54 protein-coding genes are annotated in these 57,671 nt (G+C 36.5%); 32 read left to right on the forward strand and 22 right to left on the reverse strand.

The annotated features are described in order from the left end of the window. Positions 1 to 190 (reverse strand): helix-turn-helix domain-containing protein (locus CRS_RS24870; protein ID WP_142722049.1); only part of this gene is annotated, 190 nt, incomplete at its 3' end. A gap of 60 nt (positions 191 to 250) precedes the next feature. Then, a complete protein-coding gene (locus tag CRS_RS22445; protein ID WP_142726182.1) occupies positions 251 to 1,117 on the reverse strand; it encodes an FN3 associated domain-containing protein in 867 nt (288 codons plus the stop codon). A 196-nt stretch (positions 1,118 to 1,313) separates the two neighbouring features. Here CRS_RS22445 and CRS_RS22450 point away from each other — a divergent pair, with 196 nt between their 5' ends. Next, positions 1,314 to 3,308 (forward strand): S9 family peptidase, encoded by a 1,995-nt coding sequence (locus CRS_RS22450; RefSeq protein ID WP_142726183.1) that lies wholly within the window; start codon positions 1,314 to 1,316, stop codon positions 3,306 to 3,308. Between the two features lie 309 nt (positions 3,309 to 3,617). Continuing rightward, positions 3,618 to 4,109 carry a DNA-deoxyinosine glycosylase gene (locus tag CRS_RS22455; protein ID WP_142726184.1) on the forward strand — a complete coding sequence of 164 codons (492 nt, stop codon included), beginning with the start codon at positions 3,618 to 3,620 and terminating at the stop codon, positions 4,107 to 4,109. Between the two features lie 168 nt (positions 4,110 to 4,277). Here CRS_RS22455 and CRS_RS22460 read toward each other — a convergent pair whose 3' ends face one another. The 6 genes from CRS_RS22460 to CRS_RS22485 all read right to left on the reverse strand — a co-directional run bounded on the left by CRS_RS22460 (position 4,278) and on the right by CRS_RS22485 (position 10,530). Further along, the gene (locus tag CRS_RS22460) at positions 4,278 to 5,312 is read right to left on the reverse strand and encodes a phosphotransferase enzyme family protein (protein ID WP_142726185.1); all 1,035 of its coding nucleotides are present in this window, start codon (positions 5,310 to 5,312) and stop codon (positions 4,278 to 4,280) included. After that, positions 5,303 to 6,217, reverse strand: a complete 915-nt coding sequence (locus tag CRS_RS22465; RefSeq protein ID WP_142726186.1) for a sugar phosphate nucleotidyltransferase — start codon at positions 6,215 to 6,217, stop codon at positions 5,303 to 5,305. Before CRS_RS22465 ends, CRS_RS22460 begins: the two co-directional genes overlap by 10 nt. After that, entirely contained in the window at positions 6,207 to 7,604 is a 1,398-nt protein-coding gene (locus CRS_RS22470) for a Gfo/Idh/MocA family protein (RefSeq protein ID WP_142726187.1), read from the reverse strand. The genes CRS_RS22465 and CRS_RS22470 overlap by 11 nt, the downstream gene beginning before the upstream one ends. Before the next feature lie 134 nt (positions 7,605 to 7,738). Then, positions 7,739 to 9,274, reverse strand: coding sequence for a peptidase M61 (locus CRS_RS22475; RefSeq protein WP_142726188.1), 1,536 nt, complete (start codon positions 9,272 to 9,274; stop codon positions 7,739 to 7,741). A gap of 57 nt (positions 9,275 to 9,331) precedes the next feature. Beyond that, the gene (locus CRS_RS22480; protein ID WP_142726189.1) at positions 9,332 to 10,024 is read right to left on the reverse strand and encodes an AIM24 family protein; all 693 of its coding nucleotides are present in this window, start codon (positions 10,022 to 10,024) and stop codon (positions 9,332 to 9,334) included. Positions 10,025 to 10,326: 302 nt separating this feature from the next. Next, a complete protein-coding gene (locus CRS_RS22485) occupies positions 10,327 to 10,530 on the reverse strand; it encodes a hypothetical protein (RefSeq protein ID WP_142726190.1) in 204 nt (67 codons plus the stop codon). A 176-nt stretch (positions 10,531 to 10,706) separates the two neighbouring features. Between CRS_RS22485 and queA the strand changes: the two genes are divergently transcribed. The 7 genes from queA to CRS_RS22520 all read left to right on the forward strand — a co-directional run bounded on the left by queA (position 10,707) and on the right by CRS_RS22520 (position 17,536). Further along, entirely contained in the window at positions 10,707 to 11,756 is a 1,050-nt protein-coding gene (queA, locus tag CRS_RS22490; protein ID WP_123872082.1) for a tRNA preQ1(34) S-adenosylmethionine ribosyltransferase-isomerase QueA, read from the forward strand. Positions 11,757 to 11,797: 41 nt separating this feature from the next. Continuing rightward, positions 11,798 to 12,145, forward strand: coding sequence for a four helix bundle protein (locus tag CRS_RS22495; protein WP_062672053.1), 348 nt, complete (start codon positions 11,798 to 11,800; stop codon positions 12,143 to 12,145). Between the two features lie 32 nt (positions 12,146 to 12,177). Then, on the forward strand, positions 12,178 to 13,212 hold the full coding sequence (gene rlmN, locus CRS_RS22500; RefSeq protein ID WP_142726191.1) for a 23S rRNA (adenine(2503)-C(2))-methyltransferase RlmN: 1,035 nt from the start codon (positions 12,178 to 12,180) through the stop codon (positions 13,210 to 13,212). 74 nt (positions 13,213 to 13,286) lie between these two features. After that, the gene (locus CRS_RS22505) at positions 13,287 to 14,237 is read left to right on the forward strand and encodes a sterol desaturase family protein (RefSeq protein ID WP_142726192.1); all 951 of its coding nucleotides are present in this window, start codon (positions 13,287 to 13,289) and stop codon (positions 14,235 to 14,237) included. Positions 14,238 to 14,526: 289 nt separating this feature from the next. After that, a complete protein-coding gene (locus tag CRS_RS22510) occupies positions 14,527 to 15,435 on the forward strand; it encodes a hypothetical protein (protein WP_142726193.1) in 909 nt (302 codons plus the stop codon). 72 nt (positions 15,436 to 15,507) lie between these two features. Then, positions 15,508 to 16,485 (forward strand): polyprenyl synthetase family protein, encoded by a 978-nt coding sequence (locus CRS_RS22515; RefSeq protein ID WP_142726194.1) that lies wholly within the window; start codon positions 15,508 to 15,510, stop codon positions 16,483 to 16,485. A gap of 256 nt (positions 16,486 to 16,741) precedes the next feature. Further along, on the forward strand, positions 16,742 to 17,536 hold the full coding sequence (locus CRS_RS22520; protein ID WP_142726195.1) for a hypothetical protein: 795 nt from the start codon (positions 16,742 to 16,744) through the stop codon (positions 17,534 to 17,536). Between the two features lie 269 nt (positions 17,537 to 17,805). Here the strand turns inward: CRS_RS22520 and CRS_RS22525 are convergent, their stop codons facing one another. Further along, on the reverse strand, positions 17,806 to 18,099 hold the full coding sequence (locus tag CRS_RS22525; RefSeq protein ID WP_142726196.1) for a hypothetical protein: 294 nt from the start codon (positions 18,097 to 18,099) through the stop codon (positions 17,806 to 17,808). 137 nt (positions 18,100 to 18,236) lie between these two features. Between CRS_RS22525 and CRS_RS22530 the strand changes: the two genes are divergently transcribed. Both CRS_RS22530 and CRS_RS22535 read left to right on the forward strand, forming a co-directional pair. Continuing rightward, the gene (locus CRS_RS22530) at positions 18,237 to 20,669 is read left to right on the forward strand and encodes a thiamine pyrophosphate-dependent enzyme (RefSeq protein ID WP_142726197.1); all 2,433 of its coding nucleotides are present in this window, start codon (positions 18,237 to 18,239) and stop codon (positions 20,667 to 20,669) included. A 114-nt stretch (positions 20,670 to 20,783) separates the two neighbouring features. After that, a complete protein-coding gene (locus tag CRS_RS22535; RefSeq protein ID WP_142726198.1) occupies positions 20,784 to 21,521 on the forward strand; it encodes a methyltransferase domain-containing protein in 738 nt (245 codons plus the stop codon). Positions 21,522 to 21,565: 44 nt separating this feature from the next. On the opposite strand, the gene CRS_RS22540 is transcribed toward CRS_RS22535, so the two are convergent. Continuing rightward, positions 21,566 to 21,982 carry a carboxymuconolactone decarboxylase family protein gene (locus tag CRS_RS22540; protein WP_142726199.1) on the reverse strand — a complete coding sequence of 139 codons (417 nt, stop codon included), beginning with the start codon at positions 21,980 to 21,982 and terminating at the stop codon, positions 21,566 to 21,568. A gap of 111 nt (positions 21,983 to 22,093) precedes the next feature. Between CRS_RS22540 and CRS_RS22545 the strand changes: the two genes are divergently transcribed. After that, positions 22,094 to 22,381: a hypothetical protein gene (locus CRS_RS22545; protein WP_142726200.1), complete on the forward strand. Its 288-nt coding sequence runs from the start codon at positions 22,094 to 22,096 to the stop codon at positions 22,379 to 22,381. Positions 22,382 to 22,415: 34 nt separating this feature from the next. Here CRS_RS22545 and CRS_RS22550 read toward each other — a convergent pair whose 3' ends face one another. Further along, entirely contained in the window at positions 22,416 to 22,805 is a 390-nt protein-coding gene (locus tag CRS_RS22550; RefSeq protein ID WP_142726201.1) for a helix-turn-helix domain-containing protein, read from the reverse strand. A 164-nt stretch (positions 22,806 to 22,969) separates the two neighbouring features. On the opposite strand from CRS_RS22550, the gene CRS_RS22555 reads away from it, so the two are divergent. Continuing rightward, positions 22,970 to 24,031: an NADH:flavin oxidoreductase gene (locus CRS_RS22555; protein WP_142726202.1), complete on the forward strand. Its 1,062-nt coding sequence runs from the start codon at positions 22,970 to 22,972 to the stop codon at positions 24,029 to 24,031. Positions 24,032 to 24,225: 194 nt separating this feature from the next. Here CRS_RS22555 and CRS_RS24550 read toward each other — a convergent pair whose 3' ends face one another. The 3 genes from CRS_RS24550 to CRS_RS22560 form a co-directional block, all read right to left on the reverse strand. Beyond that, positions 24,226 to 24,387 (reverse strand): hypothetical protein, encoded by a 162-nt coding sequence (locus tag CRS_RS24550; protein ID WP_172617138.1) that lies wholly within the window; start codon positions 24,385 to 24,387, stop codon positions 24,226 to 24,228. 68 nt (positions 24,388 to 24,455) lie between these two features. After that, complete coding sequence (locus CRS_RS24555; protein WP_172617139.1) at positions 24,456 to 24,614, reverse strand: hypothetical protein; 159 nt, start codon at positions 24,612 to 24,614, stop codon at positions 24,456 to 24,458. A 187-nt stretch (positions 24,615 to 24,801) separates the two neighbouring features. After that, on the reverse strand, positions 24,802 to 26,004 hold the full coding sequence (locus tag CRS_RS22560; protein ID WP_142726203.1) for an aminopeptidase C: 1,203 nt from the start codon (positions 26,002 to 26,004) through the stop codon (positions 24,802 to 24,804). 201 nt (positions 26,005 to 26,205) lie between these two features. Here CRS_RS22560 and CRS_RS22565 point away from each other — a divergent pair, with 201 nt between their 5' ends. The 15 genes from CRS_RS22565 to CRS_RS22635 all read left to right on the forward strand — a co-directional run bounded on the left by CRS_RS22565 (position 26,206) and on the right by CRS_RS22635 (position 46,479). After that, positions 26,206 to 26,724: an RNA polymerase sigma factor gene (locus CRS_RS22565; protein WP_142726204.1), complete on the forward strand. Its 519-nt coding sequence runs from the start codon at positions 26,206 to 26,208 to the stop codon at positions 26,722 to 26,724. A gap of 12 nt (positions 26,725 to 26,736) precedes the next feature. Then, positions 26,737 to 29,049: a T9SS type A sorting domain-containing protein gene (locus CRS_RS22570; RefSeq protein ID WP_142726205.1), complete on the forward strand. Its 2,313-nt coding sequence runs from the start codon at positions 26,737 to 26,739 to the stop codon at positions 29,047 to 29,049. 66 nt (positions 29,050 to 29,115) lie between these two features. Beyond that, on the forward strand, positions 29,116 to 31,884 hold the full coding sequence (locus CRS_RS22575; RefSeq protein ID WP_142726206.1) for a hypothetical protein: 2,769 nt from the start codon (positions 29,116 to 29,118) through the stop codon (positions 31,882 to 31,884). A 3-nt stretch (positions 31,885 to 31,887) separates the two neighbouring features. Then, a complete protein-coding gene (locus CRS_RS22580) occupies positions 31,888 to 36,408 on the forward strand; it encodes a TonB-dependent receptor plug domain-containing protein (RefSeq protein ID WP_142726207.1) in 4,521 nt (1,506 codons plus the stop codon). Between the two features lie 154 nt (positions 36,409 to 36,562). Then, positions 36,563 to 37,066 (forward strand): GbsR/MarR family transcriptional regulator, encoded by a 504-nt coding sequence (locus CRS_RS22585; protein WP_142726208.1) that lies wholly within the window; start codon positions 36,563 to 36,565, stop codon positions 37,064 to 37,066. 16 nt (positions 37,067 to 37,082) lie between these two features. After that, complete coding sequence (locus CRS_RS22590) at positions 37,083 to 37,781, forward strand: hypothetical protein (protein WP_142726209.1); 699 nt, start codon at positions 37,083 to 37,085, stop codon at positions 37,779 to 37,781. 70 nt (positions 37,782 to 37,851) lie between these two features. Then, the gene (locus CRS_RS22595) at positions 37,852 to 38,196 is read left to right on the forward strand and encodes a hypothetical protein (protein ID WP_142726210.1); all 345 of its coding nucleotides are present in this window, start codon (positions 37,852 to 37,854) and stop codon (positions 38,194 to 38,196) included. 7 nt (positions 38,197 to 38,203) lie between these two features. Continuing rightward, positions 38,204 to 38,614, forward strand: a complete 411-nt coding sequence (locus CRS_RS22600; protein ID WP_142726211.1) for a hypothetical protein — start codon at positions 38,204 to 38,206, stop codon at positions 38,612 to 38,614. A 132-nt stretch (positions 38,615 to 38,746) separates the two neighbouring features. Beyond that, entirely contained in the window at positions 38,747 to 39,112 is a 366-nt protein-coding gene (locus CRS_RS22605) for a hypothetical protein (RefSeq protein ID WP_142726212.1), read from the forward strand. A 5-nt stretch (positions 39,113 to 39,117) separates the two neighbouring features. Continuing rightward, entirely contained in the window at positions 39,118 to 39,936 is an 819-nt protein-coding gene (locus CRS_RS22610; protein ID WP_142726213.1) for a DCC1-like thiol-disulfide oxidoreductase family protein, read from the forward strand. A 13-nt stretch (positions 39,937 to 39,949) separates the two neighbouring features. After that, positions 39,950 to 40,426 carry an SRPBCC family protein gene (locus tag CRS_RS22615; protein WP_142726214.1) on the forward strand — a complete coding sequence of 159 codons (477 nt, stop codon included), beginning with the start codon at positions 39,950 to 39,952 and terminating at the stop codon, positions 40,424 to 40,426. Between the two features lie 17 nt (positions 40,427 to 40,443). Beyond that, positions 40,444 to 41,148, forward strand: coding sequence for a YqjF family protein (locus tag CRS_RS22620; protein WP_142726215.1), 705 nt, complete (start codon positions 40,444 to 40,446; stop codon positions 41,146 to 41,148). A 272-nt stretch (positions 41,149 to 41,420) separates the two neighbouring features. Continuing rightward, entirely contained in the window at positions 41,421 to 42,320 is a 900-nt protein-coding gene (locus CRS_RS22625; RefSeq protein ID WP_142726216.1) for a TIGR01777 family oxidoreductase, read from the forward strand. A gap of 50 nt (positions 42,321 to 42,370) precedes the next feature. Continuing rightward, on the forward strand, positions 42,371 to 43,816 hold the full coding sequence (locus CRS_RS22630) for an alpha-L-fucosidase (protein WP_142726217.1): 1,446 nt from the start codon (positions 42,371 to 42,373) through the stop codon (positions 43,814 to 43,816). After that, on the forward strand, positions 43,816 to 46,479 hold the full coding sequence (locus tag CRS_RS22635; RefSeq protein ID WP_142726218.1) for a beta-glucosidase: 2,664 nt from the start codon (positions 43,816 to 43,818) through the stop codon (positions 46,477 to 46,479). Before CRS_RS22630 ends, CRS_RS22635 begins: the two co-directional genes overlap by 1 nt. 52 nt (positions 46,480 to 46,531) lie before the next feature. Here the strand turns inward: CRS_RS22635 and CRS_RS22640 are convergent, their stop codons facing one another. Further along, positions 46,532 to 47,419, reverse strand: a complete 888-nt coding sequence (locus CRS_RS22640; RefSeq protein WP_142726219.1) for a hypothetical protein — start codon at positions 47,417 to 47,419, stop codon at positions 46,532 to 46,534. Between the two features lie 126 nt (positions 47,420 to 47,545). Next, the gene (locus CRS_RS22645) at positions 47,546 to 47,929 is read right to left on the reverse strand and encodes a hypothetical protein (protein WP_142726220.1); all 384 of its coding nucleotides are present in this window, start codon (positions 47,927 to 47,929) and stop codon (positions 47,546 to 47,548) included. A 192-nt stretch (positions 47,930 to 48,121) separates the two neighbouring features. On the opposite strand from CRS_RS22645, the gene CRS_RS22650 reads away from it, so the two are divergent. Together CRS_RS22650 and lpdA are read left to right on the forward strand one after the other, a co-directional pair. Next, positions 48,122 to 48,385, forward strand: coding sequence for a hypothetical protein (locus tag CRS_RS22650; protein WP_228451328.1), 264 nt, complete (start codon positions 48,122 to 48,124; stop codon positions 48,383 to 48,385). A gap of 228 nt (positions 48,386 to 48,613) precedes the next feature. Then, on the forward strand, positions 48,614 to 50,002 hold the full coding sequence (gene lpdA, locus CRS_RS22655; RefSeq protein ID WP_142726222.1) for a dihydrolipoyl dehydrogenase: 1,389 nt from the start codon (positions 48,614 to 48,616) through the stop codon (positions 50,000 to 50,002). A 113-nt stretch (positions 50,003 to 50,115) separates the two neighbouring features. On the opposite strand, the gene CRS_RS22660 is transcribed toward lpdA, so the two are convergent. Further along, positions 50,116 to 51,078 (reverse strand): nuclear transport factor 2 family protein, encoded by a 963-nt coding sequence (locus CRS_RS22660; RefSeq protein WP_142726223.1) that lies wholly within the window; start codon positions 51,076 to 51,078, stop codon positions 50,116 to 50,118. Between the two features lie 39 nt (positions 51,079 to 51,117). Beyond that, entirely contained in the window at positions 51,118 to 51,696 is a 579-nt protein-coding gene (locus CRS_RS22665) for a TetR/AcrR family transcriptional regulator (protein WP_142726224.1), read from the reverse strand. Positions 51,697 to 51,876: 180 nt separating this feature from the next. Here CRS_RS22665 and CRS_RS22670 point away from each other — a divergent pair, with 180 nt between their 5' ends. Next, on the forward strand, positions 51,877 to 52,677 hold the full coding sequence (locus CRS_RS22670) for a patatin-like phospholipase family protein (protein ID WP_142726225.1): 801 nt from the start codon (positions 51,877 to 51,879) through the stop codon (positions 52,675 to 52,677). Positions 52,678 to 52,783: 106 nt separating this feature from the next. Here the strand turns inward: CRS_RS22670 and CRS_RS22675 are convergent, their stop codons facing one another. Further along, entirely contained in the window at positions 52,784 to 53,221 is a 438-nt protein-coding gene (locus CRS_RS22675; RefSeq protein WP_142726226.1) for a hypothetical protein, read from the reverse strand. Between the two features lie 444 nt (positions 53,222 to 53,665). On the opposite strand from CRS_RS22675, the gene CRS_RS22680 reads away from it, so the two are divergent. Beyond that, positions 53,666 to 55,609 (forward strand): SPFH domain-containing protein, encoded by a 1,944-nt coding sequence (locus CRS_RS22680; protein ID WP_142726227.1) that lies wholly within the window; start codon positions 53,666 to 53,668, stop codon positions 55,607 to 55,609. A gap of 199 nt (positions 55,610 to 55,808) precedes the next feature. Here the strand turns inward: CRS_RS22680 and CRS_RS22685 are convergent, their stop codons facing one another. From CRS_RS22685 to CRS_RS22695, 3 genes are all read right to left on the reverse strand, one after another. After that, a complete protein-coding gene (locus CRS_RS22685) occupies positions 55,809 to 56,300 on the reverse strand; it encodes a hypothetical protein (RefSeq protein ID WP_142726228.1) in 492 nt (163 codons plus the stop codon). Further along, on the reverse strand, positions 56,300 to 57,019 hold the full coding sequence (locus CRS_RS22690) for an ABC transporter ATP-binding protein (protein WP_142726229.1): 720 nt from the start codon (positions 57,017 to 57,019) through the stop codon (positions 56,300 to 56,302). Before CRS_RS22690 ends, CRS_RS22685 begins: the two co-directional genes overlap by 1 nt. Positions 57,020 to 57,098: 79 nt before the next feature. Next, positions 57,099 to 57,656 carry a hypothetical protein gene (locus tag CRS_RS22695; RefSeq protein WP_142726230.1) on the reverse strand — a complete coding sequence of 186 codons (558 nt, stop codon included), beginning with the start codon at positions 57,654 to 57,656 and terminating at the stop codon, positions 57,099 to 57,101. Positions 57,657 to 57,671 lie beyond the last annotated feature (15 nt).

Here is a 57,671-nt window from a genome sequence, read left to right on the forward strand (position 1 = left end):
AATAACTCATGTTTTTTCGAGGGTATAGTCCCGAGATTCCGTACTTGTTATAAAAACCAATCCACTTGCGCAGATTGCTTTCATTAAATCCTTTCTCTGTTGCTATAGATTTAATTGAACAATGAGAATTTTTGTGAAGATTAATACATTCTAGCTTGAAAGCAACGCTAAATTTTTCTTTTCTATACATAAAAAAATGCCCCTAAAAAGTGTCTAACTTTTTGGGGGCAGTCCAGTCGAGCGGATTTTTTTATTTTTTGATAAATTTCAGTAAAACAATATCTTCCTTTGAATCTTTAAGCTTTAGAAAATAATTTCCGGAAATAAGCTGATTGATTGCAATGTCTTTCACAAATTTATCTTTTAAAACAATCCTTCCATTCACATCTATGATCTCATATTCATGAAAATTCAGGTCAGTATTTATTTTTAAAATATCCGAAACAGGATTCGGATATACCTTGATCAGGACAGTGTTTTTTTTAGGGTTTGTTTCATTCGTTGTTAAAAACAGGCATGAAGGTGGAGTTGTTATTACGCCGTCAGTAAAATCATAATACAAAGTGCTTCCCATCGGAATCAGATTGGTACTGATGGTTGCCGGAATATTCTCAAAAGGAGTGCAGTTATTAAAGCGTACATTGGCACTTTCAAAATCTCTTGTAGTCTTATACCAGGATTCACATCCTGCAGACTGCATCACAACGCCCGGCCAGAAGGTATCGATGGCAAATCCATCAATTGAATTGGGGTTTACCATATCAACCATTACACAGCTGCCAGCAGTCCATGTAGAAGGCATTTTAAAGTAAATGGTAGCCGTAGGAACACTTCCTGTGTAATACTTTTTACTGATTACTGCCGAAGAACCTCCTTGTCCGTTAACAAGAAATGCCTTGATTTCTTTATTCTGATCAATAAGAATCTGCACATTGTTAACTGCTGAGGGAGAGCTTAGGGTAGGTGTGCTTCCGTCAGTCGTATAATAAATGGTTCCGTTTCCGGAAATGGTGGCCTGATAAGTATTATAATAATGATTCGGAAAAGGACTTATCGTCAGCTGTGAAAAAAAGAATGAGGATATAAGAAATGACGAAATAAGCAGAAACTTTTTCATAAAAGATGGGTATTAGTTTATTTTTTTTAAAATTAATGAAATTTACCTATTTATAAATCACTTACTTTAAATTTTAATGTTAATTCTTTCGTCCGTTTTTATTTTAAATATTAACTTTGGCAATCTTTGAATGTAATAAAAGGACAGTAGGAAATCAGCTGATTTTTATACATCCGCTAAAAATGAATATCAACATATGAAACTTAAGTACAGTCTGCTGGCCTTGGCAGCTCCGCTTTTAATGAATGCACAACAAGTAATGACGCCTGAAATTCTTTGGACTTTGAAAAAAGTTGGGGTACAGGCAGTTTCACCGGATCAGGGTTCCCTTATCTATAAAGTAGGACAGGTTGATCTGAAAACAGAGAAAACAAAAAATGAGAACTATTTTCTGAATGTTCTTAATCATCAGTCTTCCAAAATTGATTTCGGTAAAAAAGCGCTTATTCAGTGGGATAAAAACGGAATTTATGCTCAGGAAGGTGATAAAATCTATCTTTCTAAGGATGCTGGAAAAACCTGGGCAGAATTTTATACCATCGGGGAAGTTGATAATATTGTCATTTCTCCTGACGGAAAGAAAATCGCTTTCAGCAAACAGGTATTGGTAGAAAAAGTAATGGGGAAAGACAAATTCAGCGATACTCCCAAAACTACTGCTCAGGTATACACAGATCTGAACCACAGACACTGGGATTATTTTAATGAAGGAAAATACAACCATGTTTTTGTTGTAAATGTCTCTGAAAAAGCAGAGGGAGCAAAAGACCTTTTGGAAGGAAAGACCTGGGATTCTCCTCAGAGACCTTTCGGTGGGGCTGAAGACTTTATCTGGAGTCCGGATTCTGCACAGCTTTTATACGTGACAAAACCTAAAAGCGGTAAAGAATATGCTACAAGTACCAATACCGATATTTTTGCTTACGATCTGGCATCAGGTACCACCAAAAATCTTACGGAATCAAACAAAGGATATGATGTAAATCCAAAATTCAGTCCGGACGGAAAATCTCTGATCTGGCAGAGTATGGCCAGAGATGGGTATGAAGCAGATAAAAATGATGTGAAAATCCTGGACTGGAAGACAGGCAAGACGACAAATCTTACTTCTGGTTGGGACGAGAGTGTTTCAGGGGATGTATTATGGGGAGCAGATTCAAAAACGATCTACTTTACTGCAGCGTTCAGAGGAACAAAACAGCTTTTTGCCCTAGATTCAAAATCAGCAAAAGTACAGCAGATTACCAAAGGAGATTTTGATGTCAACGAAATCTTTACAGACAATAAAACTTCACTTTTAGTAGGAAGAACAGATATAAACCATGCCACAGAACTGTTCTCTGTAAACGTTAAAAACGGAGAAATGAAGCAGGTGACTGAAGCGAATAAAGATACTTATGCTAAGTTGGCGCAAGGGAAATCTGAACTTAAAATGGTGAAAACTTCAGACGGTAAGGAAATGGGGGTTTGGTTTCATTATCCACCCAACTTTGATCCGAACAAAAAATACCCGACTTTAGTATACTGCCAGGGTGGCCCACAGTCTGCTCTTACTCAGTTTTTCAGTGTAAGATGGAATTTTGCCCTGATGGCAGCCAATGATTATATTGTGGTAGCACCAAACAGAAGAGGGATGCCAGGCTGGGGAACAAAATGGAATGAAGAAATTTCAAGAGACTGGGGAGGGCAGCCAATGAGAGATTATCTGGCGGCAACAGACTTTGCGAAAACTTTACCTTATGTAGACAGCGACAGAGTAGCAGCAGTAGGAGCAAGCTACGGAGGATACAGCGTATTTATGCTGGCAGGAATTCATGAAAACAGATTCAAAACATTCATTGCCCATGACGGACTGTTTGATATGAAATCATGGTATCTGACTACTGAAGAGCTTTGGTTTGCGAACTGGGATCTTGGTTCACCATGGGAAAAACCGCTTCCAAAGGCATATACAGAGTTCAATCCAAGCAATTTTGTAGATAAATGGAATAAGCCGATCATGATTGTTCAGGGAGGAATTGATTACCGTGTTCCTTACGAACAGGGACAGGAAGCTTTCCAGGCTGCAAAATTGAGAGGATTAAAATCTAAGCTGGTGTATTTTCCGAACGAAAATCACTGGGTACTTCACCCACAAAACGGCCTTGTATGGCAGAGAGAATTTTTCGATTGGCTGAAGGAAACTTTATAAGAATAGTATAAAATATCAATAGGAGCGGGCTTTAGCCCGCTTTTTTTATGCCCAAAAATTCAATGGCTTTAGCCAAAACTTAAATAAATTGAGTTGAGTTAAGAAATTAAATTCAGACTATTAGAAGCTGGAAGAGAGGCTGGAAGTTGCTGTTAATCTTAACATATATAGAGGTTGCCGTAAATTAATGATATCACTGTTTAAAAAGATAAAATATGGACAACCCGTTTTTGATAACCTCAATAACTTCTCTCTTCAAGCTCCAAGCTTCCAGCCTGATGAAAATAAATTAAATCTCTATATTTGAATATGCAAAACCGTATTTCTTCATTTTTACCCATTATTGATGCCCAATCTGAAATTTTAATTTTAGGCTCAATTCCGGGAGTGAAATCACTGGAAAAACAGCAGTATTATGCTCATCCGCAAAATAAATTCTGGAAAATCATTTTTGAATTACTGCACGAAGAATTTACTGAAGATTATACTCAGAGAATCAAAACCATCAAAAACCATCATATTGCCCTCTGGGATGTCATCGATTCCTGTGAGAGAAAAGGAAGTCTGGATTCTGAAATCAGAAATGAAGAAGCCAACCAGATCGCTGAACTGCTGGAAGAACACCCGAATGTCAGAGCTATTTTCTGCAATGGAGGAAAATCCTATAAAAATTTACAAAAACTGTTAGGGAAAAATTATAAACTGCCCATTTTTCTATTGCCTTCTACGAGCCCGCTTCATACAGTTTCCTTTGAAAAGAAATTGGAAGAGTGGAAGAGGATACTGGAATTTTTGAGATGAGTTTCGGATCGGGTTCGTGAGTTTGAGGGTTTGAGAGTCTTTTAGAGAGTTTGAGTAAAAGCATAGATTCCTATGGAATGACAAACAGAGCTCTTTATTTATCCGTATACTTTGTCATTCCTTAGGAATCTAAATTTTGTATGTAATTCTAGAATTATAAAGGTAAAATCATTCACTTCCCAAATATGCTCTCAGTCCTTTCAACAGCTCCAGCTGGTTTTTTGTTCTGTCTAAATTATGCTCTGGATATTTCGTAGAATAGTAGGTGCTTCCATTCAGGTAGTCGGTTAAAAAACGAAGCTCCTGGATATAAATGGCGACCTGTGCTGCATAATCAAGATTTTCAGTTTCTTGCGGAGACAGTTTTTCCTTTAAATGGAACAGAAATCCTTCTTTTACAGCCTTATACATTTCAGGGTTGAAATTGTTTACAGCATTTCCGTCATCCTCATGGGTTGTATTGGTATAGGATTGGATCATCGTTCCAAAATCATACAGAATAGTAGAAATCATCATGGTATCAAGATCAATCACGGCTAGCGGATGATGATTCTGATCAAAAAGAATATTGCTGATTTTTACATCTGCATGAATAATTCTTTTGGGAATCTGCTGAGTTTTCTCCATTTCGATCCATTGATCCGGCAGAGACAGGAACTGATTGGTGACTTCTATTTCAACCTTTGCGCTTTCTTTTAAATGAACATCAGCATTTTTTAGAGCGTTTTTATAATCTGCGATTCTCTTCTCAAAATTAAGAAAATTGGGAATTGGATCTTTAACAGCCGGCAGTTTATCAGTATTGATGGTAGCAAGGAAATAACTGAAGGCTTTTGCTGCTTCAAATGCCGTATGTAACGATGGAGCAGTGAGAAAAGTAACACTGTTTTCTACAAAATTGAGCATACGCCATGGAGAGCCATTTATATCTTCTATCAGAATCTTACCGGTACGCGAGGGAACAGGCTCAATGATTTGGAACTGATAAGTATTTGACCTTAGAATTTCATTAATCATTAATTGATTATTGACAATAACCTCCGGCTGTTTGAAAACATGATGGTTAATTTTCTGCAGAATATATTTTTTCTTCTGATCTTTGTTCTCCAGAAGATAGGTTGTATTGATCAGTCCTCCAGTAACAGGAGTAAGACTATAATGATCCTGACCGATAAACTGAATGACAATTTCGTTTAGCTCCATAAATCTTCAGGGTATCTGTTATTGATCATCTCTGAAATCAGAAAATCTTTAATCTCTTTTTTATCATCAGCATAGGTAACTCCCATCCATTGGGAAGGAGATGCTTTTACCTTTACTTTTACCCTGCCTTCATCTATCATTTGCTGTACAGCAGCAGGAATATAAAATTCCTGTTTAGGCAGTGGATCAGACTCAATAAAATCATAGAAATAAGCCTCCAGATAGCAGAAAATGTGAGGATGAAAAATAAAAAAATTCATCGATACCAAAGCGTCGGGATCTAATTTTATATTTTTTCCGTTTTCAATATAAATAATTGAGCCGTTTATTCTTTGAATAGAAGTCTGTTCTTCTACCTTGATCAGATAATTTTCTGAATCCAGTGTACATATACCTCTGGCTACCGCTCCGTTTCCGCTTAGTGTGGTACCCACGGGATAAGCAATCATTCCCAGCTGTGTATCTGAAATATGATGATGGTCAATTTCATGGGCAGCCAGCAGATATGCTTCTTTTCCATAAAAATCATCTGCATTGATCATGACAAAAGGCTCCTGTATCGAATATTTGGCACAAAGAACAGCATGAGCGGTTCCCCATGGTTTTTCACGGTCAGGATAATCAAAACCTTCCAATGATATAGGAATGCTGTCCATCTCCTGATAGACCCAATGCAGTTCAAAGTTTTTATTTTCTGAAATCCTGTTGAGCCTTTCAATATAACTGTCAGGGATCAGTTTATTGACAATAATAACCACTTTCCGGAAGCCGGCTTCCAATGCATCAAAGATAGAATATTCAAGAATTGGCGAACCGTTATCAAGTATTCCATCTACCTGTTTAAGACCTTTGTACCGGCTGCCTAATCCGCCAGCCAATATAAGTAGTGTCTTCTTAGAACTCATCGGTCATTCCAAATACAGGTTTACGGGTTTTCCATTTTCCATTGGTGAAATCAGGGATATCCACTGCCTGACCTCCTTTGGCAATAGACTCTTCACTTAATGGCGTAATAGAATACCATAAAGCAAGGTCATACACATCCATCGGGAATTCTATATTTCGTTTGATACACTCAATAAAAGTATTCATCACAAAGAAATCCATTCCGCCGTGTCCGGCACCTGCAGCAGTATTTTCAAACTTCTTCCACATTGGATGATCATATTCTTTCATCCATTTTTCTGTATTGTCCCAGCGATGGGTATGGTTCATTGTTTTTTCAAAATAAATATGTCCCTGATCGAAATCCCCCCATCCGAAATCCTGCCACAATCCTTCAGTTCCCTGAACCCGGAAACCAAGATCATAAGGTCTCTGCAAACTTGTATCATGAGTCAGAAGGATGGTTTCCCCGTTGGCACAGGCAATCTGTGTGGTGACCACATCTCCCTGGTTGAATTTTACTTTGGCACTTGGATGATTTTCTCCACCTTTTGGATGTTCTACGATATATTTATGAAGTCCTGCAGCTTTTGAAGAGAATGAAGAAAGCCTCGTCAAACGGTTTCCTCTGTTGATGTCCATCATCACGGCAACCGGACCTAATCCATGCGTAGGATAAAGCTCTCCGTTACGCTTTACATAATGTTCGGTTCTCCATTTTGCCTCGCTGAAGCCTTTATCTCCAAACTCAACACCAGAATTATATGGAGTGGTTCCGTCATTGAAAAGTACACCCCTCAGGTCATGCTGATAGCCGCCTCTTCCGTGCACCAACTCTCCGAACATTCCTTTACGAACCATATTCATGATGGCCATGATATCTCTTCGATAACATACATTCTCCATCATAAAGATAGGAACTTTTGTTTCCTCGTACACCTTTACAAACTCCCAGCAGTCCTGAAGTTTTATCGCTCCGGAAACTTCCATGCCTACAATTTTTTTTGCACGCATTGCTTCCACACCTTGAGTAAGATGCCATTCCCATGGAGTAGCAATCACAACAGCATCTATTGTTTTTAATTTTAAAAGATTTCGATAGTCATATTCCCCGTTGGAAAACTCCTGAGCTGCCGGTTTATTGTTGTCTTTTAAGATTTTTTGAGAAGCGGCAAGCATTCTTTTTTCCGGATCGGCAAATGCTACAATCTCTACATCATTACGTTTTGCCAGTAATTTTACATGTTCCTGTCCCCGAAGACCTACACCGATAAAACCTACGCGGACTTTTTTATCTGTTTTAAAATCATTGGAATAGGCAAATAAAGAATTGGGTAAAACCAGTGCCCCAAAGCCTGCCAAAGCAGCTGTCTTAAGAAAGTTCCTGCGGGAGTTGCTGTTGTCCATCTATTTTTTTCCTAAATATATTAAAACTTTTGTAAATCCCGATGGCGTGAGGGACATTAAGTAGGAGGTATGAGAGTTTGGGGTTCCAGGGTTAAAGGAATGAGAGTTCGGGACCGGTCCTTTTGTGTAGAAATCTATTGATTAATCCAGGCTTTTCTTAATGCCAGTTGTTTTGCATCGGGATGAGGTAGAGAGGTTACCTTTCCGGTAGCTTCCTCATAGTTGAAGCCTGCTTTTTCCAGATAATCTTTCAGAGGGATAGGTTGGGAGCCTTCCACATAATCCCTGAAAAATGTACGTATTTCAGGATAAGTCATTTGGGTGATCTCATCAAACAGGTCATCATCATTGAAATATTTACCTTCTCCATACTTTTTCATGAGCATCTGCATCAGATCCTGGGTTCCTATTTTACCCGCTGACAGTTCTCTTAATCTTATATCCAGGCATAGCCCGATTAATGCCCCTTTCTGATAAAAGTTCATGTACTGATCCTGTCTTTCCATAGAATGTTTGCTCATTTCCGTCAAAGGCAGCGTATTGTCAAACTCTTTCATACCATGGATCTTTTCTTCCAGACTTTTTTCAAAATCTTCCAGACTGATCATTTTTTGCTTGATAGGCATATGGATGGTGGCATATTCGGTCATCCCTTCATACAGCCACAGATGTTTGGACATCACAGGATTCAGAAAATCATAATGCTGAATTTCTCCTGAATGAATGTTGAGTGGTGTAATGACATGAAAAAACTCATGGGAAGCCACTCTGTTCAAAGCATTGGGAAGAAATTTCATACTCCCGGAACGGTACAGACAGACTGTAGAGTGGGAGTGTTCCAGCCCGTCTCCCAAAAAACCATTCTCATGGGAAGATTCGTAATAAATCAGGAATGCATATTTGTTGACCGGGAATGTTCCGCCAAGGTAAGCCTGTTGATTTTTCAGAATGTTCTCTATTTCATGGGCTATTGTTTTGGAATAATGTTTTTCCTTTTTATTATAGAATGATACAAGTACTTTGGTGTGGCCTATTTTAAGCCATGTAGTGTCCGGAACAGAATATAAGACAGGAGAATCTACCAATTCCCGGTAATTTTTTGCCCAAACCATATCCGTCGTTTTATTTTTCTGTTGATAATCTAAAGCGGAGGAAGCATAGAAATCCTTATTTTTTGTTATGGTAATCTGATAAGGGATATCTTTCATTTCTTCAAAGTATCCCAATAAAGAATTATAATTGATAACACAAACGCTGTCTTTTATAAACATGCTGCCGGCAGATCTGGCTTCATGGGATTCCTTTTCCAGGGAGTCCCATCCGTCAGCTACCTGATAAGATATTTTCTTTACACGGTTAAGATCATGTACCATCCAGCTGTTTTTATCAAGCCGCTCAGTGAAGACTTTTTTGCCGTTTTTATCAGTGGCTGTGAAGTGAGAAACATATTGGCCGAAGTTCATCGCCTGATAAAATCCGGGAACCAGTTTGGGAATAATAAATTTACCTTGCTTAAGGTTATTTTTTGGAGGAGAAAAAGAAACCCTGACTTCATCATTGGACATATGAAGCAGATCTATAGTGTATTCGTAATTTTTCTTTGATGTTTGGGCCATCATCACGTTGGGCAGTATAATGATCACGAAAAATAGCTTTATAAGAATGTTCATCAGCTGTCATTTTAATTATTACGAAAACACATTAAGTCACTTCTAAATCCGTATATTCTATTTTTCCATATAATATACCTCTTCATATGGCTGAATCAGTACCCATCCGTGCCCTGAAAATTTCATCTGAAACTCTTCCCCGCTTCCTCTGCCGATAAGACTTTTAAAAGAAACATTGGTTTTAAGTTCCGGACTTAGGTTGCCAGACCATGCAACGGTTGCATTAGGATCTGTGAATACCGGAGTCTCCGGAGTCACAAGTAAAGTCAATGGGTCTCCGTGGGTAGTAATGGCAATATGGCCTGTTCCGGAAAGTTTCACCTGAAAAAGTCCGCCGGACATCATTCCTGCAATACTTTTCAGCATGGTAATATCACTTTTTACGCTTTGTTCGTGGGCCAGAACATCATTTCCGTTTACACAAACCGATTCATTATTCAGATAAAGAATACGGACCTTTTTCCCGGAATCTGCCACATATAATTTTCCGGTTCCTTCCGCTTTCATTAATCTGGCTCCTTCACCACTGATGGCTTTTTTCAGAAGATTGCCAATTCCTCCGGCCAGCATTCCCTGCCTTTCAAAATTGATATTCCCCACATAGCTTACCATACTTCCTCTTTTGGTCCATACCGCCTGATGATTAAGATTGATTTCCAGAAGGTGTTTGGTTTCCAGTTCAAAATAATCCCTTTGCTGTGGATTTTCTTTGGTTTCGCTGATAAATGCTTCTATTGAATATTTACTCATAATTATTTTGTTAAAGGTGTTTTTATAAAGTTAGTGTTTCGATTTGTCGAACTTATACTCTCTTTTGTTACTTTTAGGATTCAAATCCACAAATTCATAGTCTTCAAAATTGGCAAGTCTGGCTTTGAACATTTCTGTTGCTTTTTCTACTGACCAGGTTTTAGGATAGTGAAAACCTTCGAATTCGAAATTGAAAATCTCTGCTTTGAAATCAAATTTTTAATCAAGATTGCTCATTCCGATTCCTCTCTGTTCACCCCAGTAGCTGGAAGATAGTGTACAGTTATGATAATTTCTCTACACTATTTTGGGGTTCCAGTCAGACAGGTTTCGTCTTCTTCCTCATTATTTTCATCATCATTGGCATAGTAATTTTCGGTTTTCAAATAAAAATCCAACCAGATATATCCATACTCATCAATGCGCCCACTCCAGTTGAATATTTCAATTTTATGACCGTTAGGATACGGATTATCAGTGAAATATATTTTACTTGTATTTTCCATACTGTTTATTTTAATTTCCTGAAAATACTCTTTTTAAGCTTTGAAAAGGCCGATAAAACCATGGTTTTATATTTGATTGTAAATAATACTTGACAAAGGGGTATTCAATGTCGTATATTTGCACTCCGAAAATTACACCTTGTAATTTCAGTAATTTTTAAACCGTAATTTAAAAAATGAAAACATCAGATTTTAATTTTGACCTTCCTGCGGAATTATTGGCAGAACACCCATCAGAGCACAGAGACGAAGCGAGACTAATGGTACTTGATAGAAAAACAGAAACTATCGAGCATAAATTATTCAAGGATGTAGTGGATTATTTTGATGAAGATGATTTGTTTATCTTCAACAATACTAAAGTTTTCCCTGCACGTCTTTACGGAAACAAAGAAAAAACCGGTGCTAAAATTGAAGTTTTCTTATTAAGAGAGCTTGATAAAGAAACCAGAGTTTGGGATGTTTTGGTAGATCCTGCAAGAAAAATCAGAATTGGTAACAAATTATTCTTCACTGAAGATGAGTCTTTGGTAGCGGAAGTTATCGACAATACCACTTCAAGAGGAAGAACATTAAGATTCCTGTTCGACGGGTCTTACGAAGAATTCAGAGCGAAATTAAAAGAATTGGGAGAAACTCCACTTCCGAAATATATCAAAAGAGCGGTAGAGCCGGAAGATGCAGAAAGATATCAGACAATCTATGCAAAAGTAGAAGGAGCGGTAGCTGCCCCTACAGCAGGTCTTCACTTCTCTAAGCATTTGATGAAGAGACTGGAGATCAAAGGGATCAACTTTGCTGAAGTTACCCTTCACGTAGGATTGGGAACATTCAATCCGATTGAAGTAGAAGATCTTTCCAAGCATAAAATGGAATCTGAGGAGATCATCATTGATGAGAAGAACGCTGCCATTATCAATAAAGCAGTAGAATCTCACAGAAGAGTTTGTGCAGTAGGTACCACTACCATGAGAGCATTGGAAACGTCTGTTTCTTCAAACAAAAAAATCTCTGCTTTCAACGGATGGACTAACAAATTCATTTATCCGCCTCACGATTTCGGAGTTGCCAACTCAATGATCACCAACTTCCATACACCAAAGTCTACTTTGATCATGATGATTGCTGCGTTTGCCGGAAGAGATTTCGTAATGCATGCCTATGAAGAAGCCGTAAAAGAAAAGTATAAATTCTATTCTTACGGTGACGCAATGTTAATTCTATAAAAAAAGTAAAAAGAGCCAAGTTAAAGGTAATACAAGTAGAAGTGAGACAAAATGATTTGCTTATAAGAACTTTTACATTTGGAGTTGATTGTCTTAAATTTTTAAGAACGCTTCCCAATGATTCTGAAAGTAAATTAATTAGATTTCAGCTCGGAAAATCAGCTACTTCAATAGGCGCTAATTATGAAGAATCCCAGGCAGGATCTTCTAAAGCAGATTTTAAAAATAAAGTAAAAATTGCTTTAAGAGAAGCTAGAGAAAGTCATTTCTGGCTTCGGGTTTTAGAAGAATTAGATGGTTATGATTCTGAGGAATTTAAAGCTTTATTGAATGAAAGTAACGAATTGAAAAACATTTTGGCTGCAATAGTTAACAATACTAAACTTTAAACCTTTTACTTTTAACTTGGCTCTTTAATATTATGAAAGATATCCGTACATTATCATTAGACCAGCTTAAAGACTACTTTCTGTCTTTAGGAGAAAAGCCGTTCCGTGCGAAGCAGGTCTATGACTGGCTGTGGAGCAAAAACCTCCATTCGATTGACGAAATGACGAATCTTTCCAAATCACTTCGGGAGAAAATTTCGGAAGAATACACCATTAATCCTGTTTCCGTAGATCTTCTTCAGAAAAGCTTTGACGGAACCATCAAAAACGGCGTGAAACTTCATGATGGACTGCTGGTGGAATCGGTTCTTATTCCTACAGAAACAAGAACTACAGCCTGTGTCTCTTCACAGGTAGGATGCTCATTAAACTGCGAATTCTGTGCTACAGCCAAACTGAAAAGAATGAGAAATCTTGAAGTTGCTGAAATTGTAGATCAGGTTGCCCTGATTGACAGCCAGAGCAGAATGTATTTCGAAAGACCGCTTTCCAATATAGTATTTATGGGAATGGGGGAGCCGATGATGAATTACAAAAATGTGGTGGAGGCCATCAGAAAAATTACCCAGCCGGAAGGATTGGGAATGTCTCCGAGAAGAATTACTGTCTCTACATCAGGTATTCCTAAGATGATCAAAATGCTGGCAGATGATGAGCTGCGGGTGAAACTGGCTTTATCCCTTCACTCAGCCATCGAATCCAAACGTAATGAGATTATGCCTTTCTCTGATAAATTCCCGCTGACAGATATTATGGAGGCTCTTCAGTACTGGTATCAGAAGACAGGTTCTGTTATCACTTTTGAATACTGTGTATGGAAAGGGATCAACGATGGCGATGAAGATATCAAAGCTTTAATCAGATACTGTAAACAGGTTCCTTCCAAAGTAAACCTGATTCAATATAACCCGATAGGGGATGGAAAGTATGACCAATGCAATAAACAGGCGGAAGAAAATTATATCCGTCAGCTTGAAAATGCAGGGATTACCGTAATGGTCAGAAGAAGCCGTGGAGGGGATATTGATGCGGCCTGCGGACAGCTGGCCAACAAAACAGCAGATTAAAATTTCCTTAAAAAAAACCAAAAATTTCCTTAAAACATAGGTTAAAACCCTACCTTTGCACAAATTATTTTGTGATGATGGATTTTCTTATGAGCGAGGACGGGCTGGAAAATGTGTATGCATGGGCTATCCCTTTGCATGCTACTGTTATCTTAGCTGAAATGATTTACAGCCACGTTTCAGAAGCTAAATTGTATAGTGGAAAAGATCTTGCTACCAATATTTATCTGGCATTGATGAACTTTGGACTGGACCTTATCATGAAGGCGTTTGCCATGGGGGTGATGTTTTTCTTTTATCACCACAGGATTTTCTCATGGGATCTTAGTATCTGGTATCTGCTGGCCTGTTTTGTAATCACAGACTTTGCTTATTATGTGCTGCACTATGTGGACCATCGTTCCAGAGCATTCTGGGCAGTTCATATTACGCATCACAGTTCAGAATATTTTAACCTGACAACAGGATTCAGAAGTCCTGTATTGCAGCCGCTTTACAGGTACTTATATTTCTCACCGCTTGCATTTTTAGGATTCAATCCGTGGCATATTATGGTTGCTTACGCGATCGGACAAGTGTATGGAACGTGGGTACACACGCAGACTGTGAAGAGTATGGGATTTTTGGAACATATTCTGGTCACTCCTTCCCATCACCGTGTACACCATGCATGTAATGTAAAATATCTGGATAAGAATATGGGAATGTGCCTGATTATCTGGGATAAAATATTTGGAACCTTTCAAAAAGAAGACCCCAATGTTCCTGTGAAATATGGGATCTATCCCAAAATGCCGGATAACAGACCAGACACCGTTCTTTTTTATGAATGGAGAAAAATCTGGAAAGACCTTAAGCAGCCTGGTTTAAAATTCACAGACAGGATCAATTATATTTTCAATTCACCGGGATGGAGACACGATGGGACAGGAAAAACAGTAAGACAATACCAGAAAGAGTATTTTGCAAGACAGGCGAAAAAGAAAGAACAACAGCAAAATCAGAAAGAGCAGAAAACGGCTTAACTTCTGATTTAAAATCAATAGAAATCTAAGGGAAAAACGGGCTATTTTGGTCCGTTTTTCTATTTTTAGAATAGAGAGTAAAACAGTAACACAGAAAAATTAAGATATAATAAGTAAAGACCTTGGCTAAGTGAAACTCCTTTGTGATCATAAAATCTTCACGAGTAATTAAAAATCCTTACGTCATTAGCATTAAAAAATAACCTCTCCTAATCCCAGAATATTAAACCTGTATCCCGTAATTCAAAACTTCGCACCCAACTCGCAATAAAAAACCTATTTTTGTCTTATGAAAAAACTTTTTCTGATTATTGCTTTTTTCGTTGTTCAATCTGCCTTTTCCCAACGGACAGAATTTCTGAAAATAAAAAAATACAGAGTAGGTTATCTTGACGATAAAATTGAAGAGACTTCCGGACTGAATATTTTAAACGGAAAGCTGTATACATTCAACGACAGCGGAAATCCGGCTGAGCTTTTTGAAATTGATAAAAAGAGTGGTGAAATCATCAGAACACTGAAAACCAATTTAGTCAATACAGATTGGGAAGCCTTAACCAACGATGGTGAAAATTTTTATATCGGAGATTTCGGAAACAATACAGGAACAAGAAAGGATCTGATGATTTACAAAGTTCCTTACGAACGTCTTGATGAATCTAATGCCATTAAAATTCCAGGTTCAGAAAGGGCTTTCGATGGAACGAAAATTCTGTTTTATTATCCCGAACAGACTGAGTTTATTTCTAAAAATACAAAGAACGACTTCGATGCGGAAGCCATGATTTATCTGAATGGAAAGCTGCACATATTTACCAAAGAATGGGCCTCAAAAGCAACCTCTCATTATATCGTAGATCCTGAAATTTCAGAATTACAGAAAGCAGAAAAAATAGAGACTTATAAAACAGGCTTTGTCGTAACAGATGCTTCTTATTTTGATAAAAAGCTTTATTTGGTGGGCTATACCAAAAAAACAGAGGTCTTTTTAGATATCTTTACAGAAACCGGACCGGGAGTATTCTTCAAAGAGAAGCCTAAGCATTATTATCTGGGAACGGCACTTGCACTAAGCCAGATTGAGGGAATAAGCGTAGATGAATCGGGAATTTATATATCAGGAGAAAGATTCAGATCTCCATTGGGAACTGCAAAACCTTCATTTTATTTTATTCCGAAAGATCAACTCAAAGATTAATTTTACCTTAAAATTGAGCGAAAAAAATTATCTTTGTGAGAATTAATAATTATTCACCCAGCATCGCAGATTGTGGCAAACATTGTAGAAGAGATTAAACGACCGATCAATGATGAAATGAAACTTTTTGAACAGAAGTTTTATGAATCAATGCAGAGTAAAGTAGCTTTATTGGATAAAGTAACCCGTTTTATTGTAACCACCAAAGGAAAACAGATGCGTCCTATGTTTGTGTTTCTTTGTGCCAAACTTGTGGGTGAAGTAACGGAAAAGACATACCGTGGAGCTTCTATGATTGAGCTGATTCATACCGCCACGCTGGTACATGATGATGTGGTGGATGAAAGTTTTAAGCGTCGCAATTTCTTTTCAATCAATGCTTTGTGGAAAAATAAAATTGCAGTTTTGGTAGGTGATTATCTGTTGTCAAAATCTGTATTATTATCTACTGACCATAAAGATTATGATTTGCTGGGAGTGATTTCCAGAACCATCCGCGAAATGTCCGAAGGAGAGCTCCTTCAGTTGGAAAAAGCCAGAAAACTTGATATTACCGAAGATGTTTACTATGAAATTATCCGTCAGAAAACAGCCACACTGATTGCAGCATGCTGTGAGATAGGCGTTCTTTCCAACAATGCGGATGAAGCTTTAGCCAAAAAGATGATGGATTTCGGCACCTTTACAGGAATGGCATTCCAGATCAAAGATGACCTTTTCGACTATTTAAGTTCAAATGTGATCGGGAAGCCGGTAGGAATTGATATTAAAGAACAGAAAATGACGCTGCCTTTAATTCATACTCTGAAGACAGCGAACGAAAAGGATAGAAAGTATTATTTTGATACGATAAAACGCTATAATAATAATCCAAAAAGGGTAAAAGAGCTTATTGAATTTGTTAAAAGCTCCGGAGGATTAGAATATGCCGTTACGGTCATGAAAGATTTCCAACAGAAAGCAAAAAATATCCTGAATGAATTTCCGGATTCTGAGGCAAGAAAATCATTGCATATTATGCTGGATTATGTCATTGAAAGAAAATTCTGACATAAATATTCTTTTGTTATTCCCAGTTTTTTTCTCTTATTTCTTTTTAAGCCTGCATAAATATGGTGTCCTTATGGTTGGGAAGAAAATCATCTTAACTTTCAATAATTCAATGAGTTGTGATTAGTTGATTTTTTTTATCCGGTAAATTGCTGTGAACTAATATTTTGCATAATTCAAATAAAGTGCTTGTTAATAATTCATTGGTTTTCAATATAATTTTTGTTTATTTGTCATAACAAAAAAACAACAAATAATGGAAAAAATCAAAACAATGATGATAGCATGTGCTATCAATTCAAGCTTTCTTATGTATGCACAAGTGGGAATAGGTACTCAGAATCCCCAGACAACATTTCATATTGATGGATCCAAAGACAACCCTGCTACGGGAACTCCTTCTGCTGCTCAACAGGATAATGATTTTAGTGTCACTTCGGGTGCTAAAGTAGGGATAGGAACAATTTCCCCAACTGAAAAATTGGATGTAGCATCTGGAAATGCCCGTATCCGCAATATTAATTCGAATGTAGGTATCGGAGGAACTGACAGAGTTGTTGTAGCTGACGCTACCGGAGTGCTGAAGACTATAGACTTTACTGCTTATTCGCTGTTTCATGCTCGTTTAGCAGCTAACCAGAACATTAATTCTTCTACTATTACCACTTTATTATTCGCTACACCGTTAGCAACTTCTCCCTTCTACTCTTATAATACAGGAACCGGAGTATTGACCTTTAATCAGGCCGGGAATTATCTGGTAACTTTACAGGCAAGCTTTACCAATATGCCTGCTGATACCCAGCTGCTCATCGGCATTAGGCCTGTACCGGATGCCAATTACCTGGGAAGGGGAAGCCATTATAATGCGGTTGCTTCTTCAGGAACGGTAGGTGAACTGATGAATTATACAACTGTAATTGTAGCTCCTACTGCGGGGTATCAGATCCGTTTTACAGCAGCTCCCAATCAAAATGCTACGATTATTGCCACAGAAACAGGATCTACAGGAAGTGGAAATGTTACCAATGTAACCGTTCAGAAGATATAATTATATCTTTACAATACAATTAAAAAAATAAAGTGTTTTGTACATGGTTTCGGGAAACTGAAATTATATACATAACACTTTCTCTTTTATATTAAGAATGTGATTTGTCAGCTATACTATCTTTTATTCAGAAATATAAATAACCTGAATGCGATTATAAAAGTTCAGAGAATAAGATAAGTAATATTAATACCATAAAATTTCTAAATTTCGATATCTGATAGCATTATATATTACTCTGGATTGTACAATTGAGCGAAAATTTTAAGTTAAATAATTTTCAGGGTTACAATAATAACAGCCAGGACTATACAAAATAAAGCGATTAAAAATAAATAATCCGCAATGTTCTCAAACGTGTGTTCCCGCTTTATGTTCCGTGTTCTGATGGCCAGGAAAGAAAAAAAGCAGCTGCATGCAAAAAGAATACAGGCAAATCCTGCAAATTCGTCTAAATACGTATTCTGACTGATTCTGGCGATTTTCAGGGAGGTAATGATAATCAGTGAAAAACCTAAAAGATTGCTGGATGCATTCAGAATATGAGGTGACTTTTTTTCCATCTTTTACAATTTTTTTCAAAGTAAAGCACAATTTTTTTTATTATCAAATTTTTAAAAAAGATTATTAAAAATTAAAATTAATTTAAAAAGTGTATATTAGCAGAATACTTGAAGATTAAAAACTTTTTTACTTAGCTATGCAAACAACCTATATTGAAACACAGCAAATATCCTTTCAAGATTTTAAAAATCAGATACTTGAAGATTACAGGTTAGGAAGGATCTCTCGTGAAATGTCTTATCTTGGAAGAAGAGAAGTACTCACAGGAAAAGCTAAATTCGGAATTTTTGGGGACGGAAAAGAACTTCCTCAGCTTGCAATGGCGAAAGTTTTCAGAAATGGAGACTTCCGTTCAGGATATTACAGGGATCAGACTTTTGCATTGGCAATAGGTGCCTTGACAGTAGAAAGTTTCTTTGCTCAGATGTATGCGGATACCAGTGTAGAAAGAGAACCTGCTTCAGCCGGAAGACAGATGAACGGGCATTTCGCAACAAGAAGTTTAAATGAAGACGGGAGCTGGAAAGATTTGACAGCTCAGAAAAATATTTCTTCTGATATTTCTCCTACAGCCGGACAGATGCCAAGATTATTGGGATTGGCTCAAGCTTCTACAATTTATAAAAGTGTACAATTTGACGGATCTGAAAAATTCTCAAAAGAAGGTAATGAAATTGCTTTCGGAACTATCGGGGATGCTTCTACTGCAGAGGGACACTTCTGGGAAACGCTGAACGCAGCATGTGCGCTTCAGGTTCCTATGATTGTTTCTATATGGGATGACGGATATGGAATTTCAGTTCCTACCAAAAACCAGAGAGCAAAAGCTGATATCAGTGAAATGCTTAGCGGTTTCCAGAGAAAAGAAGGAGAAAATCAGGGATGTGAGATTATTCAGGTGAAAGCCTGGGATTATCCTGCACTATTGGATGCATATGCCAAGGCAGAACATTTTGCAAGAACAGAAAGTGTACCGGTAGTAGTACATGTGGTAGATGTGACTCAACCTCAGGGACATTCTACTTCCGGATCTCATGAAAGATATAAAAACGAAGAACGTCTTGCTTGGGAGGCTGAGTTTGACGGATTAGTAAAATTCAAAGAGTGGATTCTGGATTATTCTATCGAAATTGATGGGAAAGAGGAAGTCATTGCTACTTCCGAAGAACTGGATACCATTGATGAAGAAGCTAAAAAAGCTGCAAAAGCGGGACAGAAAACTGCATGGGAAAACTATCAGAAGGCTATTTCAGAACTTACCCTGTCTATTTTACCTTTAGTGGAAAATCTGAAAGGGCAGAATGCTGAAGTGGAAGCTTATATTGCTCAGTTCAGTAAATTGGTCTCCAAAGCTAAAAAAGATATCTTCCACCTGGTAAGAAAAACATTACTGGCAACAAGAGGAACAAATTCTGCAGAAAGAGCTCAGCTGATACAGAAATACAATGAAGTGACAGCTGTTGAAAAAGATAATTATTCTTCTCACTTATACTCTCAGTCCGAATGGAAAGCTGAAAATGTGCAGGAAATCAAGCCTGTATATTCCGACAGTTCTGAAGAAGTGGACGGAAGAGTGGTGATCAGAAATAACTTTGATAAAATTTTTGAAAAATATCCTGAAACGCTGATCTTTGGAGAAGATACCGGAAACATCGGTGACGTTAACCAGGGATTGGAAGGAATGCAGGAGAAATATGGGGCTTTGCGTATTGCTGATACAGGAATCCGTGAGGCAACCATCCTTGGACAGGGCATTGGTATGGCCATGAGAGGATTGAGACCTATCGCTGAAATCCAATACTTAGACTATGTTCTTTATTGTTTACAGGGAATGAGTGATGACCTGGCAACCGTGCATTACAGAACCAAAGGAGGACAGAAAGCTCCATTAATTATCAGAACGAGAGGTCACAGATTAGAAGGAATCTGGCACTCTGGTTCTCCAATGGCGGGTATTCTGAATCTTTCAAAAGGTATTTTAGTATTGGTGCCTAGAAACCTTACGAAAGCAGCAGGATTCTACAACACTATGCTTCAGGCTGACGAACCTGCAATCATCGTAGAATGTCTGAACGGTTACAGATTAAAAGAAAAACAACCGGATAACTTAGGTGAATTCACAGTACCTGTAGGGAAAATTGAAGTTACCAAAGAAGGAAAAGATGTTACTTTGGTGACTTACGGTTCTACATGGAGAATTGTAACGGAAGCCGCTAACGAATTGGAAAAACTAGGAATTTCTGCAGAAGTAATTGATATCCAGTCGTTGATTCCTTTCGATTTATCTCATGAAATTGCTGAAAGTGTTAAGAAAACCAACAGATTAGTAGTGATTGATGAAGATGTGGAAGGAGGAACTACCGGATACATCTTACAGCAGATCCTTGAAAAGCAGAAAGCATTCAGATATCTGGATTCAGATCCGTTGACGATCTCTGCCAATGATCACAGACCTGCTTACGCAAGTGATGGTGACTACTTTAGCAAGCCATCTACAGACGATATGGTAGAAAAAATCTACGCAATGTTTAATGAAACAAATCCTCAGAAATATCCAGCGATATTCTAATTGGGATTTCAGATAAATTGTAAAACCGCTTCCTTTTGGGAGCGGTTTTGTTTTTTAGAAATAGACATAAAATTGTAAATTTGAGAATCAACCATTTGTTCAAAAACTAATTAAATGAAAATAACTCAGCTTGTCATTTTATTCAATTATAAAAAAATAGTACTTGGGATTTTAATCTCATTATTTCTTTTTATACTTTCTTTTCAGATCAATTCAAGTTTATGGATCATATTACTAAGAAGTTTGGGGTGTCTTATTATTTTAAACATATTGGCTTCTATTACAGCTTCTTATATACTTTATGATAAATCTGATTTGTATGAACTGAATAATTTACAGGAGTTTGTAGATTGGGAAAAAATTGAAAATGTGGTTGTTATTCATGCAAGCTTTGATCCTTTGTCAGCTAAGATGGAAAAAAGATATCCCCATATAAATTTTACGGTTTGTGATATTTATGGGAACAGACATGAAGATGAAAGTGGAATTGAGGTTTCTAAAAAAATGTTTCCTCCCAATCCTAAAGAAATAAGAATTTCACCTGATATTTTACCTTTTGAAAATGAATCCCAGGATATCATTCTGGCAGTCACTGCACTTCATGAAATTCTTGATCATCAGAAAAGAGTCTTGTTTTTTAAAGAATCTAAAAGGATTTTGAAAAAAGGAGGTTTGATCATTATATCTGAACAGTTTAGAGATGTTACCAATTTTATATTCTTTAATATCGGAGCTTTTCATTTTTTAAGTCAGAAACAATGGAAAGAATCAATTTCACCGGCAGAAATGGAAATAATAGAAAATATGAAACTCACTCCTTTTGCTAATATGTTGATTTTAAAGAAAAATTAGAATCAAAATTTCTTTATTGTCGTTTTCTGCCGGCACTGTATATTTTAATCTTCTTCAGCCAGAGTAATCCTCAATTTATTCAACGTATTCATTAAAGTAATGCTTGCAGTAAGCTCCACAATTTCTCTTTCTGTAAAATGCTTTATAAGTTTTGCCTTAGTGTTTTCCCAATCATCTTTGCTGTAAGTGACAGCTTCTGCCCATTCTAAAATCAACTTTTGCTGATCATTGAAGGCATTGGTATGTTTCCAGCCCGGAAACCTGTTAATAATATCCTGTTCAATGCCGAAATCAGAAAGTTCTTTCGCATGATAGCTGCAGCAATAGGCACAGCCATTGATTTGAGACACCCTTAGCTCCACTAAAGCAATAAGTTTTTCATCAATCCCGGATTTTCTGATGCTGTTGTGTGCTTTATACAGGTTTCCAATGGTTTCTTTTGCAATGTCTTTGTAATTCATAATGAAATTTTTTCTGCAAATTTGCATCAGAAATGGTTTTGAACCTATATACTTACTTTTTCGTAATACACTTACCTCTTTGAAAGTACTCAATCATATTAAACAAGACAAATGAAAGCCATCACTTCATTTTTGAAATCCCGGAAATGGGCACTCATTATTTCAATAGTATATGTAGGAACCGGAACATTGGCAGTATGTTCAGCTTATGGTAATGATCCATTATACGGTGAATGGACTTCATATGCTATATTAGTAACATTTCCTGTATCAATTTTGAGTTTTATATGGAGATATGCTGACCCAGGTATATGGCCAGTTTTATTGATTCAGCTTACTATGTTTTTAATTATATTTTTTATTTTATCCTTATTTATAAAAAGTAAGCCAGATAATTAATAAATGATTTTCAGTATTGTTTTAAAAGTAACCGTCAAACATTCACAGCCTTTTTATTTTTCTTATCATCATTCAAAAAAGTACAGTCTTTATCTGCATGCCCTTTCACCTGGTATTTTGCTTCCCATTCTTCCAGCAAATAGAGAATAGGTAACAAAGCCAATCCTTTTTCTGTAAGAGAATATTCTACTCTTGGAGGAAGTTCTTTAAACTCCTCACGGATCACAAGCCCATCGGTTTCCATTTCTCTAAGCTGATCTGTCAGTACTTTTCTGGAAATAACATTAATGCGTACAGCCAGTTCTCCAAAACGTAACTTTCTGTCTTTAATGACCAGAACAATAATGGGTTTCCATTTGCTTCCCAAAGCAGCCATTGCCTTGCCCAGAGGACAGCTGTATTGCATTAATTCATTCTTTTTCATAGAGAGATCTTTATTTTAATATCATCTGAACCGTCGTTTCATATGTTACTTTGATGTTACTAATGTAAGTTACTGCGAAGTTACCACTATTTTTTCAATAAAAGATACAAAAATGAACTATTATTAGTTACTTTGTGTAACAATTATAAAATATAAATTTAAATATGAGCACTTCATCATTATTTAAACCGTTTCAATACAAAAATTTACAGCTTAAAAATAGAATCGTAATGGCTCCTATGACCAGAGCACAGTCTGACAATGGAGTTCCTACTCAGAATATTGCAGATTATTACGGAAGAAGAGCCGCTTCGGAGGTAGGATTGATTCTTTCTGAAGGAACTGTGATCAACAGACCGGGATCAAAAAATCTACAGAATATTCCGGATTTCTATGGAACAGAAGCTTTAAACGGCTGGAAAAATGTAATTGATACTGTACATCATAATGGAGGTAAAATGGGACCTCAGATCTGGCATGTTGGAGATACAAGAATGTCAGAGGACTATCCTCTTGTTCCTATGGAAAAAGCTTCTACGATGACCATTGAAGATATCCAGGATACCATTTCTCAGTTTGCAGCCTCTGCAAAAGCAGCAAAAGATCTTGGTTTCGACTGTATTGAAATTCATGGTGCACACGGATATCTTATCGACCAGTTTTTCTGGGAAGTAACCAATACCAGAACTGACGAATACGGTGGTAAAACTTTAAAAGAAAGAAGTCGGTTTGCTGTAGAGGTCGTAAAAGCGATCAGAGCAGCAGTAGGAGAGGATTTTACCATTATTATCCGCCTTTCACAATGGAAACAGCAGGACTATAAAACCAGACTGGCGTTCACCCCTAATGAAATGGAAGAATGGTTATTACCATTAAAAGAAGCAGGAGTAGATATTTTCCACTGTTCACAGCGTCGTTTCTGGGAGGCTGAATTTGAAGGTTCAGACTTAAATTTCGCAGGATGGGCTAAAAAGATTACCGGACAGCCAACTATTACAGTAGGTTCCGTAGGATTGAACGGAGATTTCCTTAATGCTTTTGCAGGGCAGGGAACAGAAAAATCAGATCTTACAGAGCTGATCAGAAGACTGGATAATGAAGAATTTGATCTTGTTGCTGTAGGTAGGGCTATTCTTCAGGATTACCAATGGGTACAGAAGATCAAAGACGGAAATACTGAAGCTCTTCTGGATTTTTCAGCAGAAAGTATGAGCGTTTTATTTTAATATCAGGTATGATAAGTATAGGCTTCGCAGTCAATTTTTTACCAGCATATTTTATTCACTGGCGAAGCTGAATTGCCAATCTACTGGTGTTAAATCAGCATAATTCACTTTATTTTATATTTAATTTTCACCTATTTATTAAAAAACCCGATTTCAGAAATCCTGAAATCGGGTTTTTGTTTGTTTCTACTTCCTTAGAATCTGCATCCTGTTTCTGAAGGTTCACATGTCCAGTAAGCAGGAATACCATTTTCAGCTCTGTGGCGACATGCAATAAAACCAGGTTCACATACAGGAGCATTTCCTCCTTTAATTTTCTTTAAATCAGTTTTTGTCAGTTTTCTTAGATTTTTCATGTTTAATAATTTATTGATTGTACGTGTTATTATTCAGATTGATATTTGATTGAATCTGTCAATCAATTTTAAGGACATTCCATTGTATCAGGAACACATCTCCAACGAGGTGGGATACCATTGCTGCCAGGAATATAGCAGGCTGTCGTACCTTGTGGGCAATCAGGAGCATTTCCTCCATTGATTTTCTTTAAATCAGTTTTTGTTAATTTTCTTAGATTTTTCATGTTTAATAATTTGTTGATTCATACAAATATAATATTTTTTGAAAACGAAACAATACTTTACACATGAATGTGAAATATATTCTTAAAAAGTATGTTCTGAAAATAAACCCGCTTCCGGAATTTCCGGAAGCGGGTTTTAACAGATTTAAATATCTAAAACTGTCACTAAGGTGACAGAAATGATTTCTTATAAACCAATATTCTTAGTAGGTTTCAGCTGCTTTAAGATACTTTTAGGAATAGCATTCTTGTGAACAAGAATCGCTGTTGATTTGTATTCAACATAAGGTCTTGTTACATAAATATATCCGGCAAAATCATTGGTTACTCCCCATGAGTTTTTGACCATATAATATTCTTTACCCGTCTGGTCTTTTGCCAATCCTACGATATGCATTCCGTGATCATCCGTTGTAGAAAGGTTGTTAAGGGCTTTCTGACGCATATCTTCGGTGATTGTTTTATCCTTTTTAGGCTCTGTAAACAAAGTCAGTTTGTTCTCTGCAGTAATCTGATCAAGATCCATGTCCGGAACGTAAGCTACCCCGTTTTTGTAAGAAAAATAAGGTTCAGTAACGTCCGTTGCCCAGCCTACTGAATATCCTTTAGCCACAGCATTGTCAATAATTGCAGTAAGGTCTTTCATAGGAACATTCCAATCGGAATCATGGCTCCAGTTATCAGGAATCGGAACTACAAATTTTTGAAAATAAGGATAATCTTTATAAGAAGACAGCTCTACATAATCTTCAGGATTGATTCCTACTACTTCTTTGGCAAATGTTTTCGGAGTGTAGTTTTTCCCTTCATAGGTGAAGCTGGAAGGTACTTTTCCTAAATATTCATCAAGAATAGCATCTACAGGATCCATCCAGTTATCCGTAAGTTTTCCTTTTGAGGAACTCTGAACAAGGCTGTCAAGAACCGATTTCAGTTTTCCCTGCATTTCCTTGAAGTTGTTCGTGGTTTGCCCGGCTTTTAGCCCGGTGTAAACTTCCTGAGGAACGGCTCCATACTTTTTATACATGTTAATTACGTCGTGAAGTTCTCCTCCGTCACCCCAGCTGATGGCTCCATTGTTAAGCACATATAACTTCGCCTTATCATGATAAGAGTTTCTTGCGGTAAAGATTTCAGCAAGATCTACAGGTTTTTTGCCCATTCTCTGCATTTCAGATTCAAGGAAAGAGTTTCCTGAGTAGCTCCAGCAGGTTCCTGATGACCCCTGATTCTTTACAGAAGTTGCGCCAACGTCTTTTAACGTTGTGAACTGGAAATTAGTATTTTGTGAGTGGTTGTTTTTTAACTTATTGATTAAGTCATCCTGGGCAAACATCATACTTCCTGCAGACAAAACAAAAAGTAATGATGCAATTTTAGCATTCTTCATTACTGTAAAAAGATTATTTGTATTAATAGTCGTTGATAATAGAGATTTGTTACCGAAGGAAAAGTTAAATTTGAAATGAAAAAAAGATGAAAAAAGTATAAACTCATTTATAAATTTACTTTTTACCCTTTTTACAAAAAGTTGATGATGTTTCCAACCTCCGCAAAAATTTCTGCATCTATATTCATATAACTCCTGACTATGGAACAAGAATTATTATTGGAATGCCAGCGTAACAACCGCAATGCACAGCGGAGAGTGTACGAGAAGATGGCAGGCAGACTTTACGCAGTCTGCAGACGCTATTTAAAAAATGACGAAGATATAGAAGAAGTATTGGCCGATACATTCTACAAAATCTTTACAAAAATTACCCAGCTTCAGAATGCTGAAACTTTTGAAGCATGGGCGAGAAAAATTGCAGTGAATGAGTGTCTGCAAAAGTTAAGAGCCCATAAAGGAATATTTATTTCTCTGGAAGAAAGTTCCATGAATCATTCTGAAGGAACTACGGAAAATCTTTCGCTGGAAAAAGATATCTTAAGTTTATTAAACTTCCTGCCGGAGGGCTGCAGGGCAATTTTCAACCTTTTTGCCATTGAAGGATACCCTCATAAAGAAATAGCAGCTATGCTTTCCATCAGCGAAGGGACTTCAAAATCTCAGCTCAATTTTGCAAGGAAAAAGCTGCAGGAACTTTTAGGGAATCAAAACATTTAAACTTTTACAACAATGGAAAATAATCATATAGATCAACAATTCAATGAAGCGTCCAGGCTTTCTGAAGAACCAACTGTTTTTCCTGGTTTTGAGAAAGTATGGGGGAAGATTGAAGAGAAATTAGATAAAAAAGAAGAGAAAAAGAGAACTATTCCTCTCTGGCTGCCCTATAGCATTGCTGCAAGTCTGGTAATTGGTTTAGGTGCATTTTATTTTATGAATAAGAAAGAAGCTGCAGAACCTTTAAAACCAGTAATAGCAGAGAATACAGCTTCAAGAGGTCCAATTAACCTAACAGATATTGCAAAAATAGACCGTACAATAAAAGATAATATCAGAAAAGAAGAGCTGCCTGTAACAAAATCGGTTCCTTTGGTGCATCAGGTTTCACCGGTTGTAGGAACAGATCTATACAAATCTCCACATATCTCCAATATCCCACCTGTAGAAGCTCCTGATAAAATAATACCATATTTACCCCAAATCTACAGTGATACCTTAAAGACAAAAAGTATTGATGAAGTTGTTCTAATGGGGTATTCAAAAACAGTTAAGAGCGAGATCATGTCATCTTCAACGGCTATGATTGCTTCTGCAGATAAAATTCCTGTGCATGCTCCAGCGGCCGTATCTTCATTGGCTGGAAGGGTTGCTGGAATAGAAGTAGCAGGGGGCATTAAAAGGCGTGATGAAGTAGTAATCAGAGGAGCAAAAAGTATAGATAGTCGTTCTACAAAACCTTTATATATTGTAGACGGAACTGTACTAGGTAAGGAATCTGAGTTTTTAAACACCCTGGATTCTAAAAAAATAAAAAAAATAAAAGTACTGAAAGGTTTAGAAGCTGCTGCTCTTTATGGAAGCAAAGCTAATAACGGAGTTGTTGTAATTACGACAATAGGGCTATCTGAAGAAGAAATGGAAAAACTCAAAAAAGTTTCCTCAGACAGTGCAGAAAAAATATTAAAAGACCCTGAAGAGCCCAAAAAAGAATTCCCGAAAGCAGGACAGCTGACAGCAGGAGAAGTTAATGATTTTTCTAAATGGGATTATTGGAAAGATATTGCTGTTCCTACTTTGGACCAGTATAAAAATACATGGAAATTCTTTCCAGATAAAAGAGTCTCTGTTCAATTGGTCAATAGAGACAGAAGACCTGTTACAGGTGAAAGAGTAAAGCTGTTGGATGATAAGAAAAATATTATTTGGGAAGCAGTTTCCGATAATCTGGGGAATGTAGAATTATGGATATCTCCCATGACTGATGAAAGCCCAGATTCAGGCAAATATTATTTATCCGATGCTTCAGGGCAGATAATCAGCAGTAATCTCAGAACCTTTAAAAATGGACAAAATCTGATTATCCTGGATAAGTCTTGCCAGCAAAAACGGGTATTGGATCTTGCTTTTGTAGTGGATGCTACAGGTTCTATGGGTGATGAGATTTCCTATCTTCAGTCTGAACTTTTGGATGTGTTGAAAAAAGTGGAAGGAAAGTTAAAAAATACAACGGTAAGGTATGGATCAGTTTTTTACAGAGATCAGGGAGATGAATATGTGACCCGAAAATTCGATTTTTCAGAAAAAGCGGAAAATCTTATTGGATTTATTAAAAAACAAAATGCCAGCGGTGGTGGAGATACACCGGAAGCAGTTGTTGAAGCCTTGAAAGTTTCAGTTGATGATCTGAAATGGAGTCATGAACACTCTGCCAAAATAATGTTTTTAATTCTGGATGCCCCACCACACCATTCGGAACAGAATATAAAGGATTTATATAATACAATAAAGACTGCAGCCAAGAAAGGAATTACAATTATTCCCCTGGCTGCCAGTGGTACTGATAAGCAGACAGAATACCTGATGCGGACATTTGCCTTACTTACGAATGGTACATATACATTCCTTACGGATGACAGCGGAATAGGAAACAGCCACATCAAACCCACTATAGATTCTTACGAGGTTGAAAAACTCAATGATTTATTATTAAGATTAATTCTTCAGAGAGCACTTTTACCGGAATGCGGAACAGGAATTTCAAACGATCATATCAATAAAAAAATGGAGAAAGAAATTGACAGTAATATTGATAGTAAGACGGTGATATTCCCGAACCCGACAAAAGGACTGATGCACATAAAAACAAAGAAATCAATTGAAGAACTTTTTGTGTATGATCTTGCCGGAAAAATTATTATGAGAAAAGAAAAACTGCCGGAAGGTAAGAATACAATTGATTTAACTTCTTATCCTCAGGGAATTTACCTTGTGCGTGTTTTTACTAACGATCAATGGGAAACATTTAAGGTCATTAAAAATTAATTGTTATGAAAAAAGAAATTTCCCCGGAAATTTCTTTTTTCATATTTTTAAGCATACTAATAACTGATGAAAAAGAATTATTTGCTGTTATTGCCATTTACCATTACCCTTTTACAGGCACAAAACTCACAACTCTATTACTCCGGAAAGTTTTTAACGGTTAAAAATAAAGAACAGAATTTTCTAAAGGTTTATAATAAAAACAGCGGGATTTATGAACTGACCGATGAAAAAGGGTTTGCCATTATTGCTGCCCAACCTTCTGATACTCTTGTCTGGAATCAGGGTAAAAGTACCCATGTTATTTTTGCCTATGAACTCAGGGAATTAAAAACTATTTTAGAAAGTCAGACAGAAAAGAAAAGTGTTGGAAATATTTATAGCAAAGATTATGACAGCCTGGTTTCAAAGGAAGCAAGAGATGATTTCAGTATTGAAAAGACGAAGACTCATTTAAGTAAGAAATCCCACTCTTATTTTGTACAGATAAGAAAATTACGGCAAAGAAATGACAGTATTTACACGTTAAAACGGCTTAATAACAGGACATTGCTTTTTAATGGAAGCTTTACAACATCTTTTGACATTAAAAGCAGAAATGCTGTTCCGGCCACTCAAAGCAGATATGTACAGGGAAGATCAGAGAGCGGAAGCCTTGTATGGAAAGGTCCTGAGACGAATGAAATGTTCAGCTTTGGCCCTGATATTTCTACTTTGGGTTTTAATGGATTAGCTTATGAATACGATCAGAACGGAAGACTGATCCCGTGGATTGACGGATTGCAACATGCAAAAAGATATGATAACAGCCTCTTTAAAACAACGGTAGGATACAACAACCAGCTGAATGTAAACGCTTTTATAAAAGAAGAATATAACGAGAAAATCAGACTTTCACTGAATTTGGGCCAACAGAAAAACCAGATGTATTTTATAGATCAGTTTGATGTTGCGAATACCTTTAAAGCAAAACTAAATACAGAAATGGGGGGATACTCCATCAATCTTGCATTTAATTACGAAGAAGATAAGGCAACCAATACCAATAGAATAGGGCTGTTCAATCGGGCGTATCAGAATTCATTGCTGACTCCCATTTCTTTTTCAAATGAGCAAAATACTTTTCTGAATAACGGTTTACAGAGAAGTTACAGTAAATATGCAGACAACCCTTCATTTCTTTTTGAGCAGGACAGTAAATATCGTTATCAGAAACTTGAAAGACAGTTCAGCCTTAATGCTATGAAAAACTGGGATGATTTTAAACTGAGTATCAGCCAGTCCTATGATACTAACAATATCCGGAACCTGGATCAGTATAAGCCTTCTGCTTATGGCTTCAGCAATGGTATACTGAATGAAAGGACTCAAAACAGCAGTTCATATTATTCCAATATACTGGGCTCATATACTCTGGGAAACTATGATTTTAAAAATACTTTCACTCTGAACTTTATTCTAAATGATAAAAAATCTGATGTCTATAACAGCCTGACCAGTCACCAGGATCTCTATCAGAGAACCTCACAGGATCATATTTTTAATTATAATATGGAAATTCATGATTATGACTTTGAAGCAGGTTTTAATTTTGGAAATTCATTTTATATATCCAATACTTCCCTTAAAAATAATTTTTGGCTTCCAAAGGCTAACTTTTATTTAAAATTCAGTGATATCTTCAATTGGAATAATTACAGTTTCAAATTACTGGGAAGTTACACACAGCTAAGCTCCGAACCGGAAATTACCAGATCATACGCCTCTTACGCGACCACATTGCTGAATGCAGAAAATTATAATCAGTATTTCCCGGTACTGGAAGCGGAAAGTTTCAGAGGTTTATCCAATATCAACACCAAAGAATGGAAAGTAGGAGGCAGGCTGAATATTGGGTATTATATAAGCCTGGAGGGTGAATATTTCAACAGAAAAAATACTGACGACATATTTCCTGTTTTTGAAAACAACCTGTTGAAATTGAAAAATGCAGCAGACCATACGTACAGTGGATATGAATTCAATTTTGCCTATGACAGGCTGCGCCTTGGATATGATATGTATACAACCCATAAAGTTTCATTTTTCAAATATAAAGATATCGTAGACCGTATCGCTCCCGGATATCAGAATCTGGCCGTTTCTGGATTTAAAGATATCTACAAAACATTGACAGAAGGGCAGGCTTTAGGATCTGTCATTGGAAGTTATTTTGAGAGAAATGCAGCCGGTCAGCTGATCATTGATGAGTTCGGATACCCTAAAAAAGCAGAAGGAATGAAAATGATTGCGGATCCTACACCAGATTTTGTGATGAAGTTCAATCATAGTCTGGTTTATAAAAATCTGTCTCTGGATATCAATTGGGAATGGAAAAAAGGAGGACAGCTCTGGAACGGAACACAGGCTGTTCTCGATTATTACGGACGGTCTTATGATTCAGGAGAAGAAAGAAATACTAAGAATTATGTTTTTCAGGGGGTGCATTCCAATGGAAGTGTTAATCAGATTCCCGTAGATTTTTATGACCCAAACCGGAATGTTCTGGAAAACAGATGGTCGAGGTATGGCTATCTGGGGGTAGCGGAAAGTTATATTCAAAAGGCAGATTATATAAGAATCAACAATATTTCACTTTCATCCACTTTTCCGGTTAATTATGGGAAACAGAATCTTAAACTGACTTTTTATGTGAATAATATAATGCTTTGGCAGGCTAATAAAGGAGCAGATCCCAATCAGAATTTTTATGATATGGATAACGGGAGGGGACTGGATTTTTTCAACCTTCCTTCCTTTAAAACATTCGGATGTATTGTTTCACTTAAATTTTAACTCATGAATCTCAAGTTTATCTCAATATATATCATTTTGCTGTATTTATTATTGTTATCCTTTTCTGTGAAAGGGCAGCAGTCATTTCAGGATTTTGAAAAAGAAAAAACGTATGTTCAGACCAACCATGTTTTTTATAAACCCGGTGAGGAAATGTATTTTAAAATATATGTTGTAAAAGGAAATAATAATCTTCCGGCAGAAAACAGCAAGGTGGTTAATTTTGAAATCATTGATCCGGCGGGAAGTGCTGTAAAAAAAATGAAATATGAAATTACCAATGGATATGCCGAAGGGTATTTTTATTTTTCTGAAGATATGAAAGGTGGAATCTATAAGATCAGAGCTTTTACCAACTGGATGCAGAATGAAGAAGGTAAAAATGCCTTTGAAAAAGAAATTACCCTCCAGAAAATAGTATCACCAAGAATTCTTATGAAACTGGACTTCCCTAAAAAAGGATATGGCCCTGGAGATGAGGTGACTGCCGATTTCTCGATGAGAAGCCTCAGCAATCTTCCTATTCCTTTCTATGAAGCAGATTTCACAGTAATGCATAATGGAGAAACCGTTTCAAAAGGAAAATTTATTACCGATAAAGAAGGGAAAAAACAATTGATCTTTAAGCTTCCTGAGAGGTTAAAATCTTCTGATGCCCTTTTGAACATCAAAGTGAATTTTGATGGATTTACAGAATCTGTTTCCAGAAATATCCCAGTTGTCCTGAACAATCTGGATGTGAGATTTCTGCCTGAAGGCGGAACTTTTATCAATGGAATAGAACAGAATATCGCGTTTAAAATTCTGGATGAATTTGAAAAACCTGTAGATGCTGTTCTGGCGGTTTATAACCAGAGGAATGAAAAAATAAAGGAAATTTCAGCTTATAATTTCGGAATGGGAAGTTTTCGGTTTACCCCTGAAAAAGGAGAAAGTTATTATGCAAAAATTGTGAAGCCGGAAAATATTGCCCGGACTTATACTTTTCCGGTGGCAAAAGACAACGGGCTGATTTTCAATATTCAGAATGAAAATAAAAAGCTGACTGTTACCATCATTTCAACCCAGGAAAAAGCAATTATTCTGAAAGGAAGTTTTCGTGAGAAAGAAGTCTATACTAAAGCTCTTTCTTTAAAAATTGGAAGCACCACACTCGAAATTCCTGAAAAAGATTTTCCGATGGGAATCTGCAGGTTTACAGTGCTGGAAGATAATATTCCTCTTGCAGAGCGTATTGTTTTTACCAATAAGGTAAATCAGCTGAATGTGAAAGTTAAGCCCGTAAAACAGTATTATCTGCCAAGAGAAAAAGTAATCCTGGATATTGAAACTACCAATGAAAATAATAAACCTGTTCCTGCTAATCTTGGAGTAAGTGTGGTAGATGATAAGCTATGGACCTATGCTGATGACAAACAGAATCATATCATTTCCTGGCTTCTGATGGACTCTGAATTGAAAGGGAAAATTGAAAAGCCACAGTTTTATTTTGATAAAAAAGAAGAAAAAGCAGATAAAAGCTTAGACCTTGTGATGCTGACAAATGGCTATCGCTATTTTGAGCTTATCCCGGAGGTTCTGAAAACTGATAAATACAAATACCTTCCCGAGAAGAAAAATACGATCTATGGAGTGATAGAAGATGAAAACAAAAAACCGGTAAAAGCTGATGTTTTTCTTTTGAATACAGACAACAGAAAAATTCTCAAACAGACTGTTGCAGAAAACGGGAAGTTCTATTTTTCAGATTTAAATGCGGATGATTCCTATAAAATCATTGCCAAATCTTTTCAGCCCAGGCATCAGGTTAAAATCCATATTTTATCTTATAATCTGGATATTAATCCTTTAATAAAACAGAATCTGTCTCATATAGATGTGGAAGAAATCGTACAGGAAGCTGAAAGAAAAGAGGAAATAAAGACAGAAAACAGGAATAATACCCAAACGCTGAATAAGCCAGGGCGTTCAAGATCTGATACGATTCAGAATAAAAGAATTGAAGAAGTTATAGTATTGGGCTACAGTATGAGAAAGGATAAATCAGCCATGGCTTCTTCAACAATTGCTTCTTCTATGGAAATTCAGAATGCCAGTGTAACTTCTCTGTTGAATGGGAAAGTCGCAGGAATAGTAATTAAAGGGACGGGCCAGGCAGGAGCCGGTGAGCAGATCAATATCAGAGGAAATTCTTCTATTACTAATAAAAGCCCCTTATTTATTGTAGATGGTGTTCCGGTAGAAAATTTCAATACTACTATTAATCCAAATGATATCAGCAGTGTTACTGTTCTCAAAGATGCTGCCGCTACAGCTATTTATGGAAGCCGTGCTGCCAATGGGGTAGTCATTGTAAATTCAGGTAAAAATAACAGCTCAAAAATCAATGTTGACATTACCCCGAAATCCTATCTTGCCGTAAAAGCCGTGCCATACGGAAAGCTTACTTCATACACCGGATCAAGAAAATTTGCTTATCCTGAGTATAAAACCACCAATACTTCTTATCGTTTTGATTACAGGGAAGCCCTGTACTGGAACCCAGTGGTGGAAACCGATAAGAATGGGAAGGCAACCGTGGAATTCTATAACTCAGATGCCAATACTACTTTTAGAATTATTACAGAAGGGATTGCGGCATCAGGACTTGTAGGAAGGGATGAAACAGCCTATGCGGCGCAGAGCCTTATTTCAATAGATGCCAAAATTCCTCAGTATCTGACAAGAACCGATCAGATGATGATTCCTGTTGTCCTTAAAAATAATTCCTCAGAAATCAGGAAAATGACCATGGATGTTATCGTACCCAATCATGTAAAACTGATTCATTCTGACAGCCTGATCACCTTAAAACCATTGGAATCAGGAAGATTATTTGTCAAAATACAGACTGATGAAATTGTGGATTCCAATATCCAGTTCAGCATAAGATCCGGAGATTTCAGGGAAACAATGATCCTTCCTTTTAAAGTAGAAGAGAAGGGATTCCCACATAAGTTTTCTATAATCAATAATAAAACTGAAGATATAAAAATCAATATTCCTGAATATATCAACGGGAGTCTTTATTCCTCATATTATGTGTTTGAAAACAGTGCTTTACAGCTGTTTGACAATCTGGAACAACTAAAGAAGGAACCTTATGGATGCTTTGAACAGCTTTCTTCAACAGTGTATCCTAATTTTTTTATTCTGGATTATTTAAAGTCCGGTAAAAAGATCGATACATCTACGGAGAATCTGGTGATTAAAAATATGAAAAAAGGCTTCCAGAAAATGCTGAGCTATAAAAATAGAGACGGAGGTTTCGGGTATTTCAACAGTGAAGAATCTGATGTGGCGGTATCAGCATTTGCCTTGTTGGAGTTTACGGATTTAAAGAAATATGTCAATCCGGATACCAAGCTTATTCAGGGACTTTCATCATTTATTTTATCCAGAAAAAATAGAAATGGACTGTTTGAAGTGAGAAAAGGCTATGAGTTAAAAAGGGAATATTCTGAATATTTCTGGGCCAGAAATATGTACGTTGTATATGCATTATCCAAAGTAGGCTTTAAAAATGAGATTGAAGACTCTTTTAATATAATGATGAAAAGAGCTCTGGCTACAAAGGATTCCTATCAGCTGGCTTTGCTGGCCAATGCTGCTGCTTATCTCGGAAAACAGAAAGAATATGATGAGCTGATGAAAATTATGGATAAGCAATATGAAACAAAGAATTTGAAATGCGACATCACTTTTACAGGCTCATGGTGGGGAAGGTCTGCAGAAGCGGAAACACTTTCACTATACATTATGGCACTTCAGAAAGATGAAAGCCTGAATCAGCTGAAAATAGCAGAGGCAGTAGATCAGCTTATTAATTTAAACGGATATTATGGTTTTGGTTCCACCCAGGCAACAACACTGGCAGTACAGGCACTGTCTGACTTTTTATCAAAAAATGAAAAGCTGTATGGAACAGAGAAACCTGTAATCAAGATTAATAAGGCAAATACCTCTCCCTACATCAGCCTTTCATCAGCCTATAAAGCAGGAGAAAATAATATCAGCATCTATTATCCGGCTAAAAACGGATTACCTTATAAACTGGATTATCAGTATCATACCCTTCAGGCTCCGGAAAGCAAAGACATTCCTCTTACTCTGGAAATAAAATTAAAATCAGGATTATCAAAAGTAGGAGAGACCAACAGACTGACTGTCACCGTTAAAAATAAAATAAACGGCCAGTTACCCATGACCATAGCGAAGATCGGTATTCCTGCAGGCCTGACCCTCCAGAATGCTTTGCTGAAAGACCTGATTGATAAAAAACAGATTTCCTATTATGAAATTTTTGATAATTATCTGGTGCTGTACTGGGAACATTTTAGTGCAGGAGAAATAAAAACCATCAATCTTGATCTTAAAGTGGAATTTGCGGGAACCTATACCGGGAAATCAAGTAACGTGTACCTCTATTATATGCCGGAAGCAAAATATTGGAATCAAGGGATTACAACCAGTATTGAGCCTTAATTTTATAAACTGAAACAGACATCCATTTATCCTTGTCAAGGTTTAAAACCTTGACAAGGATAAAAAAAAATCTTTTTAAATTAATTTTCAAAAATTATTGAAAGTTCAAAAAATATAATTATATTTGTTACAGGAAATTTAAAAGAAAAACAAGATGCAACTTTCAGAAGCAAAAGAAAAATACATTCAGACCTGGGGAACCTTTGCTACCAATTGGGGAATCAACCGTACCATGGCACAGGTGCATGCACTGCTTCTGGCAAGTGACAGACCACTTTCTACCGATGAAGTGATGGAACAGCTGGAGATTTCAAGAGGAAATGCCAATATGAATCTTCGCGGCCTGATCGACTGGGGGATTGTGAAAAAAGAGCTGATAAAAGGAGACAGAAAAGAATATTTCGTTGCAGAAAAAGATGTCTGGTACCTTTTCAAGCAAATTACCAAAGAACGCAGAAAAAGAGAAATTGAACCTGTCATTTCTTTTCTGGAAGAATTAAAGAATATTGACGATAAGGATTCAGAAGAAGCCAGGGAATTTATCAAGCTGATGAATGACTTCAGTTCGGTAACCGGAAAAATCAACAATATCATGGATCTGGCCATCAAAAGTGATGACCACTGGCTGGTAGGGAAGATTACCAATCTGTTGAAATAAACGAATGATTCCACACATGAAAAATCTTCTTTTATTATTTATTTCAGGCTTTTTAATAATCAGTTGCCAGAAAAATGTGAATGCCGGTTTTGACATTTATAAAGAAAATTCTGATCCTTATAATCATAAGATAAATGATTTGTATAAGATTGAAATTTACAAGGATGAAAAGATATTCAAAATTTTAGAACCTGAAAAGTGGGCCTTGTCTTTAAATTCTAATATAAAACTGGACAGCATAAAAGAAGGAAAATACTCATTTGTTTACGAAAATAATTTTGGAGAAACTATCAGAAAAGAAATAAAAGTAGATGAATCTAAAACGTACAGAATAAGAATCGCTCTTGACAGCTTGGTAAAAAAAAATAACAAATCAGTTTTTGAAAACCTAAAAGATTCAGAAGCAAAATTGGTCTTTAAATCTACAGGTTGCTTTCATCAGGAAAAAGACTCAATAACTGTTATAAATAAAAATAATCATTATTTTATCCGCCAGGAAGGTGGAAATCTAAAAGCGATAGATAGAACAACATGGGCTTATTTTGTAAAAACTGAAAATGAAATAAGGGAAATTCCGAAAGATGGTGATTGTACTACCAGAGATGTATATATTTTCTATAATAAAGGAAAATCAGACACGATTAGAGATAGCACCTGCAAGTTTTCTATCTGGTCTGCTATAAAAGAGTATCTTAAGAAAAATAAACTGCAATAATCAAAGGATGAAAATCCTTTTTTATTTCAAATAAACTTTCAGAAATTACTGAAAATATAAAATTTATAAAATGTTCAATATTGTTTCATATATACTGTTTTTAACCATCAGTTCATACATAACGATTGATGTAGGAAGAAGGTGTTACCATGAAGGAAAAGCGTATTTAAAATATCTGCTCCATGATGAAGGTCTCTGCCTGACAATTAACAGGATACTTCTTGGATGTTATTACTTGTTGAATTTAGGATATATCGCTATCAATCTTACAACCTGGAACAAAATAAACAGCCTGGAGGAAATGATAAGTATTACAGCAATGAGAGTAGGAAGTATCGTTTTAATCCTCTGTGTATTACATTATATGAACATTTTCGCGCTTTACTTTTTAAGAAATAAATTAACATTAAAATAATACTATTATGGCAGCTACAGTTTTAACCGCAACGTATAATTTTTCAGCGTACATGATCTATTTACCGATCGTAATTACCCTTACCGTATTGGTCTCCCAGTTTTTATTTAAAAATTCAAAAACATTCATGATTGATATTTTTCACCAGAAAAAAGATATTGCCATGGCAACCAATTCTCTTTTTAAAATAGGTTTTTATCTTTTAAATATTGGCTTTGCTTTATGCATCATAGAATTCTTTCAAATTGAAACCGTGGAAAGGCTGGTGGTAGCGCTGAGTAAAAAAATCGGAGGATTTTCAATATATCTGGGAATAATGATGCTTCTGAATCTGTTACTATTCCTGAAAGGACGGAGACATGCTTTGAACAAAGAAAACATAGAAAGTAATCAGACTACTGATTTTGAAAGAAACTGATTTTTTATTTGAATCCATATTTCAAAAATTACTGAAAATATAAAACAAACCATAATTATGAAAAATTTAATCATTCACTTATTCCTGATTATTTATTTCAGACGAAAAGGATCACTTTAAATAATAACTACCATGAAAACATTTACGAAATACGATTACTTTATCCAATTGATTATTCTAATAATCAGTATTGTGGGTGCTGTGATGCATTATAAAGACTGGAAATTTATAGAATTCTATTATGTGGTTGGAGGAGTGCAATTGATAAGTTATCTGATCAGGCTATTTTTAAAACTAAAACAAACATCTGAGTTCAGAGTATATGGATTAACCATCATGCCTGTCTGGATATGTCTGCTTTTGATTGACCAAAAAATCTATACTGAATTTACAATGGCTCTCATGGGTGTCTTCCTGATTCTGGCTTTGTTTTATACGCCTATAATGGCCATCCTTTATGTATATGATTGTTACAACAGTTATGAACCTTATAAATAATTACGATGAAAACACTCAAAAACCAGACCCTGATATACGACAATGAATGTCCGATGTGTAATTTCTATTCCAAAGGTTTCATAAAATGCGGAATGCTGGACGAAGACGGAAGGGAAGCATTTACGGAAATCTCAATGAGAAATAAGATCTTAATAGACTTCAACCGGGCGAAAAATGAAATTGCTTTGGTAGATCACAACAAAAATGAAGTCGTTTACGGATTAGACAGTCTGCTTGTCATCATTGGAAACTCTTTTCCATTGTTGGCAAAAATTGCTCGAAAAGGACCTCTCTATTGGTTTTTTCAAAAATTGTATTCCTTCGTTTCTTATAATAGAAAACAGATTATTCCTTCCTCAAAAGATTATACAGAACAATCTTGTGTTCCGGATTTTAACCTGAAATATAGAATAGCATACATCAGTTTTGTTGTTATTTTTTCGGCATATATCTTAAGTGAATTTTCCTTGAAGCTGGATTTTAATTTAGAACGAAATTTCTCGAGAGAATTTGCTGTTTGCCTCGGTCAGATCGCTTGGCAGAGCCTCTTTTTAAAAAGCTATCTCAAAGATAAAATCTGGGATTATCTCGGAAATATGATGACCGTTTCTTTAATCGGGACTTTACTGTTAATTCCTGCTCTGATGACCGATTTTCACCCTGTCTTTTATCTGATATACTTTGGAGCTGTAGTCTTGGTTATGTTTCTGGAACACCTGAGAAGATGCAGAATACTAAAGCTGAATCTTCTTCCTACCATCTCATGGATATTGTTCAGAATAATAGCGTTGATGATCATTATTCTTACAAACATTAAAATTTAAAATCTTAAAAAAAATGTCAACCATCTATTTAAATACTGTAATTAATGCAGACATTCACTATGTTTTTGATGTGGCAAGAAATATTGATCTGCATCAGCAGTCAACATCAAAATCACATGAAAAAGCCATTGCAGGACGTACTTCGGGACTGATTGAAGAAAATGAAACGGTAACATGGAGAGCAAAACATCTGGGCGTTTATCAAAACCTCACTACAAAAATTGTCAGCATGGAAAAGCCGTTTCAATTCGTTGATGTCATGCAGAAAGGAGCTTTCAGATCTATGCGTCACAGACATATTTTTAAATCTGTAAACGGGAAAACATTGATGACCGATATTTTTCAGTTCGAATCTCCGCTAGGTATCATTGGAGAATTATTCAATGCCATTTTTCTCAAGGGCTATCTTACAAGCTTTCTGATCAAAAGAAATGAAATGATCAAAACCTTTGCAGAATCTTCTACCCGTGACGGGATTGCAGTTTTTTAACCTAAAAACATACAGTTATGAACTTTTTAAAAGCAGAATGGAGAAAGCTGGCCATCATCAATTACGAAATTAATCCCGATATTTTATTACCATACCTGCCCAAAGGTACAGAGCTCGATTTTTATAATAGCAAATGCTATGTAAGTCTTGTGGGATTTATGTTTTTAAATACTACCCTGTTGGGGGTGTCCATTCCTTTTCACCGCAATTTTGAAGAAGTAAACCTGAGATTTTATGTAAAGAAAAAAGAAAAAGGAGTATGGAAAAGAGGTGTGGTTTTTATTAAGGAAATCGTTCCCAAACCTGCACTAAGTTTTGTTGCGAATACCATTTATAAAGAAAATTATCACACGATGCCTATGAAGAACCTCATCCATGAAAAAGAAGACGAACTGCTGATCCGGTACTCATGGAAAGATAAAAGCTGGTATTCTATTCAGATTATGGCTGAGAACAGAGCTAAACCGATGGAAGAAAATTCAGAATTTGCGTTTATCACAGAGCATTATTTTGGCTTTACAAAAAAAGAAAATACTACTTCAGAATATGAAGTATGCCACCCGAAATGGAATAGCTACACCGTAAATGACTATCAACTGAAAATTGATTTTCAAAAGATCTACGGAAATGATTTTGAAGGTTTGAATCATCAGCAGCCTGTTTCTGTAATGCTTGCCGATGGCTCAGAAATTCAAGTCAAAACCAAGAAATATATCAGCTAATAATCCATTGAGGAAAAGAACCCTATCCTCAATCATCTGTGAAAATCTGTTACATCTGCGGGAAAAAACTAACCACAAATACCGCAAAAGCTTTTTAGATACTTAAGTAAATGAAGATGATATCATTGCATTAAATAAAGTTCACATGAGTTTTTAAAAATATTTGATTTTTTTTTAAATTGTTAAAATAAAATGAAATATCAGCTACAGCCATCTGTGAAAATCTACGGTTAAAACCTTAAATCTTACCCCGAAACTTAAACTTTAAAACAATGAAAATAATCATAGCCGGAGGAACCGGGTTTCTTGGCGAAAACTTAGAAAAATACTTTACAGAAAAAGGAAATCAGGTCTGCATCCTCACCCGCAAACCTGTGCGTAAAAACGAAATCTATTGGGATGCCCAAACCATAGGTGAATGGAAAAGCAGTTTGGAAAAAGCAGATGTACTGATTAATCTTACAGGGAAATCTGTGGATTGCCGGTATCATGAGAAAAATAAAAAAGAAATCTACTCCTCAAGAATTGACAGTACAAGAATATTACAGAAAGCGGTAGATGAATGTTCTGAAAAACCCAAAATATGGTTGAATGCGAGCTCTGCAACTATTTATATTCATTCTGAACAACACCTGAACACGGAGCAAAACGGGATTATCGGAGATGACTTTTCAATGAATATCTGCAAAAGCTGGGAGAAAGAATTCTTTGCAGTTCAAAATGAAGGAATACGGAAAGTTGCGCTTCGCACATCCATTGTTCTGGGCAATAATGGTGGAGCATTTCCTAAGCTAAAAATGCTTACAAAGCTGGGGCTAGGAGGAAAACAGGGCAGAGGGAATCAGATGGTAAGCTGGATTCATATTGAAGATTTCTGTAAAGCCATAGAATGGATAATTCAGCATGAAGATATTTCAGGAGCTTTTAATATCACTGCACCCGCTTCGCTATCTAATGAAAATATGATGAAAAAACTGAGAAAAGAACTGAAAATGCCTTTTGGACTCAATGCTCCGGTGTGGCAACTGGAAATAGTCTCTGTCTTTCTGAAAACCGAAACGGAACTGCTTCTGAAAAGCCGTAATGTGTATCCTGAGAGACTCCTGAAAAGCGGATTTCAGTTTTCATATCCCGGATTTGATGAAGCAATTCTTAATCTCTTGAGATCCTAATGTTTGTGGGTTTCCCAAAGGATAATTAAATTAGCGGAAAACTATTCCATATGTTGGTGATATCCAAAATAAAACCTTTTTTCCTTTCCTCTTTTTTAATAAGTTCAGTAGTATTTTCACAGGCTCATAATGTGTCTGACGGATATCAGAAACCCACAGATCCTCTTGTTATTCAGAACCTGGACCAATGGCAGGATATGAAATTCGGACTGTTTATGCATTGGGGAACCTACAGCCAGTGGGGAATTGTTGAAAGCTGGAGCTTATGTCCTGAAGACGAATCCTGGACCCAGAGAAAGCCTGAACATGGGAACTCTTACTGTGAATATGTAAAGAATTATGAAAACCTTCAGACCACTTTCAACCCTACTCAGTTTAACCCTCAAAAATGGGCTGATGCCGTAAAAAAAGCAGGAATGAAATACGTGGTTTTTACCACCAAGCATCATGATGGTTTTGCCATGTTTGATACCCGGCAGTCAGATTATAAAATTACCTCAGCCAAAACACCATTTTCAAAAAATCCAAAATCAGATGTGACAAAGGAAATTTTTGACACTTTCCGACAGGAAGGGTTTAAAATAGGAGCTTATTTTTCAAAGCCTGACTGGCATTCCGATGATTACTGGTGGTCCTACTTTCCGCCAAAAGACAGAAATGTCAATTATGATCCCAAGAAATACCCGGAAAGATGGGAGAGCTTTAAAAAATTTACATTCAATCAATTAAATGAAATTACTTCCAATTACGGAAAAATTGATATTCTTTGGCTGGATGGGGGCTGGGTCCGTCCTTTCAACACCATAGATCCGAAAGTAGAATGGCAGCGTACCATCAAAGTAGAGCAGGATATTGACATGGACAAAATAGGAAGTATGGCCAGAAAAAATCAGCCTGGGATTATCATTGTCGACCGTACCGTTCCCGGCAAATGGGAAAACTATGTGACCCCTGAACAGGCGGTTCCGGAACAAGCTCTTTCCATTCCCTGGGAAAGCTGTATCACTATGGGGGATTCCTTTTCTTACGTTCCGGATGACCACTATAAATCTTCTCAAAAGATCATTGAAACCCTGGTTAAAATTATTTCAAGAGGAGGAAATTACCTGATGAATATTGCTCCCGGACCTAATGGTGATTATGATGCCATTGTCTATGAAAGATTACATCAGATTTCGGGATGGATGGACAAAAACGGGTCTGCTGTTTTTGCAACCAGAAGTATTGCTCCCTATCACGAAGGAAACTACTATTATACCCAAAGTAAAGACCATAAAACGGTGAATGTTTTCCATCTTAATGAACAGTCAGAATATAAGGCCCCGGCAGTGCTTACTTTCTCAGTTCCGGAAAATTTTAAACCTAAATCTTTGAAAGTACTGGGGATTTCATCAAAAATTCAATGGAAAAAAACAGAAGGAAATATCATGGAAATCAAATTACCTGAAGAAAGGAAAGCTCTGAAATATGCAACCGTCATTCAAATTATACAATAATGAGATTGTTTCGTTTTAAACTTACAGGAGCTGCATTATGGTTGAGTGTTATCTCTGTTTCCGCTCAGAAGCCTCTATATAAAGACCCCAAACAACCTGTTGAAACCCGGGTTCAGGACCTGTTGAAGAGAATGACGCCCGAAGAAAAATTCTGGCAGTGCTTTATGATTCCCGGGGATTTGGATAATGTACCGAAAGGACAATATTTTCATGGGATTTTTGGACTGCAGGTGAGTGCCGAAAATCAGGGAGGTGGAGCTGCGGGGCAGTTACTGAAATACAATGCCGGTGAAGATGCGGAAAGACTGGTAAAAAAGATCAATGCGATCCAGAAATATTTCGTTGAAGAATCGAGGTTAGGGATTCCGATTATTCCTTTTGATGAGGCTTTGCATGGGTTGGTAAGGGAAGGTACTACCGCTTTTCCACAGGCAATAGGTCTGGCTGCTACTTTCAATCCGGAACTGATGGCTCAGGTTTCAGCAGCCATTGCAAAAGAATCAAAATTAAGAGGAATCCGCCAGATTCTGACACCGGTAGTGAATCTGGCCAGTGATGTGAGGTGGGGAAGAACGGAAGAAACATATGGTGAAGATCCTTTTTTGACATCTGTAATGGGAGTCAGTTTTGTCAGTTCCTTTGAAAATATGGGAATTATTACGACACCCAAACACTTTTTAGCCAATGTAGGCGAAGGAGGAAGAGATTCTTATCCCATTCACTGGAGTAGAAGATATCTGGAAGAGACTCATTTAATCCCTTTTTATAATGCATTTACAAAAGGAAAAAGCCGGTCGGTGATGACTTCCTACAATCTGCTTGACGGAAGACCTTCAACGGCCAATCACTGGCTGCTGACAGAAAAATTAAAAAAAGACTGGAGTTTCAAAGGTTTTGTAATCAGTGATGCAAGTGCAGTGGGAGGCGCAAATGTCCTGCATTTTACGGCAAAAGATTATGATGATGCATCTGCACAGGCTATTAATGCAGGGCTTGACGTGATCTTTCAGACAGAATATAAACATTATAAGCTCTTTATCCCTCCGTTTCTGGATGGCAGAATCTCAAAAGAAAGAATTGATGATGCTGTATCAAGAGTGCTGAGAGCCAAGTTTGAACTCGGATTGTTTGAAAACCCCTATGTCTCACCTAAAGAAGTTGAAGAATTAAAAAAGCTGAATTATAAGCCGTTGGCGGAAGAGGTAGCTGCAGAATCCTTTGTATTGCTTCAGAACAATAATCATACACTTCCTGTTCCCGAAAATATAAAAAAGATTCTTATGGTGGGAACAGATGCGGTGGATGCAAGGTTAGGCGGTTATTCAGGACCGGGCAATAAAAAAGTAAATATCCTGGAAGGTCTTAAAAATTATGTAAAAAATAAAGATATTGAAATCATTTATTCAAAAGGTATCGATTGGAATATAAAAGATTTTACCACAATTTCTGATAAATATCTCTCGTCTGAAAATAAAAAAGGGTTAAAAGGAATGTATTTTTCCAACACTGATTTAAAAGGTAATCCTGCTTTTGAAAAGCAGGATGAGCAGTTCAATTTCATATGGACTTTATACTCTCCCAACCCTGAAAAGCTTCAGCCGGATCAATATAGCATCCGCTGGACCGGAAAATTGGAAGCCCCGGATTCCGGTAAATACCAACTGGGATTACGGGGGAATGACGGTTTCAGGCTATATCTTGACGGGAAGCTGGTTATTGACCAATGGGAAAAACTGAGTTATTCCACAAAAACGATCGATGTAGATTTTATAAAAGGAAAGAAATACAGCATTACAATTGAATTTCATGAAAACCGTGGTGAAGCCAATCTGGAACTGATCTGGAATTATGGGTTGCATGATTATCAGAAAGATTTTAATGAGGCTTTGAATCTCGCCCACAATGCAGATTACATCATTGTTACAGCCGGAATTCATGAAGGAGAATTTCAGGACCGTTCATCTTTAAGCCTGCCGGGAAATCAGGAAGCGTTTATTCATGAAGTTTCAAAATTAAATAAGCCAACTGCAGTTGTTTTGGTAGGAGGTTCAGCCATAAAAACAACAGCATGGAAAGATAAGGTTGGAGCGATCATGGATATTTGGTATCCGGGAGAAGAAGGTGGAAATGTAGTGGCAAAAACACTCTTCGGTGCTGAGAATCCATCCGGAAAATTGCCTCTTACTTTTCCTGTGGAAGAGGGGCAGCTGCCATTGACCTACAATCATCATCCGACGGGAAGAGGAAATGACTATTACGACCTGAGTGGTGAGCCGCTATATCCCTTTGGTTTCGGATTAAGTTATACTACTTTTGAAATCTCTGATTTACAGTTGAACAAAAGCCAGTATTCGGAGAATGAAACCATTACTGCTAAAGTAAATGTGAAAAATACAGGTTCGAAAGCAGGAAGTGAAGTTGTTCAGCTGTATGTGAAAGACCTGCTGGCTTCGGTTTCAAGGCCGGTCATTGAGCTTAAGGGATTTCAGAAAATAGAATTAAAGCCCGGAGAATCAAAATCCGTTACTATCGAAGTTCCTGTGAAACAGTTGCAGTTTCTGAATGAAAAGATGGAATGGATTGTAGAAAAAGGAACGTACAGAATTATGGTGGGAAATTCATCAAAAAATCTTCCTTTAAAACAGAATATTGAAGTTTTATAGTCATAAAAAGAGCAGAAATTTCTGCTCTTTTTGTATATATTCTGGAGATGGTCTAGTATTTTCTGGCCAGTAAAACGTTCAATAAGAATGTTCCTGCCCAGTTACTGTTATTGGTAGTGGCACCGTTCGTACCGATAAAGTCTACACGGGCCACTGAAACGGTAAGACGGGTTCTCCCAGCAGTTCCGTTATTGGCAAGACTCACAAAGGATGCTGTAAATACATCCGGGAAACTTGAGTTGTTTCCTGCAGTAAGAATAGGATACATATTGGTAACATTGAAAGGAGTACCCTGATATTCATAAACAAGGGTCATTCTGCTGGCATTGGAGTAAGCAGCTGTTTGGGCTCTGTCCACAGATGTTTTACTCACGATCCACCACCTGTCTGTTGCAGCACCTGAATCATAGCCTGCATTAGCATGATTGGTCCAGTCGGCAAGAGCTGCGGTTCCAAGTGCATGAGGAGGAATGAAGAGCTGTGTACCATAAATTTCCACGTTGCTTGGCTTGGGAAGAACCGTAAAAGATAAATCCCATGTCCCTCCGGAAGTATTGCTGTTGTTCACCACTTCGGCATAAGCGCCGGTAGGGATTACAAAAGAAGAGACAGGAGTGTTGTCAATCCTTAAGGTATTACCGCTTGATGCCTGAAGCGTAATATTATTTGGAGAAATGTTTTTAATCTTATAAATTCTCCCTGTAAAACTCGTTGTACCGGTTCCGATGACCGGGAGTGTAAAAGTGGCATCGGCTGTTCCATTATATGTGATGTAATGGTCAGTAGCCAGAATAGAATAGTTTGTGGCAGTGACCTGAGTGTAGCCTGCCCTTAATGAACCATTTACAGCGAGTGTACTGTTGGGGGTGGTAGTATTAATACCTACTTGTGCAGTTAAGGGAACTGCTCCAAAAAAGAGGATCAAGATGTATTTTTTCATATTTCTAAATTTTGGTTTCTAACAAAAATATTAAAAAAAAATGCTAAAAAATCTACTGAAAAACAATAATTTGAATGTTTTTAGATAAATCACTTTTTTAGTGATAGGAGTTATTTGCATAGTTTATTAAATAAGCCTGCATGGCACCTCCAGATCTTCTGTAAGATAATAACTGCAGCATAAGCGGTGATAGCCATCTGCAATGATCAGTTCATGCTCTCCCCGTACCAGCAGTATAGGTGAAAGCTTTTTATTTTTCTCCACTTTTTTCAGGTTTTCTTTTACATGAATATTGGTTTCCGGAAGAAGGGAAAGCTTACTGGCTCTTAAAATATCTTTCGATTTTTTTATGATAGTGGGAGCGGCCTTTAATTTTTTAACCATTTTTTGTACTTCATCGGGTTGGAAAAGTAGTTCCAGATAGTCTTGTGCTGCAGGAAAATCATGGTCTTCAGGTTCCTTCAGCCAGATACTGTCTTTGGTCAGTTGAGTTTTTTTCACAGTCTTCATAAGTGCTTATTTAAAAGATGAATAAATGTATGAAAATAGCAGGTTCCCAGCAGTATTTATTTTTTTTATTTTGATGCCTGTTTTATTTTCAACAGAAATATTGGTACGATATATGTAATATTTATAATGAACCATGATGGATTAATTAATAAAAAGATGAATTAATTAAATCCATTCAAAAATATGAACATTATGAAAAAGTTATTAATTTCAACAGTATTGTTACTAGGTTTATCAATGAACGTTTCAGCACAAAAACATCCGCCGGCTCCACCACATCCTTCAAAAAACGAGTTGGTAAATATTAAAATGCAGGAGCTTACCAAAAAATATAACACAGAAAAAAAACTGATCCTTAATCATCCGTTAGCCACTAAACAAATGAAAAGAGATCAGATGAAAGCTTTAAATGCGAGATATGCGACTGAGAAACGATTGCTTAGACAGGCAAAATAATACAGAACCTCTGCAGTTATTAAAATGAGAAAAGCAGTTTTTTATATTTTTTAAATTTGAAAAGTTTTCAGTATAAAATAAAAATTATTGAAAGAGAATGCGTTTTGTGTTCTCTTTCTTTGTTTAAAATTGAATAAAAATGGCTTGTAGATGCATTTTAAGATCAATTTGCAGAAACATGAAACATCCAATATTTTTCCTTAAATTCGCATAAAAATTTTTAAAGTAATGAATTACGATATTATTGTCATTGGAAGTGGTCCTGGTGGATATGTTACTGCGATCAGAGCAGCACAATTGGGTTTCAAAACCGCAATTATCGAAAAAGAAAATTTAGGAGGAATCTGCCTTAACTGGGGATGTATTCCAACTAAAGCTTTATTGAAATCTGCTCAGGTTTTTCATTATATCAACCATGCTGAAGATTATGGTTTGAATAAAGTGGAAGCAAGCTTTGAATTTCCGAATGTGATCCAGAGAAGCCGTGGTGTTGCCAATAAAATGAGCAAAGGAATCGAATTCTTGATGAAAAAGAATAAGATTGACGTAATTCTTGGTACTGCAAAAGTACAGAAAGGTAAAAAAGTTTCTGTGACAGACAAAGATGGTAAGGTCACTGAATATTCAGGAAATCATATCATCATCGCTACGGGAGCTCGTTCAAGAGAATTACCCAACTTACCGCAGGATGGTAAGAAAGTAATCGGATACAGACAGGCATTATCTCTTCCTGAGCAGCCAAAATCTATGATCGTTGTAGGTTCTGGAGCAATCGGAGTAGAATTTGCTGATTTCTATAACACAATGGGAACGAAGGTTACTATTGTTGAATTTATGCCAAACATCGTACCTGTGGAAGATGAAGAAATCTCTAAGCACTTGGAGAAATCTCTGAAAAAATCAGGAATCGAAATTATGACAAACGCTTCTGTAGAAAGTGTTGATACAAGCGGTGAAGGCGTAAAAGCTAATGTAAAAACAGCTAACGGAAATATTACGCTTGAAGCTGATATCCTTTTATCAGCTGTAGGTATTGCTGCAAATATTGAGAACATCGGATTGGAAGAAGTGGGAATCCAGACAGATAAAGGAAGAGTATTGGTAAACGAATGGTATGAAACATCAGTACCGGGTTACTATGCGATCGGAGACCTTATCCCAACTCAGGCATTGGCTCACGTTGCTTCTGCAGAAGGGATTACTTGTGTGGAAAAAATCAAAGGTCTGCACGTTGAAAAAATCGACTATGGCAATATCCCTGGATGTACATACTGCCACCCTGAAGTAGCTTCTGTAGGTCTTACTGAAAAGCAGGCTAAAGAAAAAGGATATGAAATCAAAGTAGGTAAATTCCCTCTTTCTGCCAGCGGTAAAGCTACTGCAAACGGAAATACAGACGGATTTATCAAAGTGATTTTTGATGCCAAATACGGTGAGTGGTTAGGATGCCACATGATCGGTGACGGAGTAACTGATATGGTTGCTGAAGCTGTTGTAGCGAGAAAACTTGAAACTACAGGTCACGAAATCATCAAGTCTATCCACCCGCACCCAACAGTTTCTGAAGCTATTATGGAGGCTGCTGCTGCTGCTTACGGTGAGGTGATCCACATCTAATATATTATTGATCGTCATTCATCAGGTTGACATCAATTAAATAATAAAGAGCCGGAGAAACTATTTGTTTCTCCGGCTTTTTTAGTTAATGTTTATTACTTCCAATGGAGTTCCTATTGAATGGTAGACTGCATTTCTTCATCGAGTTTATAACTGTCTTCCATAAAATGATATTTTACAATCTTACCATCTAGCACTTTAAAAATTATGACAAACTCGGTCTTAAATACCTTGTTGTAAGCAAGAATTTTAGAAGACAGATGCCCGGTAACAGTTGCATTCTCGCCATTAACAGCGATAAAGTCAATTTCAAACTTTTCCGGTTTGACATTTGAGTATAATTCTTTAAAAAACTCTTCTATTTCTTTCTTTGTCTGTCTTTTACCCGCCCATGAAAATTTGTCTTTATTTCCAGGGAGGTCCCAGTCTACGTTTTCAGAAAATAAATCTAAAATATTTCCTTTCTTTTCACCGAATTGTAAAGCAAAGAATTCATCTATAACTTCTCGTGTTGATGCTCTATATTTTTCACCCATATCTTTCAGTAAGTTTTTGAAAATATGTACCCTGTCGGTATCTTCAGATGCAAAATCAGGATCTACATAGACATGAACCCTTTTAATAAATTCTCCTTCAAATTCAAATATATTGCAGAATTTACCGTGTGAAATCTTATAATCAGGCCATTTTTTTCCGGATCGTGTAGTTCCACTTTCTGTTCCTTCTACCACAATAGTATGATCAGAGATTACATATTTGAAATTATCAATATCATGACTAAGGTTTTGCAGATGACTACCCATTACCTTTCCAAAATTCCTGATTCCATTTTTTCCCTTTTCAAACCCGAATTTAGGATAATATATTTCTACATCCTCTGTATAGAGGTTGAAATATTCCTCGTCAAATTGCCCGTCATCCACCTTTTTAAAATAAATTTTCACTTTGTTTTTCCGAAGAGCTGTCAAGTCTGTATTGTTCATATGCTTTTGTTGTTTTATTGATACTCTTTGTTGAGCATTGATCTTTGTTGTCAATACGAAAAGAGTCGTAATTATTGTAATTTTGCTTTTCATTTATTTTAAACCAATCGTTCCAAAATAAGACAAAAAAATTTATTTTTTGATTTGTTCTATTAAAAAATCGACCATTTCCATCACTTCTTTTTTGTTCTGGGTCAAGTTATAATGACTCCAAAAACTGCTGAAAGAAGACAGGATATACCGGGCAATAATCGGAGATGAGCTTTCACTTTTAAGATCACCATTCTGCTGAGCCTGTACGATTGCTTTTTCTAAAATAGCGTGTAAGGATTTGCCACTTTTCAAGAGGAACTGCCTTACTTCCTGATCTTCCGGAACAATTTCAAAAATGGTCTTTACCGTAAGACAAGCCTTATTATCAGTTATGGTTTGTTCAACAACATCGCGAATGATATTTTCAAGTGCGCTTATACCTTTATTTTTTGCCTGTAACGCTTGGGAATATTGCTCCTCTTTAAAATCAGCATAATTTGACAGGCATTTTAAAAATAAGTCATGCTTATTGCCGTAGGTATCATAAATACTGCTTCTGTTCAGCTTCATTGCATCAACTATATCATGCATAGAAGTCGCATGATATCCCTTTTCCCAAAAGAGATTACGGGCTGATTCCAGCTTTTCTGTATAGTCAAATTCTTTATTTCTTGGCATACTGCAAATATACAATTTAAACCGATCGTTCCAAATTAAATATGTTGTTAATGATTTCTTTAATTATTCTTAAGGGGCAGAATCTAATTTTTTAATGGCTTTTTATTAAAATAATTTTAAAATCGTCATATTTATAAAAATTAACTTAATTATTTCAGCCTGTTTTCATACATTTATTCTATGAATTTTGAAAGAGTAGGACTTGTTTTATCAGGAGGCGGTACCAAAGGAATCGCTCACGCAGGCGTAATAAAATTCTTACAGGAAAAAAGCATTGAGGTTGACATCCTTTCCTGCTGCAGCGCAGGATCTATTGTAGGATGTCTGCATGCGATAGGAAAAACCCCGGAAGAAATTCTGGAATTTTTCAATTCTGTCTATTTTTTCAACTGGAAACATTTTACGTTTAATCAGCCAGGGTTGGTTTCTTCAGTGATTTTCAGAAACTATCTGAAACCTATTTTTCATGAAATGAAACTGGGAGATCTGGACATCGAAGTGAAAATTGTAGCAACAGAGCTGGTTGCCGGAACCCAGAAAATTTTTGACAAAGATTTTGAGATCGTTGATGCGATCATTGCGTCGTGTTCCATCCCGGGAATAACAACTCCTTACATCATTGGTGACGAAATGTACTGTGATGGTGGGGTATTGAACAATTTTCCGGCAGATATCATCAGGGATGACTGTGATAAGCTGATTGGGGTATTTGTATCTCCACCCAATGAAGCCAAGATCAAAGATCTGAATTCAATCAAAGCAATTGTTTCCCGTTCTTATGACCTTCTTTCCTATAGAATAGAAAGAATAAAATTTGATTATTGTGACTGGTTCATTTCTTCACAGAAGCTCGCATCTTATGGAACTTTTGAGCGTAGAAAAGACAGATTGGAAGAGATTTTTAATATCGGTTACAAAGCAGCCAAAGAGAGTTATGAATCCAGCGGTTTTTTTACAGAACTAAAACAATCCGGAACATAAAAAATCCCGCAGCAATGCAGGATTTCTGTTTTATAAAAGGTGAATCTGAATAGACAGGCTATATAACTTCCAGCTTCTATCCTCCAGCTTTCAGCCTTTAGGTCTCTTAATTTTTAACCACATATCCGTCCTGACGCACAATTTCACGGTCATTCGCATCATTTACAACCAATGTATAAGGGGCTTTTTTCGGAGAGTCTGTAAGATAATTTCTCCAGATCTGATAGCTGTGTCCTTCATTATTGAAGTTAATATAGTAGTTTCCTCCTGTACCGTCAGGAATCAGCTCTCCGTCGCTGATGATCATGCTGGGCTTTGAAGTGATCTTTGCATTGGCATTCCACGACTGGTAAAGGTACTTACCATTCGGCTGTTTGTCGATTCTGACCTTAAACTTTTTGGTTTTAATAATTACCGTTTTGGGTACCTGCTGGGTTACAGAAGTGGTTATAAAACGATCTGTTTTCAGATTCGGAACTTCTTTGGCAAACGCGAAAGAAAACTGAGCGAAGCACAAGGTTCTTAATAAAATATGCTTTATCATATTGAGTGGTTATTGGTTAACATTTTAGATTCTATCAAATATAAAGCCATTTTTAATTTAGAATATAAATATATAGTGCTGAAAATTAGATTTTTACAACTGCCGGATGCGTATTTTTAGAAAATAATAATACTGATTTTCAATTTGTTATTGTTGTATTGGTAAAATATTGTCAGTTTCTAAAACAACGGATTACTTTTCTTATGTACATTTGTACCATCAAAGGATCTCGTTCCTTTATTATCAAAATGAAACTAATTAACTTTAAGTTTTTTCTATTAAAAGTATCAGAAATCATCTTCACGATTTTTAATACATCTCCTCCTGTAATTTCTTAATTTTTTTCGAAAGAATTATCACATAATTCGTACTCTGTTTTTTCGTATTCTGAAGAATCAGAGCACAATCCCTGTTTTAAAATTTAATTAAAAAACAAAACAAACTATGGAATTAGGTTTTCATGGCTGGATGATTCCGGCCGTAATGGCGCTTTTATGCGTACTTTTTTACAAATTCATTTTGAGAATTTTCTTTGGGTTAATCATTGTTCCTCAGGACAAAATCGGTTTGGTGACCAAGAAATTCGTACTGGTCGGTAAGCAGGAACTTCCGGAAGGTAGAATCATTGCAACTAATGGAGAAGCAGGCTTTCAGGCACAGACATTAGCACCCGGCGTTTATTTCGGAAAATGGATATGGCAATATTCTATTGATTTTCAGTCTTTCACCGTGATTCCGACCGGAAAAATAGGTCTTTTATTGGCAAAAGACGGTATAGAGCTGGAAACCGGAAGGATTTTAGGCAGAAAAGTAGATTGTGATTCTTTTCAGGATGCTGAAGCTTTTTTAAAAAAAGGGGGAAGAAAAGGCCGCCAGACTGCAATTATAGCACCGGGATCTTACAGAATCAATACATTATTGTTTGAGATAGAACTGACGGATATGACTCAGATACCTGATAATGCAGTGGGAATCATCACAACAATGGAAGGAAGTCCTTTGGAAGAAGGTCAGATTGCGGGTAAAATTATCAATGATCATAATAAGTTTCAGGATGTTGATACTTTTTTGAATAACGGTGGGTATAAAGGTCTTCAGGAGCAGGTAATTCTTGCAGGATCATACTTTCTGAATCCCTGGTTTACAAAAGTCGAAATGGTGAAAATGACAGAGATTCCGATTGGCCATGTTGGAGTAATTATCAGCTATGTAGGAGAAGAAGGAAAAGATTTAAGCGGAGTTGATTTTAAACATGGAAATATTGTAGAGAAGGGGCATAAGGGAGTTTGGGCAGAACCTATTGGTCCAGGAAAATATCCAATTAATCCTTACATTATGAAAGTTGAGCTTGTTCCTACCACCAATCTGGTATTGAACTGGGCTTATGAAAGAAGTGAATCTCATCAGCTTGATAAAAATCTTTCAACGATTACAGTACGAAGTAAAGATGGTTTCCCTTTCAATCTGGATGTTTCTCAGATCATTCATATTCCCACTTATGAAGCTCCGAAAGTGATTGCCCGTTTTGGAAATATGATCAATCTTGTAAGCCAGGTTTTGGAACCTACTATTGGTAACTATTTCAGAAACTCGGCACAAGACAGTGATGTAATTGCATTTTTGGGAACCCGAAAAGAAAGACAGCAATCAGCAAAAGATCACATCAGCAGTGTTTTGGAACAATACAACGTCAATGCTGTTGATACTTTAATAGGAGCCATTGTTCCACCGGAAAGCCTGATGAAAACTTTAACAGACAGAAAACTGGCGGAAGAACAGAAAATTACTTATGAAACCGAAATGCTGGCTCAGGAAACCCGTCAGGCTTTGGAAAAGGAGACGGCGGTAGCTGATATGCAAAAGGAAATCGTAAAAGCAGATCAAGGGGTAGTGATTGCGGAAAGAATTGCTGATGCATCCGTTAAAAAAGCAACAGGAGATGCCAATTCTGTAAGATTGCAGGCTAATGCGGAAGGAGACAGACTGAAACTTCTGGCAACAGGTGAAGCAGAAAAAACGAGACTTTTGGCAAAAGCTGAAGCCGAAAAAATAGAATTGCTGGCAAAAGCAAGTGCTGAACAGATTTCATTAACAGGTAATGCTGAAGCAGAAAAGATATTGGCCATCGGTAAGTCTAATGCTGAAGCTTACAAATTATCTGTAGAAGCAATGGGTGGAAATAACTTTACCCAATTGAAAATTATGGAAAATATAGCCAGCCAGAATGTAAGAATAATGCCTGAAGTATTAATAGGAGGTAACGGAGATTCAGCGAATGGAGGCATAAGCGGACTTTTGGGACTTCAGCTTTTGGAACAGATTCAGAGGAAAAGTGTAGAAACGGAAGATGACATTGACGCAAAAACGGATAGTAATCCCAAGCCTTAAGGTGAAATAATCCCAAGTCAATTTTTAATAATAAAATAAAGGCTTTCATTTTTAAAAGTGAAAGCCTTTATTTTATTAAGAAATTCTTTTTTTGCAATTATCAAACTGGATTTGCGTAGTGTGCATCCCAATGGAACTGAATATAAGATAAAGTTCCTAGTAATAATTTGTTTTGGTTAAAAATAGATTATGAAAAAAATTATTTAAATATTTCTTTGAACTCATCAATATAAGATAGCTTTTCATAGCCCAAATACTTGAAATTTCTTTGGATGTGATTTTTTACCTTAAAATAATTTTTATGGTAGAATTGTGATATTTTTAAAACTTTCGTTCCTGCTTTGTATAAATAAAGATATTCATAGGTTCCTCCTTTGCCTGTCAAATGGCTATATTTCCAACCCTCTATTTCAGAAATTTTATGAGTTTTAGTTAGAAGTCCGAAAAATTTTTTTACAAAAATATCATTTTGGTTTATTGTTATACTGATACATTTAGTTCTTAGTTCTCCAAAAAAAAGTAATACAAACGAAAAGATAAGTATAGTCGGTATAAATATTCTTGGAAATAAAGGTGTACTAAAATTTTTTGTAATAAAAATTTCAGGAATAATTAAGATAATGAGATATAAAATAAGAATTAAGAGTAATGGTATTAACAATGCTTTAAAAGTAAATTTTGTCTTCATCATTAATCTTCAAGCCTAACCTCAAAACTCTGCGTATAACTCGCAAACGCATCTTCCAGGCTTTCAAATTTACCTTTGAACTCATCAATAGGACAGTCCTGAAGAATATTTCCTTTATGAATAAGAATTACCCTGGAGCAAAGCGCTTCCACTTCCTGCATGATGTGAGTGGATAACAAAACAGTCTTTTGTTGTCCGATTTCTTTTACTACATTACGGATTTCGATGATCTGATTAGGATCCAGACCATTCGTAGGTTCATCTAAAATCAGTAAGTCCGGTTGATGAATAATAGCCTGTGCCAGCCCTATTCGCTGTTTATATCCTTTTGACAGCTGTCCGATCTTCTTAGATTTTTCAGGGGTAATTCCTACCAGTTCAATGACCTCATCAACTCTGGAATCAGGGATCTTATGGATATTGGCAACAAACTGAAGGTATTCTTTTACGTACATTTCCAGATAAAGCGGATTGTTTTCAGGAAGAAAGCCTATTTTCTTTTTGCTTTCAATCTCATGATCGGAAATATTTAAGCCGTTAAAAATGATTTCTCCCTGGTCAATTTTCAGTGCACCGACAATAGATTTCATCAGGGTAGATTTTCCGGCACCGTTCGGGCCGAGAAGACCAATGATTTCGTTTTTATCAATAGAAATGTTGATGTTGTCAAGGGCAGTCTGTTCACCAAATTTTTTGGTTAAATTGATTATCTGAAGCGGCATATGTTTAATGTCTTTGTGCAAAAATAAAATAAAAAAACTCATTCGTTGGAATGAGTTTCGCAATATTTATAAAATATCATTATTTTTTTGATTTTTTCTTGGCTCCCCCTGTTGCAGGTGCTGCACTAGAGGCTGTATTTGCCGTTCCTTTAGCGGGAGTAATAATAGTGGCAGGTTTATCATATAAAGCATATTTTCCATTGGTTCTGCCAAAAATTTTCTCCACCTGTTTTTGTGTTAAAAACTGTGACTTTCCAATATATTTTCTGTTTTTGTTGATCACCTGAATAAACTGTACCGTCTGCTGACCGTAGTTCTTTTCGTAATGAAGCTCGATGATATCATTAGGAAGTTCCAGTACAATATTCTCATCAGGAACAGAGATAAATCCATCCATGATCAGCTTAAACAATCCGGCAACATCTCCATTAATATTCTGGAAAGAAAATGACCGGATCGTATTCAGGTTACTGGTATTCAGATCCTGGTAATTGACAGTAAATTTATCTTCCTTTTTATACAGACCAACGGAATTATCTTTACCAATTTCCACCAAACTTTCACTTTTCAACACTTTAATCTGGGAGAAAACTGAAATACCGAACATACATGTAATAAGTAGAATTATTTTTCTCATGGAGTGAATTTTAAT

The organism is Chryseobacterium sp. ON_d1, from assembly GCF_006829085.1.
GTDB lineage: Bacteria > Bacteroidota > Bacteroidia > Flavobacteriales > Weeksellaceae > Chryseobacterium.

Bases quoted from the DNA above. Each gene is read 5' to 3' on its own strand.
- CRS_RS22590 (WP_142726209.1), top strand. From the start codon at position 37,083: ATGAAAAATCTTCTTTTATTATTTATTTCAGGCTTTTTAATAATCAGT.
- CRS_RS22530 (WP_142726197.1), top strand. From the start codon at position 18,237: ATGCAAACAACCTATATTGAAACACAGCAAATATCCTTTCAAGATTTT.
- CRS_RS22585 (WP_142726208.1), top strand. From the start codon at position 36,563: ATGCAACTTTCAGAAGCAAAAGAAAAATACATTCAGACCTGGGGAACC.
- CRS_RS22535 (WP_142726198.1), top strand. From the start codon at position 20,784: ATGAAAATAACTCAGCTTGTCATTTTATTCAATTATAAAAAAATAGTA.
- CRS_RS22555 (WP_142726202.1), top strand. From the start codon at position 22,970: ATGAGCACTTCATCATTATTTAAACCGTTTCAATACAAAAATTTACAG.
- CRS_RS22460 (WP_142726185.1), bottom strand. From the start codon at position 5,312: ATGGAGCTAAACGAAATTGTCATTCAGTTTATCGGTCAGGATCATTAT.
- CRS_RS22570 (WP_142726205.1), top strand. From the start codon at position 26,737: ATGGAAAATAATCATATAGATCAACAATTCAATGAAGCGTCCAGGCTT.
- CRS_RS22670 (WP_142726225.1), top strand. From the start codon at position 51,877: ATGAATTTTGAAAGAGTAGGACTTGTTTTATCAGGAGGCGGTACCAAA.
- CRS_RS22455 (WP_142726184.1), top strand. From the start codon at position 3,618: ATGCAAAACCGTATTTCTTCATTTTTACCCATTATTGATGCCCAATCT.
- CRS_RS22465 (WP_142726186.1), bottom strand. From the start codon at position 6,217: ATGAGTTCTAAGAAGACACTACTTATATTGGCTGGCGGATTAGGCAGC.
- CRS_RS22685 (WP_142726228.1), bottom strand. From the start codon at position 56,300: ATGATGAAGACAAAATTTACTTTTAAAGCATTGTTAATACCATTACTC.
- CRS_RS22445 (WP_142726182.1), bottom strand. From the start codon at position 1,117: ATGAAAAAGTTTCTGCTTATTTCGTCATTTCTTATATCCTCATTCTTT.
- CRS_RS22600 (WP_142726211.1), top strand. From the start codon at position 38,204: ATGGCAGCTACAGTTTTAACCGCAACGTATAATTTTTCAGCGTACATG.
- CRS_RS22510 (WP_142726193.1), top strand. From the start codon at position 14,527: ATGAAAAAACTTTTTCTGATTATTGCTTTTTTCGTTGTTCAATCTGCC.
- CRS_RS22620 (WP_142726215.1), top strand. From the start codon at position 40,444: ATGAACTTTTTAAAAGCAGAATGGAGAAAGCTGGCCATCATCAATTAC.
- queA (WP_123872082.1), top strand. From the start codon at position 10,707: ATGAAAACATCAGATTTTAATTTTGACCTTCCTGCGGAATTATTGGCA.
- CRS_RS22625 (WP_142726216.1), top strand. From the start codon at position 41,421: ATGAAAATAATCATAGCCGGAGGAACCGGGTTTCTTGGCGAAAACTTA.
- CRS_RS22520 (WP_142726195.1), top strand. From the start codon at position 16,742: ATGGAAAAAATCAAAACAATGATGATAGCATGTGCTATCAATTCAAGC.
- CRS_RS22695 (WP_142726230.1), bottom strand. From the start codon at position 57,656: ATGAGAAAAATAATTCTACTTATTACATGTATGTTCGGTATTTCAGTT.
- CRS_RS22565 (WP_142726204.1), top strand. From the start codon at position 26,206: ATGGAACAAGAATTATTATTGGAATGCCAGCGTAACAACCGCAATGCA.
- CRS_RS22545 (WP_142726200.1), top strand. From the start codon at position 22,094: ATGAAAGCCATCACTTCATTTTTGAAATCCCGGAAATGGGCACTCATT.
- CRS_RS22450 (WP_142726183.1), top strand. From the start codon at position 1,314: ATGAAACTTAAGTACAGTCTGCTGGCCTTGGCAGCTCCGCTTTTAATG.
- CRS_RS22640 (WP_142726219.1), bottom strand. From the start codon at position 47,419: ATGAAAAAATACATCTTGATCCTCTTTTTTGGAGCAGTTCCCTTAACT.
- CRS_RS22560 (WP_142726203.1), bottom strand. From the start codon at position 26,004: ATGAAGAATGCTAAAATTGCATCATTACTTTTTGTTTTGTCTGCAGGA.
- CRS_RS22690 (WP_142726229.1), bottom strand. From the start codon at position 57,019: ATGCCGCTTCAGATAATCAATTTAACCAAAAAATTTGGTGAACAGACT.
- CRS_RS22540 (WP_142726199.1), bottom strand. From the start codon at position 21,982: ATGAATTACAAAGACATTGCAAAAGAAACCATTGGAAACCTGTATAAA.
- CRS_RS22675 (WP_142726226.1), bottom strand. From the start codon at position 53,221: ATGATAAAGCATATTTTATTAAGAACCTTGTGCTTCGCTCAGTTTTCT.
- CRS_RS22480 (WP_142726189.1), bottom strand. From the start codon at position 10,024: ATGAGTAAATATTCAATAGAAGCATTTATCAGCGAAACCAAAGAAAAT.
- CRS_RS22580 (WP_142726207.1), top strand. From the start codon at position 31,888: ATGAATCTCAAGTTTATCTCAATATATATCATTTTGCTGTATTTATTA.
- CRS_RS22645 (WP_142726220.1), bottom strand. From the start codon at position 47,929: ATGAAGACTGTGAAAAAAACTCAACTGACCAAAGACAGTATCTGGCTG.
- CRS_RS22485 (WP_142726190.1), bottom strand. From the start codon at position 10,530: ATGGAAAATACAAGTAAAATATATTTCACTGATAATCCGTATCCTAAC.
- CRS_RS24550 (WP_172617138.1), bottom strand. From the start codon at position 24,387: ATGAAAAATCTAAGAAAACTGACAAAAACTGATTTAAAGAAAATTAAA.
- CRS_RS22680 (WP_142726227.1), top strand. From the start codon at position 53,666: ATGGAATTAGGTTTTCATGGCTGGATGATTCCGGCCGTAATGGCGCTT.
- CRS_RS22610 (WP_142726213.1), top strand. From the start codon at position 39,118: ATGAAAACACTCAAAAACCAGACCCTGATATACGACAATGAATGTCCG.
- CRS_RS22505 (WP_142726192.1), top strand. From the start codon at position 13,287: ATGATGGATTTTCTTATGAGCGAGGACGGGCTGGAAAATGTGTATGCA.
- CRS_RS22550 (WP_142726201.1), bottom strand. From the start codon at position 22,805: ATGAAAAAGAATGAATTAATGCAATACAGCTGTCCTCTGGGCAAGGCA.
- CRS_RS24555 (WP_172617139.1), bottom strand. From the start codon at position 24,614: ATGAAAAATCTAAGAAAATTAACAAAAACTGATTTAAAGAAAATCAAT.
- CRS_RS22650 (WP_228451328.1), top strand. From the start codon at position 48,122: ATGAAAAAGTTATTAATTTCAACAGTATTGTTACTAGGTTTATCAATG.
- CRS_RS22475 (WP_142726188.1), bottom strand. From the start codon at position 9,274: ATGAACATTCTTATAAAGCTATTTTTCGTGATCATTATACTGCCCAAC.
- CRS_RS22615 (WP_142726214.1), top strand. From the start codon at position 39,950: ATGTCAACCATCTATTTAAATACTGTAATTAATGCAGACATTCACTAT.
- rlmN (WP_142726191.1), top strand. From the start codon at position 12,178: ATGAAAGATATCCGTACATTATCATTAGACCAGCTTAAAGACTACTTT.
- CRS_RS22470 (WP_142726187.1), bottom strand. From the start codon at position 7,604: ATGGACAACAGCAACTCCCGCAGGAACTTTCTTAAGACAGCTGCTTTG.
- CRS_RS22575 (WP_142726206.1), top strand. From the start codon at position 29,116: ATGAAAAAGAATTATTTGCTGTTATTGCCATTTACCATTACCCTTTTA.
- CRS_RS22630 (WP_142726217.1), top strand. From the start codon at position 42,371: ATGTTGGTGATATCCAAAATAAAACCTTTTTTCCTTTCCTCTTTTTTA.
- lpdA (WP_142726222.1), top strand. From the start codon at position 48,614: ATGAATTACGATATTATTGTCATTGGAAGTGGTCCTGGTGGATATGTT.
- CRS_RS22605 (WP_142726212.1), top strand. From the start codon at position 38,747: ATGAAAACATTTACGAAATACGATTACTTTATCCAATTGATTATTCTA.
- CRS_RS22595 (WP_142726210.1), top strand. From the start codon at position 37,852: ATGTTCAATATTGTTTCATATATACTGTTTTTAACCATCAGTTCATAC.
- CRS_RS22660 (WP_142726223.1), bottom strand. From the start codon at position 51,078: ATGAAAAGCAAAATTACAATAATTACGACTCTTTTCGTATTGACAACA.
- CRS_RS22665 (WP_142726224.1), bottom strand. From the start codon at position 51,696: ATGCCAAGAAATAAAGAATTTGACTATACAGAAAAGCTGGAATCAGCC.
- CRS_RS22525 (WP_142726196.1), bottom strand. From the start codon at position 18,099: ATGGAAAAAAAGTCACCTCATATTCTGAATGCATCCAGCAATCTTTTA.
- CRS_RS22635 (WP_142726218.1), top strand. From the start codon at position 43,816: ATGAGATTGTTTCGTTTTAAACTTACAGGAGCTGCATTATGGTTGAGT.